Source organism: Streptomyces sp. NRRL S-495 (genome assembly GCF_000966955.1).
GTDB classification, from domain to species: domain Bacteria; phylum Actinomycetota; class Actinomycetes; order Streptomycetales; family Streptomycetaceae; genus Kitasatospora; species Kitasatospora purpeofusca.
Window position 1 is genome coordinate 1 of the sequence record NZ_JZWY01000039.1, and the last position, 55,757, is coordinate 55,757.

Consider the following 55,757-nt stretch of genomic DNA (forward strand, 5'->3'; position numbering starts at 1 on the left):
AGCCTCGTCCGCGGCCCGGTCCGCCAGCATCCGCTCGCGGGCGGTGCGCTTGCCTTCTCGGTTCTTCTCGCTCATCAGCCTTGGGCATTCCAGATTCGGGGGCGGGGGTGGTGCGGTGGGAGGACGGGGCGCTCAGCGCGCCAGCCAGCCGTCCACCGAGAACTTGGTGCGGGGCCACCGGAGCAGCCAGCCGGCCAGCAGCAGGAACCCGGTGTCGCGCAGGATCTCCTGGAGGTACTCGGTCTGCGAGGAGTCGACCGCCCCGCCGCCGCCGAAGCATCCGCAGTCGATCGAGATGCCGCGCGCCCAGGCGGAGGCGATCCCGGCGATGAAGGCGAGCAGCAGCCCCGCCGAGAGTGCCGCGACCAGGCGCGTGCCCAGGCCGACCACCAGCAGCAGCGCGAGCGCCAGCTCCAGGAAGGGCAGCCCGTGGCCGACCGGTTTGACCAGGGCCTCGGGCAGGATCTCGTACGCGCGCACCGCCTGGGCGGCCTCCGCCGGGTCGGCGATCTTCGCCAGCCCCGCCCAGCCCCAGACCACGGCCAGGCCCAATCGGGCCGCCGTGCCGATCCACTCCGTCACCGGCCCGGCCATCCGGACAACCCCCTCGGGAAACACCGTCACGCCCTATGAACCGTCGACGGTGACGCCGGGTTCCTCCGGTTTCGCGAGTTAAGCCGAAAGAGTGAACATTGATATCGGTTGATCCGGTTTCACCCTAACGAGTGGCCGGGTCGCAGCCGGGCGGCCACCCGAGCTCGTACCGGTCGATGTCGTACCCCCCGGACTCGTACCTCCCGGGCTCGTACCGGCTGTCGCCGAGGAGCGCCGGGCGCCCCTGCGGATCCGAGCGGCCGGCCCGCGCCACCGCCTCCATCCGGACCGCCTCGGCGCACACGTACGCGTCCCGCTCGGCCCGCTCCACCCCCCGTTTGGCCAGGGCCGGGACGACCGCCGCCTGCGCCCCGAGCGCGGCGCCGAGGGCCAGCGCGGCCGCGGCCGCCCGTAGCAGCACGGCTCGCTGAAGACCGGGCATCGGCCGACCCCTTCCGCTCGCTCCCGCGCCCCCGGGGGCGCGTGGTTCGTGCACTCGTCCCTCCACTCAACGCCGGTCAACCCCCGCTGATGCGCGCGCCCCGCACTGTTCACCCGTTCGGGTCCGACCGGCCGCCCGCGCCGGGGGGAACGCCGACGGCCCGCCACCTCCGGAGAGGTGGCGGGCCGTCAACAGGAACCCCTAGCTGCGGCGGACGCCCTGCGCCAGCTCGCCGGCCAGCTCGCGGACCGCCGCCAGCGCGGCCCCCTCGTCCCCGTCCGCGTCCAGGATCCGCTGGACGAAGGCCGAACCGACGATGACGCCGTCCGCGAACCCGGCGACCTGCGCCGCCTGCTCACGGGTCGACACCCCGAGGCCGACGCAGACCGGCAGCTCGGTGGTGGCCCTGGTCCGGGCGACCAGGTCCTCGGCCAGGTCGCCGACCTGCGCCCGGCTGCCGGTCACGCCCATCACCGCGGCCGCGTACACGAAACCGCTGCCGGCCGCGGTGACCTCCGCGAGCCGGCGGTCCTTGCTGCTCGGCGCGACCACGAACACGGTGTCGAGACCGTGCTCCTCGGCCGCCTTGCGCCACTCCACGGACTCCTCCACCGGCAGGTCCGGCAGGATGCAGCCCGCCCCGCCGGCCGCGGCCAGGTCGGCGGCGAACCGCGCGACGCCGTACCGGTCCACCGGGTTCCAGTAGGTCATGACCAGCACCGCCGCGGCGGGGTGCGCCGCGGCCACCTCCTGGACGGTGCGCAGCACGTCCTTGATCCGCACCCCGCCCCGCAGCGCGATGTCGTCCGCGGTCTGGATGGTCGGGCCGTCCAGCACCGGGTCCGAGTGCGGCAGGCCGATCTCGACGATGTCGCAGCCGCCCTCGATCAGCGCGCCGACGGCGCGGATGCCGCCGTCCACGGACGGGAAGCCGGCCGGCAGGTAGCCGATCAGCGCGGCGCGGCCCTCCGCCTTGGCGGCGGCCAGGATGCCACTGAGCTTGGAAGCCATGGTCACTTACCCCCGTGGGCGGAGCCGGCGCCCGGCTCGTCGTAGAGGCCGAAGTACTCGGCGGCGGTGTGCATGTCCTTGTCGCCGCGGCCGGAGAGCGAGACCAGCACGGTGGCCTCGGGTCCGAGCTCGCGGCCCAGCTCCAGGGCGCCGGCCAGCGCGTGCGCGCTCTCGATGGCCGGGATGATGCCCTCGGTGCGGGACAGCAGCCGCAGCGCCTGCATGGCGGCGTCGTCGGTGACCGGGCGGTACTCGGCCCGGCCGGTGTCCTTCAGCCAGGCGTGCTCCGGGCCGACGCCCGGGTAGTCGAGGCCGGCCGAGATCGAGTGCGACTCGATGGTCTGGCCGTCCTCGTCCTGCAGCACGTACGTCCGGGAGCCGTGCAGCACCCCCGGGTCGCCCTTGGTGAGGGTGGCGGCGTGCCTGGGCGTCTCGGCGCCCTCGCCGGCCGCCTCGCAGCCGATCAGCCGCACCCCGGCGTCCGGGATGAACTCGTGGAAGATGCCCATCGCGTTGGAGCCGCCGCCGACGCAGGCCACGACCGCGTCGGGCAGTCGGCCGGTGCGGTCCAGCACCTGCTGGCGCGCCTCGATCCCGATGACCCGGTGGAAGTCCCGGACCATCATCGGGAACGGGTGCGGGCCGGCCACGGTGCCGAACAGGTAGTGGGTGGAGTCGACGTTGGCGACCCAGTCGCGGAACGCCTCGTTGATGGCGTCCTTGAGGGTCCGGCTGCCGGAGGTCACGGAGACCACCTCGGCGCCGAGCATCCGCATCCGGGCGACGTTGAGCGCCTGCCGCTGGGTGTCGACCTCGCCCATGTAGATGGTGCAGTCGAAGCCGAACAGGGCGCAGGCGGTGGCGGTGGCCACCCCGTGCTGACCGGCGCCGGTCTCGGCGATGATCCGGGTCTTGCCCATCCGCCTGGTGAGCAGGGCCTGCCCCAGGACGTTGTTGATCTTGTGCGAGCCGGTGTGGTTGAGGTCCTCGCGCTTGAGCAGGATCCGCGCGCCGCCGGCCTCGGCGGAGAACCGCCGCACATCGGTCAGCGGGCTGGGGCGGCCGGTGTAGTCCTTGAGCAGCGCGTCGAGCTCGGCCGCGAAGGCCGGGTCGGCCTTGGCCTTCTCGTACTCCTCGGCGACCTGCTCCACGGCGGCGACCAGCGCCTCCGGGATGAAGCGGCCGCCGTACGCGCCGAAGTAGCCGCGCGCGTCCGGCACCTCGGTGCCGGGCAGGTGGTCCCGCTCGGACCCCTCGGCGGGGTTTTCGGACTTTTCGGACATGGTGAAGTCCTTCGGGATGTTGTCGACGGATGACGTGACGTCTGATGGCTGCGGTCAGCCGGACGTCGGACGCCATCGCCTCCCGGGTACCTGTCCGGGCTCGCAGCCGATGACGTACCGCACCCGCCGCCCCAGCACCCGGCGCGCGGGCGCGCGGCAGCCGCGCGGGCGGCAGCCGGGGGCGAGACGAGTGGCGATCTTCATGGCGGCGGGATCAGTCCTTGTGCCGGATCGCCGGGTGGGCACCGGCCGCGACCAGGTCGGCCACGGCGGCCCGCGGGTCCTTGCCGGTCACCAGGGACTCGCCGACCAGGACCGCGTCCGCGCCCAGGTTGGCGTAGGAGATCACGTCCAGCGGACCGCGCACCCCGGACTCGGCGATCTTGACGATGCCGTCCGGAATCGCGTGCACGACATTGCCGAAGGTGTTGCGGTCCACCTCGAGGGTCTTGAGGTTGCGGGCGTTGACGCCGATGATCCGCGCCCCGGCGTCCACCGCGCGCTTGATCTCCTCCTCGTCGTGCACCTCCACCAGCGGGGTGAGGCCGATCGACTCGGCACGCTCGATCAGCGACACCAGGGCCGGCTGCTCGAGGGCTGCGACGATCAGCAGCGCGAGGTCGGCGCCGTGCGCGCGGGCCTCCCACAGCTGGTAGGCGGTGACGATGAAGTCCTTGCGGAGCAGCGGGGTGTCCACGGCGGCGCGGACGGCGTCCAGGTCCGCCAGCGAGCCGCCGAAGCGGCGCTGCTCGGTCAGCACGCTGATCGCGGCGGCACCGCCGGCCGCGTAGTCGGTCGCCAGGGAGGCCGGGTCCGCGATCGTGGCCAGCGCGCCCTTGGACGGGCTGGAGCGCTTGACCTCGCAGATCACCCGGATGCCGTCACCGCGCAGCGCGGCCACACCGTCCTTGGCGTCCGGGGCCTTGGCGGCGAGCTCCTTGAGCTCGTCCAGCGAGACCCGGGCCTGTCGCTCGGCGAGGTCCTCGCGGACCCCTTCGACGATCGAGTCGAGCACACTCACTCGGGCGCCCCCATCATGATTTGCCGGTACTGACTGGCGAGGAGCCGGCGGCCAATGGGCCTCCGGCCCTTCGATGGTATCGGCACGGGGGGGCGCACAGCGCATCCGCCCGGCGCGCGTCTCGTGGTACGGACACCGGGCGGGGGCTCCGGCCTGCGTCTTCACCGCTCCACCACCCCGTCCGGCCGCTCCGCCGGGACCGGGGCCCGGCCACCCACCGGCCACCCACCGGCCCGGACCGGCCCGGACCGGCTCCCCAAGCTCAGACCGACGGCGGGGCCAGACCCGCGCCGACCGGCAGATTGCGGACCACCGTGAAGACCAGTACGAACAGCGCCACCAGCACCCAGCGCCGGGACCCGAGCGCGAGCCGGGGCCCGGGCAGTCCGCGCAGCGCCGCCCAGAGCCAGCGCGCCCAGAGCACCGCCAGCACCACGAACAGCAGCACCGCCACCGCGTTGTCGTGCAGGGCCCCGTTGAAGTCCCCGTGGGTCAGCGCGTGCACACAGCGCAGCCCACCGCAGCCCGGGCACCACCAGCCGGTGGCCGCGAGGAAGGGGCAGTCCGGGTAGTGCCCGGGGTTGTTCGGGTCCACCGCGGCGATGTACCCGGCGGGGAGGGCCACGGCGACCGCGGCGGCCAGCGGCGGAACCAGCCGGCGGGGGCCGGACTGCCGGGCGGCGGCGGTGGGAGCGGGGGCGGCGTTCACGCCCATGATTGTGCCTCCCCCGGCGGCGCGGTGGGAGAAACGAAACGGCGGGCCTGCCGCCCGCCGTTCACGTGAGAAGGTCCGGCCGGGTCAGGCCGCGCTGCCGGCCAGCGCCGCCTGCTCCTCCGGGGTGTAGACGTGGGCGCTGGGCTGCGCGCCCATGCCCGCCATCGCCATGGCCTTGCCGACCACGCCGCCCAGCACCACGACCGCCAGGCCGCCCCAGACCAGCAGCACCGACGGCAGGATCATCGCACCGACGGCAGGATCATCGCGACACCCGCGATGGCGAAGCCGATGAAGGAGATCGTCACGCCGGTCCAGGCGGCGACGGTGTGGCCGCTGGCAGCCTTCGTTCCTGCAGACATCAGATGGTGCTCCTACGCTCTCGGGGCCCCGGCCGGGCCTGCGGGCCCCTGGCGGGTTGACGTCTCCATTGTGCCGGGCCGTACACCGGCGGCCCAAAGCGGGTGGCGGGTCTATCGCGTCACAGTGCGACCGGCTCCGCCCGGCTCACCGCGCGGTCGGGTCCTCGCCCCGGTCCAGCGCCTTCCACAGGTCCGCCGGCGTCTGGGCCGCCGGGGTCTGGGCCGCCGAGTTCCGGTCCGCCGCCCGCCGGACCGGCGCCCGGCCGGTCGGCGCCTCGTAGCGGCTGCCCATGGCCGGCCAGCCCCGCCCGTAGCGGACGGTCAGGAACCCGGCCAGCGCCAGCAGCAGCCCGCCCAGCAGCGCCACCCACGGCCAGGCGGTGTGCCCGACCCCGGTCGCGGCGGAACCGGTCAGCGCCAGCTTGCGGGCCGCCTCGGCGTCCAGCGCGGCGGTGTCCCCGGCACCCGCCGCGGCGGCCGCGGCGGCGCCCAGCCCGGCCAGCACCGTCAGCGCCCCGACCGCGAGCCGGCCGGCGCCGCGCGCCGCGAACACCGCGACCGCCGCCGCCAGGGCCACCAGGGCCAGCCCGGCGGGCAGTTCGGAGATCTTCCCGCCGGTGACGGACACCTCCAGGGTGCCGGCCAGGCCCTCGGCCCAGACCCGCCCGGCCGCGGTCAGCACCAGCACCGCGCCCAGCACGGTGAGCAGCAGCATGACCCCGAGCGTGCGCCGCCCGGCCCGCGCGGCGGGCGCGGGGGCGGCGGCGGGGTCGGCGGACACGGCGTCGGTACGGGCTTCAGCGGTCACCGGACCAGTGTCCCCCGCCCTCACCCCGCCGCCGCACCCGGGGTCGGCGGCCCGACCGGGAAGTCGCCCGTCTCCAGCACCAGCGTCCCCTCCTCCAGCGGCAGGAAGAGATCGTTCCCGAACGGGACCCGCTCCGCCTCCCGGTACCCCACGCCGGGCAGCGGCCGGCTGTGCACCGTGCAGACCGCCTCCCCCGGATCCACCAGGACGTACAGCGGGACCCGCGCGTCCGCGTGGGCGCGGTGGCCCCCGGTCGGCTCCGGCACCGGCGCGACCTCCAGCACCACCAGGGCGTCCCCGGTCCGGTACCGTCCGGCGGCGTCCGAGGACGCCCCCGGTGCCAGCACCAGCAGCCGGGTCTCCCGCCCGTCCTCGCTCACCACCGAGCGCACACCGCCGTGGGCGCCCGACTGCCGCAGCAGCTGCTCCCTGGCGGCGGCCACGATCCGCCGCTGCACGTCAGGCATGCTGTCGTCCCTTCCGCTGCGGCGGCCCCGCGACGCGCGCGGGGCCTACGGCCTACGCAGCGTATTCGCGGTGGCGACCGCCCGCAGGACGGCGGCGGCCTTGTTGCGGCATTCGGTGTCCTCGCCGTGCGGGTCGGAGTCGGCGACCACGCCGGCGCCGGCCTGGACGTAGGCCGTGCCGTCGCGCAGCACCGCGGTGCGGATCGCGATCGCGGTGTCCGAGTCCCCCGCGAAGTCCAGGTAGCCGACGCAGCCGCCGTACAGGCCGCGGCGGGTGGGCTCCAGTTCCTCGATGATCCGCATCGCGCGCGGCTTGGGCGCGCCGGAGAGCGTGCCGGCCGGGAAGCAGGCGGTCAGCACGTCGAAGGCGGTCCGGCCCTCGGCGACCTTCCCGGTCACCGTGGAGACGATGTGCATGACGTGGCTGTAGCGCTCGATCTGCATGAAGTCGACCACCTCGACGCTGCCCGGCTCGCAGACCCGCCCGAGGTCGTTGCGGCCGAGGTCCACCAGCATCAGGTGCTCGGCCCGCTCCTTGGGGTCGGCGAGGAGTTCGGCCGCCAGCCCGGCGTCCTCGTGCGGGGTGGCGCCGCGGTGCCGGGTGCCGGCGATCGGGTGCAGCATCGCCTCGCCGTCGGTGACCTTGACCAGCGCCTCCGGGCTGGAGCCGACCACGTCGAAGCCGCTCTCGGCGCCCCCGTCCGGGCCCGGGAAGCGGAACAGGTACATGTACGGGCTGGGGTTGGTGGTGCGCAGCACCCGGTAGACATCCAGCGCGGAGGCCGGGCAGGGCGCCTCGAAGCGCTGCGAGGGCACCACCTGGAACGCCTCGCCGGCCCGGATCCGCTCCTTGATGTCCTCCACCGCGGCCCGGTAGGGCGCGCCGCCGAACGGCGAGCGGACCTCGCCGGGGCCGGTCGGGGTGAAGGTGGCCAGGCCCGGGTCGACCGGCTTCAGCAGGTCGGCCTCCATCCGGTCGAGCCGGGCGACGGCGTCCGCGTAGGCCTCGTCCACCCCGCTCTCCAGGTCGTTGTGGTTGACCGCGTTGGCGATCAGCAGCACGGTGCCGTCGACGTGGTCGAGCACGGCGAGGTCGGTGGCGAGCAGCATGGTCAGCTCGGGCAGCCGCAGGTCGTCCGGGTTGAGGTCGGGCAGCTTCTCCAGGCGCCGCACCACGTCGTAGCCGAGGTAGCCGACCAGGCCGCCGGTGAGCGGCGGCAGGCCGTCGTCGGGGTGCCGCGGGGTGTGCAGGGTGCGCAGCGCGGCGCGCAGCACCTCCAGCGGGTCGCCGGTGGTGGGGATGCCGACCGGCGGGGCGCCGAGCCAGCGGGCGTCGCCGTCCGGGCCGACGGTCAGGGTGGCTGCGCTGCGGACCCCGACGAAGGAGTAGCGCGACCAGCTGCGGCCCTGTTCGGCGGACTCCAGCAGGAAGGTGCCGGGGCGCTCGGCGGCGAGGCCGCGGTAGAGGCCGATCGGGGTGAGGCCGTCCGCGAGGAGCCTGCGGGTGACCGGGATGACCCGGGTGTCGACGGCGAGCTTGCGGAAGGCTTCGAGGTCCATGCGGGCGGCACCTTACGGGGAGGGGCGGAGCGGGCGGTTCAGCCGAGCGGGAGCACGTCGGCGTCGAAGCAGGTGCGGTCGCCGGTGTGGCAGGCCGCGCCGGTCTGGTCGACCTTGACCAGCAGGGTGTCGCCGTCGCAGTCCAGCGCGACCGACTTGACCAGCTGGACGTGGCCGGAGGTGTCGCCCTTCACCCAGTACTCGTGGCGGCTGCGGCTCCAGTAGGTGCAGCGGCCGGTGGTGAGGGTGCGGTGCAGCGCCTCGTCGTCCATCCAGCCCAGCATCAGCACCTCACCGGTGTCGTACTGCTGCGCGACGGCCGGGAGGAGTCCGTCCGCGGTCCGCTTGAGCCGGGCGGCGATCTCGGGGGCCAGGGCGGTGGAGCCGGGAGCGGCGGGTGTGGTGGACATGGGGCCATTGTGTCAGCCCGGTCCGGCCGCCAGGGCCGCCGTCCGGATCGCGGCCGCGCCCATGGGCGCAGGTGGGAGCGGGGCGCGGGGCGCGGCGCACGACCGGGAGGACCATCCGATCGAACGAGTTGTGCCAACCGCCTGCCGGGTACCCCCGCTCTGCGCCATTCTCGTGCTCATGACCTCCGAGCAGCACTCCGCCGAGTCCGCCGAGCCGCCCGGCCGCGACCGGTCCGCGGGCGACCGGTCCGCGGCCGTCCGCCCCGGCGAGCGCCCCGGCGACGACGCCCGGCCGTCCCGGGGCCTGCGGGTCGGCGTCGCGGCGGTGCTGGTGCTGCTGCTCGCGGTGGTCGCCACGGTCCTGCTGTGGCCGGGGGACGACCCGGCCCCGGCGCCGCCCCCGCCCGCCCCCACCACCGCGACGCCGACGCCCACCCCGACGCCCACTCCCACTCCCACGCCGACCCCGACGCCGACGCCGACCAAGGTCGTCCCGTACAGCTTCTTCACGGTCGGCACCTGCCTGGACCACCCGCAGCTGAGCCGGACGGTCACCAAGCCGGAGGCCCGCCCCTGCGAGGGCAGGCACGACGGCGAGGCGATCGCCGACCAGCTGCTGCCCGACGGGCTGACCGGCGACTTCCAGGTCGCCAACGCGATGCGGGACGGCTGCAAGGAGGCCCAGGCCGCCGCCGAGGCCCGGCAGGGCGGCGGCGGGCCGTACTACAGCTACCCGGTGGGCCCGAGCTACGCCTTCTACCAGCAGGGCTGGCGCGACTACACCTGCATCCTGACGGCGGGCAACCGGCCGGACACCGGCAAGCTCACCGGTCACCTTCGCTGACCCCCCGTCGGCACTCGTAGGGTGGGCCGCATGTCTAACCACGCTCTCGCCGAGCGCCACCGTCTGGCCGAACTGCTGGCCGCCGCCGGGCCGGACGCGCCCACCCTCTGCGAAGGATGGTCCACCCGGGACCTCGCCGCCCACCTGGTGATCCGCGAGCGGCGGCCGGACGCCGCCGCCGGCATCCGGATCGGCCCGCTGGCCGGCTGGACCCACCGGGTGCAGGAGTCCTACGCCGGGCGGCCGTACGAGGAGCTGGTCCGGATGTTCCGCGCCGGTCCGCCCCCGTTCTCGCTGTTCTCGCTGCCCGGCGCGGACGAGGCGGGCAACACCGTCGAGTACTACGTGCACGCCGAGGACGTCGCCCGGGCCGGCGACGGCCCGGCGCCGACGGCGGTGCCGGCCGGCCGGGCCGAGGCGCTCTGGCGCCGGCTGTCGCTGCCCGCCCGGATGGGGGCGGGCCGCCGCTCCCCGGTGCGGCTGGAGCTGTGCCACCCCGACGGCCGGAGCCTGGCGGTCGGGCCGGCCGGACCGGCGACGGTGCGGATCACCGGCGAGCCGGGCGAGCTGGTGCTGCTCGCCTTCGGCCGGGGCGCCCGCGCCCGGGTCGAGGTGGACGGCCCGCACGACGCCGTCGAGGCCCTGCGGCACGCCCTCCCGCTCCCCGAGCGGGAGTAGCGCCGGTAGCGCAGCCGGATCCCGCCCCGGCTGCGGATGTCGGTGGCGGGGTGCAGACTCGCAGGTGGCCGGGAGGGGCGCCGCCGGGCCCGCGGTGGCGGCCGTCCGGCCCCCTGCCCGTCGTTACCGTCTCCGTCGAAGGGACGCGACACCATGCTCACCACCGACTTCCCGGCCGGCTCCCCCTGCTGGGTCGACCTCGGCAGCCCCGACCCGGCCGCCGCCGCCGCGTTCTACGGGGCGGTGTTCGGCTGGACGTTCCGGTCGGCCGGCCCGGAGGCCGACGGCTACGGCTTCCTCCAGCTGGACGGCCGGACGGTCGCCGCCGTCGGCCGGCTCACCGAGGAGGGCGCGCGCTCCGCCTGGACGACGTACTTCCGCACTCCGGACGCCGAGGCCGCCGCCGCGGCCGTCGAGCGGGCCGGCGGCACCGTCCGGGTCCCGGCCTTCGACGTGATGGAGGCCGGGCGGATGGCCCAGCTGACCGATCCCCAGGGCGCGCAGTTCGCGGTCTGGCAGCCGGGCGCCGTCACCGGCCTGGACGCCGTGTCCGAGGACGGCGCGCTGATCTGGATCGAGCTGCACACCGGTTCCGTGGACGCCGGCTTCGGCTTCTACCGGACGGTGTTCGGCTGGCGCGAGGAGGACTTCCCGGCGCCCGGCATGACGTACAAGGTGCTCTCCCCGGCCGAGGGCGACCTGCGGGCCACCACCTTCGGCGGCATCGCCCCGGTGATGGCCGACTCCGGGCCGCCGTCCTGGACGCCGTACTTCGGCTCCTCCGACGTGGACGCGGTGGTCGCCCGGGCCACCGCCGCCGGGGCGAGCGTGCTGATGGGCCCGGAGAGCGTCCCGGACGTCGGCCGGATCGCCTGGCTGGCCGACCCGTTCGGCGCCCCGTTCGCGCTGATCAAGGGCGAGCCGCCGAAGGACGCCTGACGAGCGGCGCACCCGGCCCGGCGCGCGACCGCACGGTCGCGCGCCGGGCCGGGCCGCGCCGGACGGTCAGCGCCGGGCCGAACGGTCAGCGGACCGGGTGCCCGGCCTCCCGCAGCGCGTTCTTGACCTCGCCGATCCGCAGGTCCCCGAAGTGGAAGACGCTGGCGGCCAGCACCGCGTCCGCGCCGGCCTCCACCGCGGGGGCGAAGTCGGCGAGCTTCCCGGCGCCGCCGGAGGCGATCACCGGGACGGACACGGCCGCGCGGACGGACCGGATCAGCTCCAGGTCGTAGCCGTCCTTGGTGCCGTCGGCGTCCATCGAGTTGAGCAGGATCTCGCCGGCGCCCAGCTCGGCGGCGCGGCCGGCCCACTCCACGGCGTCCAGGCCGGTGCCCTTGCGGCCGCCGTGGGTGGTGACCTCGAAGCCGGAGGCGGTCTCGGTGCCCTCGGCGCAGCGGCGGGCGTCCACCGACAGCACCAGCACCTGGCGGCCGAACCGCCGGGCGATCTCGCGGACCAGCTCGGGGCGGGCGATGGCGGCGGTGTTGACGCCGACCTTGTCGGCGCCGGCCCGCAGCAGCTTGTCGACGTCCTCGACGGCGCGGATGCCGCCGCCGACGGTGAGCGGGATGAACACCTGCTCGGCGGTGCGGCGGACCACGTCGTAGGTGGTCTCGCGGTCGCCGGAGGACGCGGTGATGTCGAGGAAGGTCAGCTCGTCGGCGCCCTCGGCGTCGTAGAGCCTGGCCATCTCGACCGGGTCCCCGGCGTCCCGCAGGTTCTGGAAGTTGACGCCCTTGACCACACGGCCGGCGTCGACGTCCAGACAGGGGATGACACGTACTGCGAGGGTCACGGCTGCTTGCCTTCCAGAGCTTCCAGGGTGGCGGCGAGTCCGGCGCGGTGGGCGTCGAGTTCGACCTCGACGAGCAACCGCGAGTCGACCAGGCTCTGCACCACCACGACGGCGGCCACCGGGCGCACGGCCCCGAAGAGTTCCTGGTGGGCGCGGCCCGCCGCGTCGATGTCACGGGAGTGGGTGAGGTACACCCGGGTGCGGACCACGTCGTCCGCCGTCAGACCGTACGCGGCCAGCGCCTCCAGCGCGTTGCCGAAGGCGGCCCGCACCTGCTCGTAGGGGTCGCCCTCGCCCTGCAGCACGCCGTCCACCAGCGGCCTGGCACCGGCCACGTGGACGTGGTCCCCGGCGGCGACCGCCTGCGACGTGCCGAGGATCTCCTCCCAGGGGGAGAACCCGTCGACCCGGCCGCGCACGATCCGACGTTCCGTCATCCCGAAACCGCCTCCAACGCCTCTCCGAGGGTGAACTTCTGCTCGTAGAGTGCCTTGCCGACGATCGCGCCCTCGACTCCCTCGCCGACCAGGCCGGCGATCGCGACCAGGTCGTCCAGCGAGGAGACGCCGCCGGAGGCGACCACCGGACGGTCGGTGGCGGCGCACACGTCGCGCAGCAGCTGGAGGTTGGGGCCGGTCAGGGTGCCGTCCCGGTTGACGTCGGTGACCACGTAGCGGGCGCAGCCCTCGGCGTCCAGGCGGGCCAGCACCTCGAAGAGCTGGCCGCCCTCGCTGGTCCAGCCCCGGCCGCGCAGGGTGGTGCCGACCACGTCCAGGCCGACGGCGATCCGGTCGCCGTGCTCGGCGATGACCTTGGCGACCCAGTCCGGGCTCTCCAGGGCGGCGGTGCCGAGGTTGACCCGGGTGCAGCCGGTGGCGAGCGCGGCGGCCAGCGAGGCGTCGTCGCGGATGCCGCCGGACAGCTCGACCTTGATGTCGAGGGTCTCGGTGATCCCGCGGACCAGCTCGCGGTTGGAGCCGGTGCCGAAGGCGGCGTCGAGGTCGACCAGGTGCAGCCACTCGGCGCCGGCGCTCTGCCAGGCGAGGGCGGCGGCGAGCGGCTCGCCGAAGGAGGTCTCGGTGCCGGAGGCGCCCTTGACCAGGCGGACGGCCTGCCCGTCCCGGACGTCGACGGCGGGCAGCAGTTCGAGGCGGCTCATGAGGTACACGTCTTCCGTGGTCAGAGGGTGTTGACCCAGTTGGTCAGCAGGGCGGCGCCGGCGTCGCCGGACTTCTCGGGATGGAACTGGGTGGCCCAGAGCGGGCCGTTCTCGATCGCCGCCACGAACGGCTGCCCGTGCGTGGCCCAGGTGACCAGCGGCGGGTTGATCCGCGCGCTGTGCGTCTCGAGCTCCCAGTGCCGCACCCCGTAGGAGTGGACGAAGTAGAAGCGGGCGTCCGCGTCCAGGCCGGCGAACATCCGGTTGCCCTCGGGGGCGTCCACGGTGTTCCAGCCCATGTGCGGGACGACCGGGGCCTCCAGCGGCTCCACCGTGCCCGGCCACTCGTCGCAGCCGGGGGTCTCCACCCCGTGCTCGACGCCCTTCTCGAAGAGGATCTGCATGCCCACGCAGATGCCCATGACCGGTCGGCCGCCGGCCAGCCGGCGTCCGACGATCCAGTCCCCGCGGACCGACTTCAGCCCGCGCATGCAGGCTTCGAAGGCGCCGACGCCGGGGACGAGCAGGCCGTCGGCGTCCATCGCGGCCTGGTAGTCGGAGGTGACGGTGACGGTGGCGCCGGTCCGCTCCAGGGCGCGCTGCGCCGAGCGGAGGTTGCCGGAGCCGTAGTCGAGCACCACGACGTTCTTGCCCATGTTCAGGTGTCCAGTCTTTCGTTCGCCGGGCGGTTACAGGCGCATCAGGCCGGCGCCCAGGCACATGGCCGAGCCCAGCGCGAGGACGAGGATGACGCCCTTCGCCTGCTTCTGCTTCCAGAACGAGATCACGCCGCCGGCCAGGAAGAGCCCGACGAAGATGAGGACCATCGCAGTGTTGCTCACAGCGCACCCTTGGTCGACGGGAGGATGCCGGCCGCGCGCGGGTCGCGCTCGGAGGCGTAGCGCAGGGCCCGGGCCAGCGCCTTGAACTGGCACTCCACGATGTGGTGGGCGTTGCGCCCGTAGGGCACGTGGACGTGCAGGGCGATCCGGGCCTGGGCCACGAAGGACTCCAGGATGTGCCGGGTCATGGTGGTGTCGTAGGCGCCGATCATCGGCGCCATGTTCTCCGGCTCGGTGTGCACCAGGTAGGGGCGGCCGGAGAGGTCGACGGTCACCTGGGCGAGCGACTCGTCCAGCGGGACGGTGCAGTTGCCGAAGCGGTAGATGCCGACCTTGTCGCCGAGCGCCTGCCGGAAGGCGGCGCCGAGCGCGAGGGCGGTGTCCTCGATGGTGTGGTGGCTGTCGATGTGCAGGTCGCCGTCGGTCTTCACGGTCAGGTCGAAGAGGCCGTGGCGCCCGAGCTGGTCGAGCATGTGGTCGTAGAAGCCGACGCCCGTGGAGATGTCGGTCTTGCCGGTGCCGTCGAGGTCTATTTCGACCAGGACGGACGTCTCCTTGGTGGTGCGTTCGACGCGTCCGATGCGGGTCATACGGGGTACAGCTCCTTGATCACTGTGGCGACGGCGGCCAGGAAGGCGTCGTTCTCGGCGGGGGTGCCTGCGGTGACGCGCAGCCACCCGGGGACGCCGTTGTCCCGGACCAGGACGCCGTGGTCGAGGATGGCCCGCCAGACGGCGTGGGTGTCGGCGAAGCGGCCGAACTGGACGAAGTTGGCGTCCGAGTCGGTCACCTCCAGCCCGAGTCCGCGCAGTGCCCCGACCAGCCGGTCGCGCTCGTCCTTGAGCCGGCCGACGTAGCCGAGCAGGGTGTCGGTGTGCTCCAGGCAGGCCAGCGCGGTCGCCTGGGTGACGGCCGACAGGTGGTACGGCAGGCGCACCAGCTGGACCGCGTCCACCACCGCCGGGTCGGCGGCCAGGTAGCCCAGGCGCAGCCCGGCCGCGCCGAAGGCCTTGGACATGGTGCGGGTGACCACCAGGTTGGGGCGGCCCTCGATCAGCGACAGCAGCGAGGGCCGGTGCGAGAACTCGACGTACGCCTCGTCCACCACCACCAGGCTGGGCCGGGCGGCCTGCGCGGCCTCGTACAGCCGCAGCACGGTGTCGGCGGCGACGGCGGTCCCGGTCGGGTTGTTCGGCGAGCAGACGAACAGCACGTGCGGCCGGTGCTCGGCGATCGCCGCCGCGGCGGCGTCCAGGTCGATGGTGAAGTCGTCGTTGCGCGGGCCGGAGATCCAGCCGGTGCCGGTGCCCCGGGAGATCAGCGCGTGCATCGAGTACGAGGGCTCGAAGCCGAGCGCGGTGCGGCCGGGGCCGCCGAAGGTCTGGAGCAGCTGCTGGAGCACCTCGTTGGAGCCGTTGGCGGCCCAGACGTTCGGCCGGGCGACGGCGAAGCCGGTGGTCCGGGTCAGGTAGGCGGCCAGGCCCTCGCGCAGCTCGACCGCGTCCCGGTCGGGGTAGCGGTTGAGGTGGCGGGCGGCCTCGGCGACCCGCTCGGCGATCCGGGCGACCAGCTCCTCGGGGAGCGGGTACGGGTTCTCGTTGGTGTTCAGCTGGACCGGGACGTCGAGCTGCGGGGCGCCGTAGGGCGACTGGCCGCGCAGCTCGTCCCGGACGGGAAGGTCGTCGATGGTGGTCACGTGCCGGGAACCGTCCACTCGCTCTGCCAATTGTGTTCGTCTCCGACGAACCGTGCCTTGATCGCGTCGCCGTGACCGGGCAGGTCCTCGGCGTCCGCCAGGGTGACCACGTGCGCGGCGATGCCGGCCAGCGCCTCGCGGTCGTACTCGACGACCTGCACGCCGCGCAGGAAGGTCTGCACGGACAGGCCCGCGGAGTGGCAGGCGCAGCCGCCGGTGGGCAGCACGTGGTTGGAGCCGGCCGCGTAGTCGCCGAGCGAGACCGGGGTGTACCGGCCGATGAAGATCGCGCCCGCGTTGCGGACCTTCGCGGCGACCGCGTGCGGGTCCCGGGTCTGGATCTCCAGGTGCTCGGCCGCGTAGGCGTTGACGACGGCCAGGCCCTGCTCCAGGTCGTCGACCAGGATGATGCCGGACTGCCGGCCGCCGAGGGCCTCGGCCACCCGCTCGCCGTGCTTGGTCCGGGCGACCTGGGTCTTCAGCTCGGCCTCGACCGCGTCGGCGAGCGCCACCGAGGCGGTGACCAGCACCGAGCCCGAGGTCGGGCCGTGCTCGGCCTGGCTGATCAGGTCGGCGGCGACCTCCGCCGGGTCGGCGGTGTCGTCGGCGAGGACGGCGATCTCGGTCGGTCCGGCCTCGGAGTCGATGCCGATCCGGCCCGCGAAGTAGCGCTTGGCGGCGGCCACGTAGATGTTGCCGGGGCCGGTGACCATGTTCACCGGCTCGCACTCCTCGGTGCCGAGCGCGAACATCGCGACCGCCTGGGCGCCGCCGACCGAGTACACCTCGGTGACGCCGAGCAGCGCGCACGCGGCCAGGATGGTCGGGTGCACCCGGCCGCCGAAGGCCTTCTGCGGCGGCGAGGTCACCGCGATCCCGGCGACGCCCGCCTCCTGGGCCGGCACCACGTTCATCACTACGGAGGACGGGTAGACGGCCAGACCGCCCGGCACGTACAGCCCGACCCGGTCCACCGGCACCCAGCGCTGGGTCACCGTGCCGCCGGGCACCACCTGGGTGGTGTGCCCCTCGCGGCGCTGGTCGGCGTGGACCAGCCGGGCCCGGCGGATCGACTCCTCCAGTGCGGCGCGCACCTTCGGCTCCAGCTCCGCGAGGGCCTCGGCGAGCTGCTCGGCCGGGACCCGGGTGGACTCCAGCCGCACGCCGTCGAAGCGTTCGGTGATCTCGATCAGCGCCGCGACACCGCGATGATGCACGTCCTCGGCGATCGGGCGCACCTTCTCCAGGGCGGCCGCGACGTCGAAGTCGGCACGGGGCAGCAGGCCGCGCGGGTCGTCGAGCGAGCCGCGCAGATCGATTCGAGAGATCACGCCCCCCAGTGTAAGGAGTGGCCGGAACCCGCGATCCCGCATTTCAGTCCGTGATACGAAGTGCGAGACGACCAGGGGACACGGGGGGCAGCATGGCGGAGCGGGCACCGGACGGCTGGACGGCGGCCGAGCAGGCACTGTGGCAGGCGTTCCGGCACGGCCGGACCCTCGACCTGCGCACCGGCGAGGCGGCGGCGGACGACCCCTTCGGCGAGGCCGTCTGGGACACCCGGCGGACGGTCCGGGCCGAGGTGCTCTCCCGGCTGCTGCTGGACGGGCCCGCCCCCGTGCCCGGCCGGGTCGCCTCGCTGAAGCTGACCGGCGCGCTGGTCACCGGGCCGCTGCGGCTGGCCGGCGGCACGATCGGGCACTACGTCGAGCTCCACGACTGCCGGTTCGACCAGAAGATCCTGATGTCCGAGGCCGAGGCCGGCACCCTGCGCTTCATCAACTGCCTCGTCCCCCGGCTGGAGGCCTCCCGGCTGGTGACCTCCGGCGACCTGCACCTGGCCCGCTGCCGAATACGCCAGGGGGTCCGGCTCACCGATGCCCGGATCGGCACCGACCTGCTGCTGAACCAGGCCGTCCTGGGCGGCGACCGGTTCGGCCGGGCGCTGTCCGCGGACGGCATCGCGGTGAACCAGGACTGCGAGGCCGACCGGCTCACCACCGACGGCGAGGTCAGCCTGCGCACCGCCCGGATCGGCGGCCGGCTCTCGCTGCGCGGCGCCCAGCTGCACGCCGTCCCGGGCAACCGCAACGCCCTCAACGCCGTCCGGCTCACCGTCGGCCACACGGTGTACCTGAGCGGCTCGGCCGACGGCGGCTGGTACGGGTCGCAGACCTACTACGGCTCCGGGTACGGCGAGGTGCCGCCGCCGGGCTCGCCGAGCACGCCGTTCCGCGCCTTCGGCCAGGTCCGGCTGTCCGACGGCCGGTTCGACAACGCCTGCCTGCTCTCCGACGCCGAGTTCCACCTCGACGAGGGCGACGAGGTCACCCTGCGCCGGATCCAGACCCCGGAGCTGCGCTTCACCTGCCGCTTCCCGTCCGGCGGCACGGTCTCGCTGTCCCGGGCCCGGATCGGCAACCTGGTCGACGCCCCCGGCTCCTGGCCGGGGGGCGGCACGATCGGCCTCACCGGCTTCACCTACGAGTGCCTGCGCCCGGCCGTGCCGTTCCCCGTCCACGAGCGGATCGCCTGGCTGGAGGGCGCCGCGGTGGAGTTCCAGCCCGAGTCCTACGAGCAGCTCGCCGCCGCGCTGCGCCGCGACGGCGCCGACGACGACGCCCGCGAGGTGCTCCACGCCAAGCAGCGCCGACGCCGGCAGACCCTGCCGCTGCCGGCCCGGATCTGGGGCCGGGTCCAGGACGCGACGGTCGGCTACGGCTACCGACCCGGGCGGGCCGCGCTCTGGCTGCTGCTCGCCTGGGCGCTCGGCAGCCTCTACTTCGCCACCCACGCGCTCCAGCCGCTCAAGGCCGACGAGCGGCCGCACTGGAACCCGGTGCTGTACGCGCTCGGCCAGCTGCTGCCGGTCGTCGACCTCGGCCAGGGCGGCTGGAACCCCGGCGGAGCGTCCCAGTGGGTCTCGGCGAGCCTGGTCGTCGTCGGCTGGGTGCTCGCCACCACCGTCGCCGCCGGCGCCAGCCGGATGCTCCAGCGCGGATAGCCGCGGACAGCGGCAGGCTGCGGCGGGCGCTCGCGCGGATAACCCCGGAGCGCTCGCACCGTCCGGGGAACTACGCTGTCCGCCGTGACAGAACGGCTGCCGCTCTTCCCGCTGAACAACGTGCTCTACCCGGGCCTGGTCATGCCCCTGAACGTCTTCGAGGAGCGCTACCGCCGTCTCGTCGCCGATCTGGTCGACGGACCCGAGGACCGGCCGCGCCGCTTCGGCGTGCTCGCCATCAAGGACGGCCGCGAGGTCGCCCCGGTCCGCCCCGACGACGGACCGGCCGGTCCGCTGGACGGCCTCGGCACCGCCACCGGCGACCCGCTGGAGGCACTGCACCACATCGGCTGTGTCGCGGACGTCACCTCCGTCCAGCCGCAGCCCGACGGCCGCTACGAGCTGCTGGTCACCGGCACCACCCGGTTCCGGCTGCGCTCGGTCGACGTCGGCGGCCCCTACCTGGTCGGCGAGGCCGAACCGATCGAGGAGCGCGCCGGCGAGGGCTCCGGGGCCCTGGCCGCCGAGGTCGAGCGTGCCTTCCGCACCTACCAGCGGCGGCTCGCCGGCGCCCGGGAGGCCAGCACCGTCGGCCGCCAGGAGCTGCCCGACGACCCGCAGGTGCTGTCCTACCTGGTCGCGGCCGCCGCCGTGCTGGAGGTCCCGCTCAAGCAGCGGCTGCTCGCCAGCCCGGACAACGCCCAGCGGCTGCGGGCCGAACTCGAACTGCTGCGCCGCGAGAGCGCGGTGCTCGGCTGGCTCCCCTCGCTGCCCGCCGTCAATCTGACCCGCCAGTCCTTCAGCCCGAACTGACCCGGCCCCGACCGCCCGTCCCAGGCCGACCCGGCCCCGACCGACCACCGGAGGCCCCGTGGCCACGAAACCGAAGAAGGGCGGCCGCGGCACACCCGCGACGGTCGCCCTGGAAACCGCCGGGGTGCCGTTCACGGTGCACGCCTACGAGCACGACCCGGCGGCCGCCTCCTACGGGGACGAGGCCGCCGAGGCGCTCGGGGTGACCGCCGACCGGGTCTTCAAGACCCTGGTCGCCGACGTCGACGGTGTCCTCACCGTGGGCGTGGTCCCGGTCTCCGGGCAGCTGGACCTCAAGGCGCTGGCCGCGGCGGTCGGCGGCAAGCGCGCCGCGATGGCCGATCCGGCCGCCGCCGAGCGCAGCAGCGGCTACGTCCGGGGCGGCATCTCCCCGCTCGGGCAGCGCCGGGCGCTGCGCACGGTCGTCGACGAGAGCGCGCTCGGCCACCCCACCGTCTACGTCTCCGCGGGCCGCCGGGGCCTGGAGGTCGAACTCTCCCCCGCGCACCTGGTCACCCTGACCGGGGCCCGCACCGCCCCCATCGCCCGCTGAGCAGCCGCTGAGCGGCCGCGCGGCCGGTCAGCCCTCGCGCCGGTCCTCCCGCCGGTCCTGCGGCGGGGCGGCCGGGTGCACGGCCGGGTGCACGCCCGGCTGCCCGGCCGGAAGGCCCGCGCCCGGGACGGGCGGCCCCGGGACCCAGTACGGCGGCGGGTCCTCCTCGCGCTTGCCGAACGCCGCCGACAGCGCCAGCAGCAGCACCATGGCGGCCATCGGCCAGGCCAGCACCGCGCCGTACGCCCCGAGGTCGATGTCCGCCGAGAAGTGCCCGCCGTTGCCGACCCGCCGCGCCTGGGCGACCAGGTCGCGGCTCGGCCCGAGCCAGCGCCCGAGCCCCCACGCGCCGACCGAGGCCAGCAGTCCGCCGACCGCCAGCCCGACCGCCACCGCGATCCCGCCGCCCCGCTTGCGGGTGAACAGGAACGCGCCCAGCGCGGTCAGCAGGCCCGCCCCCAGGCCGAGCAGTACGAAGACGCTGTCGGCGCCGGCCCGCTGCTCGCCCTCCGGGTCGGCGTAGAGGATCTTGTTGCCGTCCACCACCAGCGGCACCTTGGGCGCCAGCCAGACCCACAGCGCGCCCATCACGACCCCGAGCACCAGGCAGGCCAGCACCGTGGCCGCCCCGACCCTCAGCTCGGGCAGCAGCCGCTGCGCGATCGGCTCGGCCGACCGGCCCTTCCCGGCCGTCAGGTCCACCCCGGGCGGCAGCCCGTACGGCTCGGACGCGGGCCCGGGCGCGGCGTACGGATCACGGTCGGCGGCGTACGGGGCGGGCACGGCATCGGTGACACCGTCGGCGCGCGCGGGATCCGGAGGTGTGTTCGGTACGGTCACGCCCCCATCGTTTCACGCTCACCACCGCCACGACCCGGCCACCCACCGAACCGACGGGGGCCCGGCGTGATCCGGAGGACGCGTCCTACCGGCGGGTCGCCCGCCGGTACGCCCAGGTGGCCACGGCCAGCGAGACCACGCCCACCCCCGCGCACACCCCGAGGTCCGCGACCACCGCCGCCCAGTCGGGGCCCGGCCGGAACGTCCGGGCGAACGCCTCCACCGCGTAGGTGGACGGCAGCAGGTCGCGCAGCCACAGCACCGGCTGCGGCAGGTGGTCGACCGGCAGGACGCCGAGCAGCAGCGCCGCCGACATGCCGAGCTGCCCCAGCATGGTGGCGATCTCCTGCCGGGGCGCGAGCAGCCCGCAGGCCGCGCCGAGCCCGGCCAGCGCCGCCCCGGCCAGCGGCACCACGGCGAGCAGCACCCACAGCTGCCCCAGCGGCAGCCCGAACATGACCGCGCCCACGGCCGCCGTGACCAGCGCCCCCGGCAGGGTGAACGAGGCGAACGCGGCGGCCGCCCCGAGCACCACCGAGGCGGCCGGCACCGGCAGCGTCGCGTAGTGGTCCAGGCCGCCGCTGGCCCGCAGCCGCCCGAAGTACTGGGCGAGCAGGTTGAGCGCGACGAAGGCGACCACCAGCACGCTGGAACCGGCCACCACGTACTGGGCGGCCGAGGTCTGCCCGGTGTCGACGACGCCCCGCATCATCACCAGGATGCCGAGCGACTGGAAGGTGGCCACGAACAGCAGCGGGATCCGCGCCACCCTGGCCCGGGCGAGCTGTGCCCGGTAGACGGCCGCGAGGGCGGGCAGCAGCCGGGCGGCGGGGGCGAGCGGGGCGGGTCCGGCCGCGGCCGGGGTGGTCCGCGGCGGTGCCGAGAGCAGCGTCACTTGGCCAGTCCTCCGTGGCGGCCGCCCAGCTTGAGGTACGCGTCCTCAAGGCTCGGGGTGGCCAGGGTGAAGTCGTCCAGGGCGGCGAACGCCGGGCCGGTGGTGACGGCCGAGACCAGTTCGCGGGCCTGCTCGGGGGTGGTGCGGACGGTCCAGCGGCGGCCGGTGCGCTCGGCCCGCTCGGCCAGCGCCGCCACGGCGGGGACGCCCAGCGGCGCCTCGTCCCGCCAGACCAGGTCGAGCCGGACGTCGCCGTCGACCAGCGCCTTGAGCCCGCCGGGGGTGTCGCAGGCGATCACCCGGCCCTCGTCGATCACGGCGACCCGGTCCAGCACGGTCTCCGCCTCGATCACGTTGTGGGTGACCAGCAGCACGGTGGTGGAGCGTTCGGCCCGGCGGCGCTCGACCGCCGACCAGACGGCCCGCCGGGCGACCGGGTCCATGCCGGTGGTCGGCTCGTCGAGGACGAGCAGCGGCCGGTCGCCGACCAGGGTGGCGGCGAAGCAGGCGAGCCGACGCTGACCGCCGGAGAGCTTGGCGAGCGGCCGGTGGGCGAGCGGTTCCAGGCCCAGTTCGGTGATCACCGCGTCCGTCGCCGCCCGGGCCTCGGTCCGGCCGAGGCCGCGCAGCCGTCCGGTGGTCTCGGCCGCGAGGGCGACGGTCAGCTCGTCGAGCGCGGTGGACTCCTGGCCGAGGTAGCCGAGCAGCCGGGCGGCCCGCTCGGGGTGCCGGACCACGTCGTGGCCGAGGATCTCGATGCTGCCGGAGTCGGGCCGCAGCAGGCCGGTGAGCTGACGGACCAGGGTGGACTTGCCCGCGCCGTTGGGTCCGAGCAGGCCGAAGATCTCGCCCTGCCGGACGGTCAGGCTGATGCCGTCGTTGGCCCGGACCGTCTCGGCGGCGCCGCCGCGCCCGGCGCGGTACGTCCGTACCAGGTCCCGTACGGCGCAGCACGGCGCGGTGTTCTGGGGTGCCCGCCCGGCCGACTCGCTCACGACCGAAGACTCTACGCGGTGCAACCGGCGAACCGGACAACGGGGCCCGGTCCGCCCCGGCCCCGGTCGCCCGCCGGGGTCAGTCGTCGACCACGACCAGGTTCCCGCCGGGGACGCGGGCGGCGAGCTCCTTCCAGAATCCGGCCCGGATCGCGTACCGGTCGTGCTCGTCGATCTGGTCGTCCTTGTGCGCGAGCAGCCCGAACCGGGCGGCGTAGCGCAGCAGCTCGCCGTCGACCCGGTGCGGGATCCGGGGGTAGTCGGGCCACAGGACGGTGAGCCGTTCGACGTCGCCGGCCCGGGTGGTCCAGCGGCGGGCGAAGACCTGGCCCACCTCGTGGGCGTCGCCGCCGATGGAGGTGATGTCCTCCTCGCGGTCGGCCCAGCGCTGCTCGGCCGTGGTGAGCTGGGCGAGGGTGGGCAGGCCGTCCCCGGCGGTGACGGCGGGCTCCTGGGCGGGCCGCTCGATCCAGCCCCGGTCGGAGGACCAGCGCAGCACCGGGCCGGTCTGGTGGCGGTCGGCGGCGGTGGCCTGCCGGTCGGCGCTGCGCCCGGCGAGGTCCTTGGGGGTGGGGACGACCTTGAGCCCGACGGCGGTGGCGGCCGGCTGGGGGCGTCCGTCGACGGCCGGGCCGGCGGCGACCGCGGTGGCGACGGCCGCGGCGGGCACCCCGGCGGCGGGACGGCCGGGCGCCGGCTCGGCGGGCAGCGGGCCGGGCAGTCCGGTCGGGGGCGCGGCGGGCGGGGCGGCGAGGATCTTGGCGATGTCGTGCCGGGCGCCGGGGGCGGGGAAGACGCTGGCGGTGTCGCGCAGGCTGAAAGACCCTTCGATCCACTCGCGGTCCAGCACCCGGCGTTCGTCGGCCTCGCCGACCAGGTCCTCGGACTGGTTGAAGTCGCCGTCGGCGGCCTGGAGCGCCCAGAGGTGGACGACCACGCCGTGCTCCTTGGCGGACATCATGCCGGGCAGCAGGTCCCCGTCGCCGGTGATCAGCATCGCGGCGTCGACGCCCTTCTGCACCCAGCGCCCCTCGGCCCGGGTGAGCGCGCCGAGCCGGACGGTGACCCGGGGCAGCACCCGCAGCCGCCGGTGCTCGGGCATCGGGCGGCGCTCGGGCGCGGCGTCGAACCAGTAGATCCGCAGCAGCGGGAGGCCGGTCTCGGCCTCGGCGCGTTCGCGCAGGGCGGCGATCAGCGCGATGTGGTCGACGGTGACCTTGGAGCGGGACGGGTCACCGGCGAGCAGGCTGGCGGCGGCGCCCAGCAGGTATCCGGCATCCACGAGGACGACACAGCGGTCCATCGCGCACCTCTTTCCGCTCGCCCTCGGGGGGGGGGCTCCGCCGGGCCGACGGTGCCGGGGTGGGCGCGCTCCGCCCGGCGGCCGGGCGGGGTGGGGTGAGGGGGTGCCCGCTGCCGCCCGATCGTTGGGTCACCTTTTCCCACTGACCCGCCCGCCGAACCTCGGGCTCCGCCGCTGTCCCGCGACAGGCCGAAGGGCCCCGTCCGGTCGTGGACGGGGCCCTTCGACGCGATGCGGCAGGTCAGCCCCGGAGCTCGGCGGCGACCAGCTCGGCCAGCTGGACGGCGTTGAGCGCGGCGCCCTTGCGCAGGTTGTCGTTGGAGATGAACAGCGACAGGCCGTTCTCGACCGTCTCGTCGACCCGGATCCGGCCGACGTAGCTCGGGTCCTGGCCGGCGGCCTGGAGCGGGGTGGGGATCTCGCTCAGCTCGACGCCGGGGGCGCCGGTGAGCAGCTCGACCGCGCGCTCGGGGCTGATCGGACGCTCGAAGCGGGCGTTGATCTGCAGCGAGTGGCCGGAGAAGACCGGGACGCGCACGCAGGTGCCGGCCACCTTGAGCTCGGGGATGCCGAGGATCTTGCGGCTCTCGTGGCGGAGCTTCTGCTCCTCGTCGGTCTCGTTGGAGCCGTCCTCGACGATCGAGCCGGCCAGCGGGACGACGTTGAAGGCGATCGGGCGCTTGTAGACCTTGGGCTCGGGGAACTCGACCGAGGAGCCGTCGTGGGCGAGCGCGGCGGCGCCGTCGACGACCTTGGCGGCCTGGTCCTGGAGCTCGGCCACGCCGGCCACGCCGCTGCCGGAGACGGCCTGGTAGGTGGAGACGACCAGGGCGGCGAGGCCGGCCTCGTCGTGCAGCGGGCGCAGCACGGGCATGGCCGCCATGGTGGTGCAGTTCGGGTTGGCGACGATGCCCTTGGGGCGGTCGGCGATGGCCTGCGGGTTGACCTCGGAGACGACCAGCGGGACCTCGGGGTCGCGGCGCCAGGCGGAGGAGTTGTCGATGACGACGGCGCCCGCGGCGGCGGCCTTGGGGGCGAGCTCCTTGGAGGTGGAGCCGCCGGCGGAGAAGATCACGATGTCCAGGCCGGTGTAGTCGGCCGTGGCCGCGTCCTCGACGGTGATCTCGGTGCCCTGCCAGGGCAGGGTGCGGCCGGCCGAGCGGGCCGAGGCGAACAGCCGCAGCTGCTCCACCGGGCCGACGCCACCCGGGAGGCCCGCGCGCTGCGCCAGGATCTCGCGGACCACGCCGCCGACCTGACCGGTGGCCCCGACAATGCCGATCTTCATCCGTCTACTCCTCTTGATGTCGCCGTTCACGGCCGCACTCCGCCCATCATGCCTTGTCACGGGCATCGGACGGCCGGGTATTCCATCCTGTGGTCCTCAGTGGTCCAGACCACTGAGGAGTTCCAGCGCCCGCTCGACCTCCGCCGGACCGGCCGGCAGCAGCGGCAGCCGCACGTCCGGCGTCGGGATCCGCCCCTGCGCGTGCAGCACCCCCTTGACCACCGCCGGGTTCGGCGCCGCGAAGGCCGCCACCGCCAGCCCGGCCAGCCGGTGACCCAGCGCCCGGGCCCGCGCCGCGTCCCCGGCCCGCCACGCCTCGGCCAGCTCGACCCAGTGCGCGGTGGCCAGGTGGGCGGAGGCCAGGATGCCACCGGCCGCGCCCAGCGCGAGCAGCGGCGCGAGCACCGCGTCGTCCCCGCCCAGCACCGAGAACCCGGCCGGAGCGGCGGCCAGCAGCTCCACCGCCGCCTGGTCCACCCCGCCCGTCGCGTACTTCACGCCCACCACCCCGGGCAGCGCGGCCAGTTCCAGCAGCGCGGCGCCCGACAGCTGCTGCCCGGTCCGGTAGGGGATGTGGTAGAAGACCAGCGGCACCGAACTGGCCTCGGCCAGCGCCCGGAAGTGCGCCACCGTCCCGGCCTCGCCCGGCCGGACGAAGGAGGGCACGGTGACCAGCGCGCCCGCCACCCCCGGCACCCGCCCGGCCAGCCCGGCCAGCTCCTCGGCGGCCAGGGCGGTGCCCGGCCCGCCCGCGCCGACCAGCAGCGGCACGCCCCTGGCGGCGCAGACCGCCGCGCTGACCCCGACCACCGCCTGCCGCTCGTCCGCGCTCAGCGCGGCCGGCTCGCCGGTGGTGCCGAGCGCGACCAGATCCGAGCGCGACCAGACCGGCCGCGCCCTCGTCCAGCAGCGAGCCGGCCAGCTTCTCCAGCGCGTCCAGCGCCACCGAGCCGTCGGCCGCGAACGGGGTGACCAGGGGGACGAGAATGCCCTTGAGTTCCATGCCCACGATCCTGCGGCCGGGCGATCCCCCAGGTCCAGTTCATGTTTCCGACGCTTCTCGTAAGCTGGGCCGATGCTCGATGTCCGACGCCTGCGCCTGCTGCGCGAACTCGCCCACCTCGGCACCATCGCCGCCGTCGCCGAGGCGCTCAGCTTCAGCGCCTCGGCGGTGTCCCAGCAGCTGTCCGTACTGGAGAAGGAGGCCGGCGTCCCGCTGCTCGAACGCACCGGCCGCCGGGTCGTCCTCACCCCCGCCGGCCGCAACCTGGTCCGGCACGCCGAGGCCGTGCTCGAACGGCTGGAGCAGGCGGGCGCCGAACTCGCCCACGCCCGTGAGGGCCTGGCCGGCCCGCTGCGGATCGGCACCTACCCGTCGGCGGCCCGCGCGATCGTCCCGGCCGTGCTCGCCGAACTGGCCGGCTGGCACCCGGGGCTGGAGCCGATGGTCACCGAGGTCGACCCGGCCGAGGTCGCGGCGGCACTGCGGGCCGGCGAGCTGGACGTCGCGCTGGTGCACGAGTACGACCTGGTCCCGGCCGACCCGGAACCCGGCCTGGCGATGACCCGGCCCGTCTTCACCGAACCGATGTACCTCGCCGCCCGCGCCCCCGGCACCGTCGCCGACCAGCGCGCCGAACCGTGGATCCTCTCCCCGCCCGGCACCCTGTGCCACAGCATGGCCGTCCGGGCCTGCGAGAGCGCCGGCTTCGCGCCCCGGATCCGCCACCGGATCGACGACTTCGCCACCGTGCTCGCCCTGGTGGCGGCCGGTCAGGGCGTGGCCCTGGTCCCCCACCTCGGCATCGACCGGCCCCCGCCCGGGGTCGTCCTCACCCGACTGCCGATGTACCGCCGCACCCGCGCCGCCTTCCGGGCCGGCGCCGGGGCCCACCCGGCGATCTCCGCCTTCGTCTCCGCCCTGCACACCGCCGTCCCGGCCCCGCTGCGCAACTCCGCCTGAGCCGGGGCCGCCCGGCGCCCGGGCGGCGCCCCCGGCAGCAGCGTCAGCTCCCCGTACCGCCCGCCCCGTTGGCGGCCAGACAGCTCGGCCCGAGCAGCTGCTTGAGATCGCCGAACAGCGCCGGGTCCGACTTCACCCGGTGCCGGTCCAGCCGCAGCACCGTCGTCCGGTGCGGCTCCTCCAGCCGGACCCGGACCTCCGTCGTCCCCCGGTGGCTGCTCAGCACCTCGCCGAGCCGCGCCACCAGCGGCGGCGTCACCTTGCCGTCCGGGATGATGATGACGATCGGCGGCTCGGCGTGCGCGTTCGACAGGTCGGGGGCGGTCAGCTCCATCCCCATCAGCCGCGGCACGTCCTCCCGCTTGTCCACCTTGCCCCGGACGAACACCACCGCGTCCTCGACCAGTTGCGAGGACACCAGCTGGTAGCTGGCCGGGAAGAACATGCAGTCGATCGAGCCCGCGAGGTCCTCGACCGTCGCGATCGCCCAGGCGTTGCCCTGCTTGGTCATCTTCCGCTGGAGGCCCGAGATGATGCCGCCGATGGTGACGATCGAGCCGTCCGGCCGCTCGGCGAGCTCCGCCACCGCGCAGTCCGCCTTCTCCGCGAGAACGTGCTCGATGCCGTGCAGCGGGTGCGAGGAGACGTACAGGCCCAGCATCTCCCGCTCCTGGGCGAGCAGGAAGGACTTCTCCCACTCCTCCTCGGAGAAGACGACGTCCAGCCCGAAGGTCGGCTCGTCGCTGGTCGCGTCGCCGCCGAAGAGGTCGAACTGCCCCTCCGCCTCCTTGCGCTTGATGCCCACCACGTTGTCGATCATCGGCTCGAACTCCGCGCTCAGGCCCTTGCGGGTGTGCCCGAGCGAGTCGAAGGAGCCGGCCTTGATCAGCGATTCGACGGTCCGCTTGTTGCAGACCACCGACTCCACCTTGTCCAGGAAGTCCGGGAAGGAGGCGAACTTCCCCTTGGCCCTCCTGGTCCGGATCATCGACTCCACGACCGGCCCGCCGACGTTGCGGATGGCGGTCAGACCGAACCGCACCGTGGTGTCCCCGTGCGGGGTGAAGTCCGCGTCCGACTCGTTGACGTCCGGCGGCAGGACGTTGATGCCCATCTTGCGGCACTCGTTGAGGTAGACCGCCGACTTGTCCTTGTCGTCCTTGACCGAGGTCAGCAGGCCCGACATGTACTCGGCCGGGTAGTTGGCCTTGAGGTACGCCGTCCAGTACGAGACCAGCCCGTACCCCGCCGTGTGCGCCTTGTTGAACGCGTAGCCGGAGAAGGGGACCAGGACGTCCCACACCGCCTGGATCGCCGCGTCCGAGTAGCCGCGCTCCCGGCAGCCCTTCTGGAACGGGACGAACTCCGCGTCCAGGATCTCCTTCTTCTTCTTGCCCATCGCCCGGCGCAACAGGTCGGCCTGGCCGAGCGAGTAGCCGGCCAGGATCTGCGCCGCCTTCTGCACCTGCTCCTGGTAGACGATCAGGCCGTAGGTGGGCCGGAGCACCTCCTCCAGGGGCTCCTCCAGCTCCGGGTGGATCGGGGTGATCTCCTGCTGGCCGTTCTTGCGCAGCGCGTAGTTCGTGTGGGAGTTGACGCCCATCGGGCCCGGCCGGTACAGCGCCAGCACGGCGGAGATGTCCTCGAAGTTGTCGGGCTTCATCAGCCGCAGCAGCGAGCGCATCGGGCCGCCGTCGAGCTGGAAGACGCCGAGCGTGTCGCCCCGGGCCAGCAGTTCGTAGGTCGGCTTGTCGTCCAGGGGCAGCTCAAGAAGATTGATCTTGATGCCCTTGTTCTTCTCGATCGCCTTGACGGCGTCGTCCATGATCGTCAGGTTGCGCAGGCCGAGGAAGTCCATCTTGAGAAGGCCGAGGCCCTCACAGGTGGGGTAGTCGAACTGCGTGATGGTGACGCCGTCGGTGTGCCGGGTCCAGACCGGGATGTGGTCGGTCAGCGGCTCGGCGGACATGATGACGCCCGCCGCGTGCACACCGGGCTGGCGGATCAGGCCCTCGATGCCGCGCGCGGTGTCGATCACCTTCCGCACATCGGGGTCGTTCTCGTACAGCCCGCGGATCTCGCCCGCCTCGCTGTAGCGCGGGTGGCTGCTGTCCGTGATGCCGGACAGCGGGATGCCCTTGCCCATGACGTCCGGCGGCATCGCCTTGGTGATCCGGTCACCCATCGCGTAGGGGTAGCCGAGGACCCGCGAGGAGTCCTTGATGGCGGCCTTCGCCTTGATGGTGCCGTAGGTGACGATCATGGCGACCTTGTCGGATCCCCACTTCTCGGTCACGTACCGGATCACGTCACCGCGCCGGCGCTCGTCGAAGTCGATGTCGACATCGGGCATGGAGATGCGCTCGGGGTTGAGGAAGCGCTCGAAGATCAGACCGTGCGGGATCGGGTCGAGGTCGGTGATGCCCATGGCGTACGCGACCAGCGAGCCGGCCGCCGAACCGCGGCCGGGGCCCACCGCGATGCCCTGCCCCTTCGCCCACATGATGAAGTCCGCGACCACCAGGAAGTACGCCGGGAACCCCATCTGGACGATGGTGTCCATCTCGTACTCGGCGAGCTTCTTGTGCTCCTCGTCGTACCCGTTCGGGAAGCGCCACTCCATGCCCTGCCAGACCTGCGACCTGAAGAACTCCGCCTCCGACTCGAAGCCCTCCGGGATCGGGAAGCGCGGCATCAGGTTGCGGAACTCGAACATGCCCGCGGTGTCGACCCGCGAGGCGACCAGCAGCTGGCTGTTGCGGCAGCCCTCCTGCCAGGCGTCCGACTGGTCCAGCGCGTACATCTCGGCGGCCGACTTGATGTAGTAGCCGGTGCCGTCGAACCGGAAGCGGTCCGGGTCGGAGAGGTTCTTGCCGGTCTGCACGCAGAGCAGCAGGTCGTGCGCGCCGGCGTCGGCCTCGGTGGTGTAGTGCGAGTCATTGGTGACCACCGGCGGGATGCCGAGCTTGCGCCCGATCTCGATCAGCCCGTCCCGGACCCGCTTCTCGATGTCGAGCCCGTGGTCCATCAGCTCCAGGAAGTAGTTCTCCCTGCCGAAGATCTCCTGGTACTCGCCGGCCGACCGCAGCGCCTCGTCGAACTGCCCGAGGCGCAGCCGGGTCTGCACCTCGCCGGACGGACAGCCGGTGGTCGCCATCAGACCGCCGGACAGCTCGGAGATCAGCTCCTTGTCCATCCGCGGCCACTTGACCAGCCAGCCCTCGGAGTACGAGCGCGAGGTCAGCTTGAAGAGGTTGTGCAGGCCCTCCTTGTTCCGGGCCCAGATCGTCTTGTGGGTGTAGGCGCCGGACGCCGAGACGTCGTCCCTCTTCTGGTGCGGCTGGCCCCACAGGATCCGCTTGGTGTTCGAACGGGACTCCGGGGCGACGTACGCCTCGATGCCGATCACCGGGGTGATGCCCGCGCCGGTGGCCTGCTTGTGGAACTCCGCGGCGCCGTACATGTTGCCGTGGTCGGTCATCGCGACATGGGTCTGCCCCAGCCGCTCGACCTCCTTGAACATCTGCTTCAGCCGGGCTGCGCCGTCCAGCATCGAGTACTCGGTGTGGACGTGCAGATGCGCGAACGGCTGATCGCTCAAGGCGGGGCCTCCGTAGGCTCGTGCTGGCAGGTGGGGGGCCGGCGAACGCGCAGGTCACGGAGGACGCCCGGAAACAATTGCGGCCCGAGCCACTCACGGGGCCCGGACCAGCACTCACACGTTCACGCTCCTACTCTAGCCTCCTGGGGCTGCCCTGTTCCCGGCCACCCGCCGAGCCCGAAGGATCCCGAATGTCGCACCAGCCGACCCCCGCCACCGACCGTGCCGAGACCATCCTCGGCGTCTTCGACACGGCCTTCGGCGACCTCCTCGCCCAGGACCCGGCGGCGTTCCGGGTGAAGTTCCGCAAGATGGCCGCCTCCGCGTTCGCCTTCTACCGGGGCACCGCCGCCCTCTACTACGCGGACCTCACCACCGCCCCGTTCGATTCCTACGGCGCGCCCTTCCTCGACGACCGCACCGGCCGGGTCTGGATCCACGGCGACCTCCACGCGGAGAACTTCGGCACCTACCTCAACGCCGAGGGCCGGCTCGTGTTCAACGTCAACGACTTCGACGAGGCCTACGTCGGCGCCTTCACCTGGGACGTCCAGCGGCTCGCCGCCTCGCTCGCGCTGATCGGCTACGCCAAGGCCCTCTCGGACACGACCATCACCGAACTGGTCACCGCCTTCGCCGAGGCGTACCGGGCCCGGATCGCCGCCCACGTCACCTCCGGCGACGCCGACCCGTACACCCTGGACACCGCCACCGGCCCGATCCTCGCCACCCTCCGGCAGGCCCGGCTGCAGACCCGGGTCTCCCTGCTCGACGGCGACACCGTGGTCGAGGACTACGACCGCCGCTTCCGCCTCGGCGGCGGCGCGTTCGAACTGGACGAGCCCACCAAGGCCGAGGTCCTCGCCGCCTTCGAGCGGTACCTGGCCACCCTCCCGCCCTCCTCCCGGGTCAGCCCCACCGCCCTGCGGGTCAAGGACGTGGTCGGCCGCCGCGGCATCGGCATCGGTTCGGCGGGGCTCCCTTCCTACAACGTCCTCCTCGAAGGCCACACCGACGCCCTTGAGAACGATGTGATCATCTACATGAAGCAGGGCCAGACCCCGGCCGTGTCGCGTCACGTCACGGACCCGGCGATCGCCGACTACTTCGAGCACGAGGGCCACCGCACGGTCATCTCCCAGCGCGCCCTCCAGTCCCACAGCGACCCGTGGCTCGGGTACACCACACTGCGCGGCCGCGGCCAGCTGGTCGCCGAGGTGTCCCCGTACGCGACCGACCTCGACTGGCGGGACCTCAACGAACTCCCCGACCTGCTCGCCGTCACCCGGTATCTGGGCCGCGCCACCGCCACCATGCACGCGGCCGCCGATGAATCGTCCAGCGGCCACACCCTGGTCCCGTTCTCCACCGAGCACGCCATCCACGAGGCCATCACCCGCGACGAGGCGGGCTTCACAGCGATGCTCGTCGACTTCGCCCACGCGTACGGGGCCCGCGCCCGCGCCGACCACCAGCTCTTCGTCGACCTCTACCGCAACGGCCGCATCCCGGGCCTCTAGCCCTACCCGGTCAGGGCCGCCAGCCGCTCCCCGGCGGCGGCCCTGACCGCAGGCTCCTCCAACCCGTCCTCCGCCAAGTACCTCAACCTCTCCCTCACCTCCGCCCCGTCAGGAGCCCGCTCCACCCCCAGCAGCCGCGCGTCCTCCTCGCAGTCCCAAAGACACTCCTCATAGATCCCGCCCAACCCCGCGGGCTCAATGGCCGCCAACGCCTCCAGATACCCCACCCGCTCGTGCGAGTGCGGCGTCCACAACCAGAACCGCCGCAGCAGCGACACCGCGCCCCTGGCTTCCGCCCCGAACCCCGCCAACGCCCGCGCCGTACGCACCGGCCCGCACCAGCGCTTCTCCACCCACTCCCGCTCCAGCCGCTCCACCAGCGCCCCGACGTCGCCTTCTTCCACCTCGACGTCCTCCTCCTCATGCCGCCGCCCCTCCACGGCCTCAGGAAGATCGCCCCCCACCCCCGTATCCCGCGCCAACCGCGCCAGATACACCGCCCGCTGGTCGGCGTCGTCCCACCGCCAGTCCCAGCGCGCACACACCTCGACCACCTCGGCCGTCCCCCGCGGATCCTCCGCCACCATCCGCGCCCCGAGCCCCCGCCCCCGCTGCACCATCCCGACCAACGACCCCGCCGGCGCATACCGCCCGTCATTCATCCTCGTCACACCCCCATCCTCCCCCGCCCCGGAATCCCCACCTCCACCAGCGCGCAGACCACCGAAGTACGGCGAATCCGGCGCTGGAATCCAGCGCCATCAGGCCTCGACGGCCCGTTCGTTCTGATGGGCTTTCCCGACCCCAACCCGGAAGTCGTGTGGATGGAGAATGGCCCCAACTCGGTGTACTTCGAGGGTGCGGATGAGGTCGATCACTACACCGAGGTCTTCGACCACCTGCGAGCGCGCACTCTCGGCCCGCTCGAGACCCATGCCCGTCTGACCAGCTTGCTCAAGGAGAAGCGCACGTGATCAACAAGCCCGACCCCGCCGAGATCGACTTCTCCGACGTCATCTGGGAGAAGTCCCCGTTCAGCGGCGGCAGCGACAACTGCGTGGAGTTCGGCACCGTCGGCCAGTTCATCGCCATCCGCGACTCCAAGACCCCGACGCAGACCCCACTCGTCTACACCCGCGCCGAAATCGGCGCCCTCCTCGACGGCGCGAAGTCCGGCGCCTTCGACCACCTGCGCTGAACCCACCCTCGCGGCCGCCTTCGTCGCGCACGACGAAGGCGGCCGAACCCTTCCCGCGTATCGCCCGCCTCATAAGCCGACCGGCCCACCCGGTCGAACACCGAAGATCGGGCCAGACCCAGTTGGGGCACACGATCACGTAGTGCCCGGACCACCAGAAGGAGACCGCCGGGCATGGGCAGGACCGAGTACTACAACGACCCCGACGCCCCCGAGGCGAACACCCTTATCCCCGCCAGCAACCTGCTCGTCGTGGACGGCGAGGGCGCCGTCCTGCTGCAGCGTCGCCGTGACACCGGCCAGTGGGCGCTTCCCGGCGGCGCGCAGGACATCGGCGAGACGGCCGCCCAGTGCGCGGTACGCGAGTGCTTGGAGGAGACCGGCATCGTCGCCGAGATCACCGGCTTCCTCGGGGTCTACACCAACCCCCGCCACATCGTCGCCTACACCGACGGCGAGATCCGCCAGCAGTACGAGAACACCTACATCGGCCGCCCCGTCGGCGGTTCGCCGACCATCAACGACGAAGCCGACGGTATCCGCTTCGTCCAACCCGCCGAACTCGACGGCTACGACATCCACCCCAGCATGCGCCAGCAGATCGGCGACTACCTCACCGGCACGTACCCCCACCTCGGCTGAGCCACCAGAGGGACCGAACCGCCGCCCTGGGCTGGCCAGTTCCCCCGGCACTTTGCCAAGTCCGGCCGCGCTCGATCACGGACGCCTTAATCCGGAGGCACCCGCGCGACCCCTCCGGCTATCGTGACGCCAGTCCCCGGGTGGCCGTCTACCGCCCGAACCAGTGGCGCGACCAACGCGCCCGCAATCAGGGAGTTGCCAACCATGACGCGCACCCTCGTCGCAGACCTTCCCAGCCACCTCGACGGGACGGTCACCGTCTACGGCTGGATCAACACCCTCCGCCTCCAGCGGCGCATGCAGTTCGTGCTGGTCCGCGACCACACCGGCCTCGTCCAGGTCACCCACGCCCGGGGCGGTGAGGGCGACGGGATCGAGGCGGCCTTCGAGGGTGTCACCACCGAGTCCGCCGTGAAGATCACCGGCAAGGTCGTCGGCAACCCCCACGTCAAGCTCGGCGGTCTGGAGATCGTCCCCGAACGCGTGGAGGTCGTGTCGCCCGCCGAGCCGAAGCTGCCCATCGACGAGAACACCGGCCTGGACCAGCGCCTCGACTGGCGTTTCCTCGACGTCCGCAGGCCCTCACAGCAGCTCGTGTTCGCCGTCCAGACGACCGTCGAGCAGGCCATGCGCGAGGTCACCGCCGAGGAGGGCTTCACCGAGCTGCACACCCCGAAGCTCATGGGCACCGCCTCCGAGTCCGGGGCGGAGGTCTTCAAGGTCGACTACTTCGACCGCACCGCCTACCTCGCCCAGTCCCCGCAGTTCTACAAGCAGATGGCCATCGCGGGCGGCATCGACAAGGTCTTCGAGATCGGCCCCGTCTTCCGTGCCGAGCCGTCCTTCACCTCCCGCCACGCCACCGAGTTCACCGGCGTCGACGCCGAACTCGCCTGGATCGACGGCGTCGAGGACGTCATGGCCTTCGAGGAACGCCTCCTCCGGCGCGTTCTTCAGCGGGTCTCGGAGCGACACGGCGACGCCGTCGCCGAGCACTTCGGCGCCCGGATCGTCGTCCCCGAGGCACCGTTCCCCCGCATCACGATGGCCGACGCCCTCACCCGGCTCCGGGCCGCCGGCTGGGACCCCGAGGGTGTCAAGGAGGACCTCGACCCCGAGGGCGAGCGCAGGCTCTCCAGCCTCGTCGCCGAGGAGACCGGGCACGAGTTCGTCTTCGTCACCCGCTTCCCCGCCTCGGTCCGCCCCTTCTACCACCTGCGGCCCGAGGACGACCCCACCGTCACCGAGTCCTTCGACCTGCTGTGGAAGGGCGTCGAGATCACCACCGGCGCCCAGCGCGAGCACCGCCACGAGCGCCTGGTCGCCCAGGCCCGCGAGAAGGGCATGGACACCGGGCCGCTCGCCGGCTACCTCGACTGCTTCCGCTTCGGCACCCCGCCGCACGGCGGATTCGGACTGGGTCTCGGCAGGCTGCTGATGCTCCTGCTCGACGTCCCCAGCCTCCGCGAGGTCACGTTCCTGTTCCGCGGCCCGCACCGTCTGGAGCCGTGAGGTCCGGGCAGACCGAAGCCGAGTCCCGCGCAGGAAGTCGGCCACGCCGACTTCCTGCGCAACAAAAGCCACGCCCTACGCGGCGTCCAGCTCCGCCAGGAAGTCCAGCGCGACCGCCCACGCCTGCTCCGCCGCCTCGGCGTCGTAGTCCGGCAGCTCCGGGTCGGTGAAGAGGTGCCCGGCGCCGCGGTAGCGGTGCACCTCCACGTCCGCGCCGGCCTTGCGCATCCCCAGGTACCAGGCGTTCAGCCAGTCCTCCGACTCGAACGGGTCCGGCTCGGCCACGTGCAGCTGGACCGGGATCGCGGTGGCCGCGTCCTCGCGGATGTCCGAGGTGCCGTGCAGGAGCAGCAGACCGAGGGCCTTCTCGTCGGCGAGCGCGAGGTTCTGGGCGAGCGAGCCGCCGAGCGAGAGGCCGGCGTAGACGAGCGGTGTCCCGGTGCCCAGCAGCGGAGCCGCGGCCCCGACGGCCCGGCGCAGCAGTTCGTCACTGCCGATCTCCTCCTTGTGGGCCATGGCCTCCTCGACGTCGTCGAAGGTCCGCCCGTCGAGGAAGTCGGGGGTGTGCACGGTGTGCCCGGCGGCGCGCAGCCGGTCGGCGGCGGTGTGGACGGCGGGGCGCAGGCCGTACACGGAGTGGAGGAGCAGGACGTGTGCCACGGGCGGGACTTCCTTGCGACGGGGGCCGGAACAGCCTCCCATCATCGCGCATGTCCGCCGGGTGGCCGCGCCCACCCGGCGGGGTGGCGGGACGTCACGTCACGGTGAAGCGACAACGAACAGTCAGTTCAGCATATGGAACACTGCATTACCCGCCGGTAGCCTGTCCGCCGTGACTGACCTTGTCAATGACATGACCGCCGCCCGCCCCCACCGACGCCAGGTGCTCAAGGCCACCGCCGTCGTCGCGGGCGCCGCCGCCCTGCCGCTCGCCCTCGGCGCCACCGCCCAGGCCGCCACCGCCCCGCAGTTCCTCCACGGCGTCGCCTCGGGCGACCCGCTGCCCGACGGCATCCTGCTCTGGACCCGGGTCACCCCCGCCCCCGAGGCGGTGCCCGGCTCCGGCCTCGGCGCCGGCACCGAGGTCCGCTGGGAGATAGCCGCCGACAAGGGCTTCACCCGGATCGCCGCCAGCGGCACCGTGACCAGCGACGCCGCCACCGACCACACCGTCAAGGTGGACGTCCGCGGCCTCACCCCGGACACCGCCTACTGGTACCGCTTCACCGCGGGCACCGTGGCCTCCCCCGTCGGCCGCACCCACACCACCCCGGCCACCGACGCCGCCCTCGACCGGCTCCGCTTCGGCGTCGCCTCCTGCGCCAACTGGGAGGCCGGCTACTTCTCGGCCTACCGCCACCTCGCCGCCCGCGGCGACCTCGACGCCTTCCTCTTCCTCGGCGACTACATCTACGAGTACAAGAGCGGCGAGTTCTGCGCCCGCGGCTCCGTGGTCCGCCCGCACGCCCCCACCCACGAGATCCTCAGCCTCTCCGACTACCGCACCCGGCACGGCCGCTACAAGACGGACGAGGACCTCCAGGCGCTGCACGCGCAGATCCCGACCATCGCGATCTGGGACGACCACGAGTTCGCCAACGACGCCTGGTCCGGCGGCGCCGAGAACCACACCCCGGGCACCGAGGGCGACTGGACGGCCCGGATGGCTGCCGCCAAGCAGGCCTACTTCGAGTGGATGCCGGTCCGCCCGTCCATCGCCGGCACCACCTACCGCCGCCTGCGCTACGGCAAGCTCGCCGACCTGCACCTGATGGACCAGCGCTCGTTCCGCTCCCAGCAGGTCAAGGTCGGCAACGGCGACGTCGACTCGGCCGACCGCACCCTCACCGGCCGCGCCCAGATGGACTGGCTGAAGTCCGGCCTCGCCGCCTCCGACACCGCCTGGCGCCTGATCGGCAACGAGGTGATGATCTCCCCGGTCGCCCTCTTCTCGCTGCCGGACTACCTGCTGCGCCCGCTGGCCAAGCTGCTCGGCCTGCCCGGCGAGGGCCTGGCCGTCAACACCGACCAGTGGGACGGCTACACCCACGACCGCCGCGAGCTGCTCGGCCACCTGAAGTCGAACGGCATCACCAACACCGTCTTCCTGACCGGCGACATCCACTCGGCCTGGGCCTCGGACGTCCCCGAGGAGGCCGCCACCTACCCGCTGTCGGGCAGCGTCGCCACCGAGTTCGTGGTCACCTCGGTCACCTCGGACAACATCGACGACTTCCTCAAGGTCGCGCCGCAGACCCTCTCGCTGGTCGCCGCCGCCGCGATCAAGGCCGCCAACCGCCACGTCCAGTGGGTCGACCTCGACTCCCACGGCTACGGCGTCCTGGAGGTCACCCCGGCCCAGACCCAGATGGACTACTACGTCCTCTCCGACCGGACCCGCAAGGACGCCACCACCAAGTGGTCGCGCTCCTACCGCACCAAGTCCGGCACCCAGCAGATCGAGCGGGTCTACTCCCCCGTCAAGTAGTCCCACCAGCGACGGACCCCGCCCGCCGTCCCCCGGCGGGCGGGGCCACTCTCCCGGCGTCCGCTACGACACCACGTCCTTGCGCGCGAAGCCCCGGAACGCGAGCGCCAGCAGCACCACCGCGTAGGACAGCGACAGCGAGACCCCCTGCACCATCCCGCCCCACTCCATCCGCGGCTGCAGCGCGTCCGCCCACGCCCACTGCCAGTGCGCCGGCAGCCAGGCCCGCAGGTCGCCCAGCGCGGTGATGGCGTCCAGCACCCCGGCGCCGATCGAGGCGAACACCGCCCCGCCGACCGCCCCCAGCGGCGCGTCGGTGGCCGTGGAGAGCCAGAACGCCAGCGCCGCGATCACGACCTCGCTCAGGAACACGAACGCCACCGCGACCGCCAGCCGGGGCAGCGCCTCGCCCGCGGTCAGGCTGGCCCCGGCCGGCAGCCGCAGGTCGCCCCAGCCGTACGCCGCCGTGCCGACCGCCAGCCCGACCAGCGGCAGCAGCACCACGGCCGCCGCCGAGAACAGCAGCCCGACCAGGAACTTGCGCATCAGCAGCCGCGCCCTCGGCACCGGCGCGGCCAGCAGGTACCGCAGCGAGGACCAGCTGGCCTCCGAGGCCACCGTGTCACCGCAGAACAGCGCCACCGGGATCACCAGCATGAAGCCGGTGCCCATGAAGAGCATGGTGGTCGCGAAGTTCGGCCCGGACGAGGTCGCGAGCTCGATGAACGTGGTCCGGTCGGCCCGCCCTGGCGTCCCGGCCACCGCGAACGCCGCCAGCACGACCAGCGGCATCGCGGCCAGCACCCCGCCGATCACCATCGTGCGGCGCCGCCGCAGCTGGCGGACCACCTCGACCCGGAACGGCAGCGTCCGTCCGGGCCGGTAGCCGGCCGCGTGATCGGCCGACACCTCAGCTACCGCGGCACTCACGCCGTACCTCCGATCAGCGACAGGAACGCGTCCTCCAGCCGGCGCTGCGGCCCGGCCGACTCCACCGGCACCCCGAGCCGCACCAGCTCGGCCAGCAGCCGGCTCGCCGCCATGCCGTCCAGTCCGACCAGCAGCCCGCCCTCCACGGCCTCCGCCGTGCCGACCCCGTCCAGCGCGGCGACCTTGTCGGCCGCCGCCGCCAGCTCCGCCGCGCCGTACGACGCCCCGGTGCCGATCAGCAGCTGCGAGCCCGCGCCGACGATCTCCGCGACCGCGCCCGTGGTGACCAGCCGGCCCCGGTCCATCACCACCAGGTCGGTACAGCTCTGCTCGACCTCGGCCAGCAGGTGGCTGGAGACGATGACGGTCCGCCCGGCCGCCGCGTACCGGATCATCACCTCGCGCATCTCGCGGATCTGCGGCGGATCGAGCCCGTTGGTCGGCTCGTCGAGGATCAGCAGGTCCGGCAGCCCGAGCATGGCCTGGGCGATCGCCAGCCGCTGCCGCATGCCCTGCGAGTAGGTGCGCACCGCCCGGTCCAGCGCCTCGCCGAGCCCGGCGATCGCCAGCGCCTCGTCCAGGTGGGCATCCGCCTCCGGACGGCCGGTGGCCTGCCAGTAGAGCCGCAGATTGGCCCGCCCGGTGAGGTGCGGCAGGAAGCCCGCGCCCTCGACGAAGGCGCCGACCCGGGAGAGCACGGGTGCCCCGGGCCGGATCAGATGGCCGAAGATCCTGATCTCGCCGGCGTCCGGCCGGATCAGCCCCATCAGCATCCGCAGGGTGGTGGTCTTGCCGGCACCGTTGGGGCCGAGCAGGCCGAGCACCTGGCCCCGTTCCACCCGGAAGCCCAGGTCGCGGACGGCGTACCGGTCGGCGGCGCCCTTGTAGCGCTTGCTCAGACCGGTGATCACCAGCGGCACCCCGGCGAGCGCCGGGTCGTACGCGGGTCCGTGCGCGCGCCGCCCGGCCCTGGCCGCCCGCAGCCGCGGCACCAGCACCAGACCGGCGGCCAGCGCCAGCGCGACCAGCGGCAGCACCCAGGTCCGGGACGGCAGCGGCGCGGCCTCGGTGGCCAGCCCGTCGACGGTGGGCAGGGTGACCGGCCCGGTGACGGCCGCCCGGTAGGTGGCGGGCTCGACGGGCGAGGCGTACGCGAGGTCGGTGGAGGCGAGCACCAGCCGCAGCCGGTGCCCGGCGTCGAAGGTGTGGTCGACGGTGGGCAGCGCCACGGTGACGCTCCGGCCGTCGGGAGCGTCCGCCCCGGTCACCCGCAGCGGGGCGGACAGCTGCTGCGGCAGGCTCTGCTTGCCGTCGGGGGCGACGTCGTACAGCTTGGCGAAGAGCACCGCGTCCGGCCGGTCGGCCCGGACCCGGACCGGCACCGTCGGCTGCCCGGTCAGGTGGACCGAGGAGTCCAGCGGCGCCGATTCGAAGGTGGCGAACTGGCCGGGGAAGTCCAGCGCGAGACCGGCGCCCAGCGCGGACGCCTGGCCGAGCAGGCCGCCGAGGCCGGGCACGGCGGAGATGTTGGACGGCGCGCCGCCGGGCGGATTGGCGAAGACCTGCTCGGGTGCACCGTCCGGGGCCTTCAGCTCGAACTGCCGCGAGCCGGTGCCGCCGAGGCCGGGGTAGCTGTCGGCGGTGGCCCCGCGCAGCACCGCCTGGAAGCCGGTCGAGTCGACCCCGCCGGTTCGGGTGACCCGGAACGCCGCGCCGGTGCCGGCCCCGCCGTCGCCCGCGGCACCCTTCAGATAGCGGTCGAACCAGGCCGTGACCCGGTCGTCCACCCGGTCGCTGGTGTCGGTCGCGCCGTCGTGCCCGCCCGCGAACCAGTCGACCGCCACCGGGGCGCCGTTGGCGGCCACCGCCCGGGCGATCGCGTCGCCCTGGTCGAGCGGGAACAGCGAGTCCTGCTGGCCCTGGACCACCAGCGTGGGCACCTTGAGCCGGTCCGCGACCGAGGAGGGGCTGGACCGGTCGAGCAGGGCCACGGCCTCCGGGTCGGCCCGCCCGGCGGTCGCCACCCGGTCGTACATCCGGCACAGCTCGTCCAGGAACCGCCCGCATCCGACCTGCCCGTCACCCTGCTCCGGGGCGAGGGCCGGACGCGCCGCGCCGCCGGACGGGCCGAGTTCGCCCACCGAACCGGTGGTGAAGAAGATCCCGGACCACAGCTTCTTGAACACGCCGTCGACCGCGCCCGAGCCGCGCACCCCCTGCGGGAACAGCGCGTCGGCCAGGTTCCACCAGGTGATCGCACTGGCCACGGCGTCGATCCGCCGGTCGTACGCGGAGCCGAGCAGCGCCACCGCGCCGCCGTAGGAGGCGCCGGTGATGCCCACCCGGGGGTCGCCGGGCCCGTCCAGCTGGACCTCGGGGCGCTGCGCCAGCCAGTCGACCAGGTGCTTGACGTCCTCGACCTCGCGGTCCGGCGCGTTCAGCCCGATCTTCCCGCCGGAGCGCCCGAAGCCGCGCGCCGACCAGGTCAGCACCGCGTACCCCTGCCGGGCGAGCTTCTGGGCACGCTCCCGCTCGCCCTCCTTGGAGCCGCCGAAGCCGTGCCCGAGCAGGACGGCGGGGCGCGGGCTGCTGCCGGTGGTGAAGAAGGAGGTGTCGAGCTGGACGATCTGCGTGCTGCCGGGGGTCTCGGCCATCGCGAGGAACCGGTCCTCCTGACGGACGGGCTGTTCGCCCCCGGCGGCGACGGCCGCGGCCGCCCCCACCGCGACGACGGCCGTCAGGGCCACCGCCCCGGCCACCAGTCTCCGTCCGGCGACCGTCCCACGGCCTCGCCACCGGCGCCACGCCCCACCGAGCTCCATGGGCGTGATCGTAGTCGCCCCCGGAGTAGGCGTCCGATAAGAACACCGGACCCCGGAAGCGCACGGGCCCCCGGGAGCTCTCCCGGGGGCCCGCGCCCTGTCTGTCGCCTCCGGGCGCTACAGCACCCGGGTCATCGTCCGGTGCGGAATCCCGGCGTCCTCGTACACCGGACCCTCCGCCGCGTACCCGAGTCGCTCGTAGAACCCGAGGGCCTGCACCTGGGCGTGCAGCTCCATCTCGCGCGCCCCGCGCGCCCGCCCCGCGGCCTCGACGGCCCGCACCAGCTCGGCGCCGAGCCCGGTCCCCCGGGCCGTCTTCAGCACCGCGAGCCGGCCGAGCAGCACCCGGCCGCCGACCCCGCCGGTGATCCCGAGCGCCTGCTCCCCGAAGATCAGCCGCGCCGTGCCGACGGCCTCACCGTCCGGTCCGACCGCCAGCAGGTGCTCCGAGGTGGGGTCGAGGTCGTCCCACTCCTCCTCCTCGGCGATCCCCTGCTCGACGATGAAGACCTCCCGCCGGACCTCGTGCACCAGCGCGAGGTCCGCCTCCCCCCGCGCGACCCTGATCGTCACCGTCATCCCGGTTCTCCCTCGGCTCTCCGGCTCAGCTCTCCGACGCGATGATGTCCAGCGCCTTCCGCAGGTCCGCGGGGTACTCGCTGGAGAACTGCACCCACTCGCCGTCCGACGGGTGCTCGAAGCCGAGCGAGACGGCGTGCAGCCACTGCCGGGTCAGCCCGAGCCGCTTGGCGAGGGTCGGGTCGGCCCCGTAGGTGATGTCGCCGACGCAGGGGTGGCGCAGGGCGGACATGTGCACCCGGATCTGGTGGGTGCGGCCGGTCTCCAGCTTGATGTCCATCAGCGAGGCGGCCCGGTAGGCCTCGATCAGGTCGTAGTGGGTGACGGACGGCTTGCCCTCGCGGGTGACCGCCCACTTCCAGTCCGCGCTGGGGTGGCGCCCGATCGGCGCGTCCACGGTGCCGCTGAGCGGGTCCGGGTGGCCCTGGACGAGCGTGTGGTACTTCTTCTCGGTCACCCGGTCGTGGAACTGCCGCTTGAGGTCGGTGTAGGCGCGCTCCGACTTGGCGACCACCATCAGCCCGGAGGTGCCGACGTCGAGCCGGTGCACGACACCCTGGCGCTCGGCGGCGCCGGAGGTCGAGATCCGGTAGCCGGCCGCGGCCAGCCCGCCGATCACGGTGGGGCCGGTCCAGCCCGGGCTCGGGTGGGCGGCGACGCCGACCGGCTTGTCGACGAGCACGATGTCCTCGTCGTCGTGGACGATGCGCATGCCGTCGACCGGTTCGGCGACGATCTGCACCGGCGCGGCGGGGGCGGGGATCTCGACCTCCAGCCAGGAGCCGGCGGTGACCCGGTCCGACTTGCCGGCGACGGCGCCGTCGAGCGTCACCTTGCCCTCGGCGGCCAGCTCGGCGGCCTTGGTCCGGGAGAAGCCGAACATCCGGGCGAGGGCGGCGTCGAGGCGTTCGCCCTCCAGGCCGTCGGGAACGGGGAGGCTTCGGGTCTGCGCTGCGGTACTCACCCGTACGAGTATGCCGGACTCGCGGACCCCCGCCCGCGCCATGCCCGGCGGGAGCGGAGGCGGGCTCCGCCCCGCTCGCCCAGGAGCGGAGGCTGCTCCGCCCTACTCGCCCTTGTCCGCCTGCTCGCCCTTGTCCGCCTGCTGGTGCACGGTGCCGTCCGGGTTGCTGCCCCGGAAGGAGAGCAGGACGACCAGGATCCCGCCGCAGACGATGGCGGAGTCCGCGAGGTTGAAGACCGCGAAGTGCTGGACGGAGATGAAGTCGACCACGTGCCCGCGGAAGACGCCGGGCGAGCGGAACAGCCGGTCGGTCAGGTTGCCGAGCGCGCCGCCCAGCAGCAGGCCGAGCGCGATCGCCCAGGGGAGGCTGTACAGCCGCCGGGCGATCCGCCAGATCACCACGATGACGGCCGAGGCGATCATGGTGAAGACGACGGTCAGCGCCTGCCCCATGCCGAAGGCGGCGCCGGAGTTGCGGATCACCTGGAAGGTCATCACATCGCCGATCACCTTGATCGCCGAGTGGTTCTCCAGCCGGGCCACGACCAGGAGCTTGCTGCCGAAGTCGACCAGGAAGGCGAGCAGCGCGACGACCAGGAGCACGCCGATCCGCCTGCGCCCCTTCGGCTCCTTCGCCCCGGCCGGCTCGACCAAGGGCGCTGCCGGGGTCGACGCCGGAGTCGGCGCGGGGGTGGACACCGGAGCCGGCGCGGTGGCCGCGGCCGCCTCGGGGGCCTCCGGCCGGGCCGGGGCCCCGCCACCGGGCCCGGCCACGTCCCCGGCCGGGGCCACGACGTCGGCGGGCGTGGGGACGGAGTCGTCCCGCGTCTGGGGGGAACCTTGCGTACTGATGATCCGCTCCGCTGCCGTGACGTGGGGGGCCGATGGGCCGGTGGAAAACCCGATCTCCGAGGGATCATCCGACGGATCGGGCGACGTTACGGGGTCGAGCCTACGGCAAGCCCGACCCCTCCCGTCGTCCCGGTCGGCCGCCCGGAGCGGTCAGCGGCGTTCCTGCTTGGCCTTGCACTGGACGCAGAGCGTCGCCCGCGGGAAGGCCTGCATCCGTGCCTTGCCGATGGCCTGGCCGCAGGACTCGCAGGTGCCGAATCCGACGCCCTCCAGCCGGGCCAGCGCGTGCTCGGTCTGGGCGAGGCTGTCGCGGGCGTTGTTGGCCAGCGCCACCTCGCTCTCGCGCGAGATGTTCTTCGTACCGGCGTCCACCTGGTCGTCGCCGGCCCCGTCGTTGGAGTCCCGCATCAGACCGGTGATGGCCGCCTCGGCCGCGTCGATCTCCTGCTGGAGCCGCTCCAGATCGTTGATCAGCTCGGCGTGCAGCTCGCGCACCTCCTCGGAGGTCCACGGGTCCTCGCCGGGACGGACCGGCAGCTCGGCCGGGTCGACCGACTCGGCACCGCCGGTACGGGCGGCGGCCCCGGCCCCGGCCGGGGTACGGGTGCGGCCGGGGGCCACGAGAGTGGTGTCGGTGGTGTTCTTGCGCCGTGCGGTAGTGGTCACGGTCCCCTCCCCTGGATCGCCTGCCACGGCCTTGCGTGCCCGCTTGGTGGCGGTACCCGCGACGGTTGTCTTCTCAGCCATGGCTTCGACCCCATCTACGAACGAATCGAGCCGCCGGTTCCCGGCGGCCTCCAGTGCCGGAACGATAATCCCGATCAAAAATGGTCACAACATGACATACCGACGCCTCACCATGATCCCACCCAGCCAGCCGCCACACGCGACACGCCCACCGCGCCGAACAGAGTTGTGCCCCCCGCCCCGGCGCGCCGAAACCGACTTGCGACGGCCGATACACTGGGCCTGCAAGGCGCAGATGGGGACGAGTACCGCAGTACGCAGCCACCAGCGACCCGGGGACGGTGCGAGCCCGGGGGTGTGCACCGCGCGAAGATCACCCCGGAGCCGCCGGAAGAACGGTCCGCGATCCCCTTCGTCGGCCCGCTAGACCCGGCAGCAAGCCCAAACAAGAGGGCCGCGGACAGCATCGCGGCCAAGGAGGGTGGTACCGCGGGGCGGCATGCCGTCTCGTCCCTCCGTCGGATCCCGTCCATGCATCCGCCGGAGGTAGACGCCCGTCATGGCCAGCTCCTACAACCCCGTCCCCGCGCAGGTCGACCTGCCCGCCCTCGAACACCGGATCCTGTCGTTCTGGCAGGACAACAAGGTCTTCCAGCGCAGCCTGGAGCAGTCCGAGGGCCGCCCCGAGTGGGTCTTCTACGAGGGCCCGCCGACCGCCAACGGCATGCCCGGCGCCCACCACATCGAGGCCCGCGTCTTCAAGGACGTCTTCCCCCGGTACCGGACGATGAAGGGCTACCACGTCGCCCGCAAGGCCGGCTGGGACTGTCACGGCCTCCCGGTGGAGCTCGCCGTCGAGAAGGAGCTCGGCTTCTCCGGCAAGCAGGACATCGAGGCGTACGGCATCGCCGAGTTCAACGCCAAGTGCCGCGATTCGGTGACCCGCCACACCGACGCCTTCGTCGAGCTCACCAACCGGATGGGGTACTGGGTCGACCTCGACCAGGCCTACCGCACCATGGACCCGTCCTACGTGCAGTCCGTCTGGTGGTCGCTCAAGCAGATCTTCGACAAGGGCCTGCTGGTCCAGGACCACCGGGTCGCCCCCTGGTGCCCGCGCTGCGGCACCGGCCTCTCCGACCACGAGCTGGCCCAGGGCTACGAGACCGTCGTCGACCCCTCGGTCTTCGTCCGCTTCCCGCTGACCAGCGGCCCGCTGGCCGGCCGGGCCGCGCTGCTGGTCTGGACCACCACCCCGTGGACCCTGGTCTCCAACACCGCCGCCGCCGTGCACCCCGAGGTCACCTACGTGGTGGCCACCGACGGCACCGAGCAGCTGGTGGTCGCCGAGCCGCTGCTGGCCAAGGCCCTCGGCGAGGGCTGGGAGGCCACCGGCGAGTCCTTCACCGGCGCCGAGATGGAGCGCTGGGCCTACCGCCGCCCGTTCGACCTGGTCGAGATCGAGAACGCGCACTACGTCCTCAACGCCGAGTACGTCACCACCGAGGACGGCACCGGCATCGTCCACCAGTCGCCCGCCTTCGGCGCCGACGACCTCGCGACCTGCCGCAAGTACGGCCTGCCGGTGGTCAACCCGGTGCTGGCCGACGGCACCTTCGGCCCCGAGGTCCCGCTGGTCGGCGGCCAGTTCTTCAAGAAGGCCGACGAAGCCCTGGTCGCGGACCTCAAGGACCGCGGCCTGCTCTTCCGCCACCTCCCGTACGAGCACAGCTACCCGCACTGCTGGCGCTGCCACACCGCGCTGCTGTACTACGCGCAGCCGTCCTGGTACATCCGCACCACCGCGGTCAAGGACGCGATGATCCGGGAGAACGAGGCCACCAACTGGTTCCCGGACAACGTCAAGCACGGCCGCTTCGGCGACTGGCTGAACAACAACATCGACTGGGCGCTCAGCCGCAACCGCTACTGGGGCACCCCGCTGCCGATCTGGCGCTGCGAGGAGAACCACCTCACCTGCGTCGGCTCGCTGGCCGAGCTGTCCGAGCTCACCGGCACCGACCAGGGCGGTCTCGACCCGCACCGCCCCTTCATCGACGAGGTCACCTTCGACTGCCGCGAGTGCGGCGGCACCTCGACCCGGGTGCCCGAGGTCATCGACGCCTGGTACGACTCGGGCTCGATGCCCTTCGCCCAGTACGGCTACCCGTACCAGAACAAGGAGCTGTTCGAGAAGCGCTACCCGGCGCAGTTCATCTCCGAGGCGATCGACCAGACCCGCGGCTGGTTCTACACCCTGATGGCCGTCGGCACCCTGGTCTTCGACAAGAGCTCGTACGAGAACGTCGTCTGCCTGGGCCACATCCTGGCCGAGGACGGCCGCAAGATGTCCAAGCACCTGGGCAACATCCTGCAGCCGATCCCGCTGATGGACCAGCACGGCGCCGACGCCGTCCGCTGGTTCATGGCCGCCGGCGGCTCGCCCTGGTCGGCCCGCCGGGTCGGCCACGGCACCATCCAGGAGGTGGTCCGCAAGACCCTCCTCACCTTCTGGAACACCGTCGCCTTCCAGGCCCTGTACGCCCGCACCTCCGGCTGGGCGCCGTCCGCGGGCGACCCGGCCCCGGCCGACCGCCCGCAGCTGGACCGCTGGGTGCTCTCCGAGCTGAACACCCTGGTCCGCGAGGTCGACGCGGCCTTCGAGGCCTACGACACCCAGCGCGCCGGCAAGCTGCTCTCCACCTTCGTCGACGACCTCTCCAACTGGTACGTCCGCCGCGGCCGCCGCCGCTTCTGGCAGGGCGACGCCGCCGCGCTCGCCACCCTGCACGAGGCGCTGGAGACCGTCACCCGGCTGATGGCCCCGCTCACCCCGTTCATCACCGAGCAGGTCTGGCAGGACCTGGTCGTCCCGGTCGTCCCGGACGCCCCGGCCTCGGTCCACCTGGCCTCCTGGCCGGAGGCGGACGAGTCGCTGATCGACACCGACCTCTCCCGCCACATGGCGCTGGTCCGCCGGCTGGTCGAGCTGGGCCGGGCCACCCGCGCCGAGTCGGGTGTGAAGACCCGCCAGCCGCTGTCCCGCGCGCTGGTCGCCGCCCAGGGCTGGGACGAGCTGCCCGAGGACCTGCGCGCGCAGATCGCCGAGGAGCTCAACGTCTCCGCCCTGGAGTCGCTCGCGAACGTCGGCGGCTCGCTGGTCGACACCACCGCCAAGGCCAACTTCCGCGCGCTGGGCAAGCGTTTCGGCAAGGGCGTGCAGGACGTCGCCAAGGCGGTCGCCGCCGCGGACGCCGCCCGGCTCGCCGCCGAGCTGCGCGCCGGGGGCACCACCTCGGTCGAGCTGAACGGCGAGACGGTGGCCCTGTCCCCGGACGAGGTGATCATCACCGAGACCCCGCGCGAGGGCTGGGCCGTCGCCAACGAGTCCGGCGCCACCGTCGCGCTGGACCTCGCGATCACCCCCGAGCTCAAGCGCCTCGGCGTCGCCCGGGACGCGATCCGCCAGATCCAGGAGGCCCGCAAGAACTCCGGCCTGGACGTCGCCGACCGGATCGTCCTGCGTTGGCGGGCGACCAACGACGAGACCGCCGAGGCCATCGCCGAGCACGGTGCGCTGGTCGCCGAGGAGGTGCTCGCCACCGACTTCGCCGCCGGCGCCGCCGACTGGGAGTCCGACACCTTCGCCGACGAGTCCCTCGGCCTCGCCTTCCAGCTGCGCAAGGCCTGACCGACTCCGGAGCCGCCGTCGCCCACCGGGCGGCGGCGGCTCCGCCGTTCCCCCTCCGCCGCACCCGAGCACCCGAGCACCCGCGGGAACAAGCCCCCGCGCACACGAAAGCGCCCCCTCCCCGACCCCGAAGGGTCGAGCAGGGGGCGCCTGTGCCGACGGCTACCGCTTAGTTGTCGCCGTCCTCGTCGATCAGGAAGCCCCGCATCGGAGCCGGCGCCTGCTGCATCGGCTGCGGCGGCTGCGGCCGGACGGCCGCCATCGGCTGGGTCATCCCGGCCGGCTGCATCTGCGGCGCACCCGAGTTGCCCGCGGAGGACGGCCCGCCGAAGCTCGGCGCACCGTTCCCGCCGAAGGCGCTCTGCCCGCCGAAGGACGGCTGGCCGCCGAACGACTGCTGGCTGCCACCGAAGCTCGGCGACGGGCTGCTCATCGCGCTCGCACCGGCCGGAGCCATCGACGACGCGGCCGGCGGCAGCGAAGCGGTGGCCGGGATCCGCGGCGGCGCGAGCGAGTCGTCCGCCTGCGACTCCAGCTGACGCAGCTGGGTCTCCAGGTAGGACTTCAGGCGCGTCCGGTACTCACGCTCGAACGCCCGCAGGTCCTCGACCTTGCGCTCCAGCGTGGCGCGGGCGGACTCCAGCGAGCCCATCGCGACGCGGTGCTTCTCCTGCGCGTCCCGCTCCAGCGCGTCGGCCTTGGCACGGGCATCCCGCTCCAGGCCCTCGGCGCGGCTGCGCGCCTCGCCGACGATCTTGTTGGCCTCGGAACGGGCCTCGGAGATCGCCTGGTCCGCGGTCTGCTGGGCGAGCGCCAGCACCCGGGCGGCGCTGTCGCCACCGGGGTTCTGCTGCTGCATCGGGGCGCCCATCGGGCCGCCCATCTGCTGCGGGCCGCCCATGGGGCCGCCCATCTGCTGCATCTGCTGCTGGCCCATGCCCTGGCCCATCGGGTTGCCCATGCCCTGCGGGCCGCCGGGGCCGCCCATCGGCTGGAGCATCTGACCGCCCATCGGCTGGACCAGCTGCTGCTGGCCGCCCATGGTCTGGCCCATCTGCTGCTGGCCGGGGCCGCCCATCGGGCCGCCCTGACCGGCGGGGAGCTGCGGGGCGCCGGACGGCAGGCCGAGCGGCTGGTTGCCCATCTGCTGCTGCTGCGGGCCGGGACCCATCTGCTGCTGCTGCGGACCGCCGGGGCCCATCTGCTGCTGCGGACCGGGGCCACCCTGCTGGCCGGGGACCGGCGGGCCGGATATGGCGGCCGGCACCGGGGCGCCGGGGCGCGAGTCCTGCGGCGGCTCCTTGCGCATGTTGGCCTGGTTCTGCGCGGCGGCACGGGTCGCGGCGGCCAGCTTGGCGCGCAGGTCCTCGTTCTCGCGGAGGAGACGGGTCAGCTCCGCCTCGACCTCGTCGAGGAAGGCATCGACCTCGTCCTCGTCATAGCCTTCGCGCAGGCGGACGGTCGTGAACTGCTTGTTCCGAACGTCCTCGGGGGTCAATGGCATCTCTTCACCTCAACGTGATCGTCGGCACACCGGCATCCTGTCGCATCGCTCACCTACGACTAGGGCCGCACAAGCGAGATCAGGACATACACAATGATCATCAGTACGAAGAAGGACAGGTCGAGCGCCACGCCCCCGAGACGCAACGGCGGAATGAACCGCCGCAGAAGCTTGAGCGGCGGATCCGTGACAGTGTACGTGGCCTCCAGGACCAGGACCATGGCCTTGCCGGGCCGCCACGAACGCGCGAACTGGAAGACCCAGTCCATCACCAGCCGCACGAGCAGGAACACCAGGAAGACGGTCAGTGCGTAATAGAGCACCGCCCACACGATCTCCATCGCGCTTCCCTCTCCCCGGTTGTCGGCCCTTGGGCCGCTCGCTGTCGCTAACTCACTGTCGATCAGATCCACACGTAAAGTCGTGGTCGGGTCAGCTCTGGTTGAAGAACCCACCCTCGGCGATCCGAGCCTTGTCCTCCGCCGTGACATCGACGTTAGCAGGCGACAGGAGGAACACCTTCTGCGTCACGCGCTCGATACTGCCGTGCAGACCGAAGACGAGTCCAGCGGCGAAGTCTACGAGCCGCTTGGCATCGGTGTCGTCCATCTCGGTCAGATTCATGATCACAGGAGTCCCGCCACGGAACTGTTCCCCGATGGTACGGGCCTCGTTGTAGGTCCTCGGGTGCAGCGTGGTGATGCGGTAGGGCTCTCGTTCGTTCACTACCTTGGGCATGATCACCGGGGCGCTCTTCTCCAGGTTGTGGCGGCGTTCGGGTGTGATGGACGACACTGGTGCCATCCTCGGGGTCTCCTGGCGAATCGGGACCGCGGCCGGCACCGGCTGCGGGGTGATGGAGGAGACCGGCGCGGGCGCCGGGGAGGCCGGCCGCGGAATGTCCTCGGTCCGTCCGGTCCGGATCGGCTCGGGATCCGCGTCGTAGTCGTCGTCGGGGTCGTACCCCTGACCGTCGTACGTCTCGTCCTCCACGAGGCCGAGGTAGACCGCCATCTTGCGCATTGCGCCGGCCATGCTCCTGTCTCCTCCGCTTGTGGTGGACCGACTCCGTCCCGACGGCCGGGCCGAACGGCCCCGTCCGCGGATTCCGCGGTCCGCCCACGACGCTTCGTCAGGCCGACGGCCAATCAGAGTTCGTGGATGAGGGCCGCGGAGCTGCGATCCACGGTTGGCTAGCGCTCCGATAAGCTGCTAGCTTCTGTCCTATTTTGTCCTGCAGTCTGATCTACTACCCGGTGACGTTACCTGAGGGGTGACCGCACTCCGAGTACCGCCGTTCCGACGCGCACATGTGTCGCTCCGGCGGCAATGGCCTGCTCCAGATCGCCGCTCATCCCTGCCGAGACCATGGTGGCAGCCGGATGGGCCGCCCGTACGGCGGTTGCGATTTCCGCCAGCCGATCGAAGGCCGCGGCCGGATCACCGGCCAGCGGGCCCGCGAGCGGAGCGACCGTCATCACACCGTCCATGCGCAGTCCGGGCGTGTCGGCGATCGCGTCGGCCAGCGCGAGCACGTCCGCCGGGGCGACCCCGGCACGGTGCTCGCCCTCGCCGGCCTCCTTGTCCAGCGCCACCTGCACCAGGCAGCCGAGGTCGGCGCGTCCGGCCTTGGCGACCGCGGCGCCGAGCGACTCCACCAGCCGCGCCCGGTCCACCGAGTGGACGTAGTCCGCGTACCGGACGACCGAGCGGACCTTGTTGGTCTGCAGCTGGCCGACGAAGTGCCAGTCAAGAGGAAGGTTTCTGCACTGCTCCGCCTTGGGCGCGGCGTCCTGGTCGCGGTTCTCCGCGACATCGGTGGCGCCCAGCCCGGCCAGCAGCGCGGTGTCCTCGGCGGGGTAGGTCTTGGTGACCACGATCAGCCGGACCTCGTCGCGGGCCCGCCCGGCGGCGGCGCAGGCGTCGGCGATCCGCCGCTCGACGACCTCCAGGTTGGTACCGAGTTCCTCGTACCGGGCCCGCTGGCCCTCCGTCAGCGCGTCCAGCCAGGACTTGTCCGGGAATCGGGCGGAATCGCCCGGGAACGGTCCGTAGATGTCATTCGTCATCAGTGTGAAGAGCCCAACCAGACGTAGCTCGCGAGCCGGCCCGTGCGCTGCTCGCGCCGATAGGAGTAGTGGTCGGCGGATTCGAGGGTGCAGACCGGTGACAGCACCGGCCCGGTGACACCCGCGGCGGCCAGCTGGGCCGCGACTCCCGCCGGCACGTCCAGGGCCGGGGTCCCCCAGGAGGTCTCCGCGTGGGCCGCGGGCACCCGCCCGGCGACCTCGGCCCGCAGCTGCGCGGGCACCTCGTAGCAGCGGCCGCAGACGGCGGGGCCGGTGGCGGCGGTGATCCGCGCGGGCTCGGCGCCGAGTGCCACCATCGCCCCGACCACCGCCGGGACCACGCCGGCCGCGAGGCCGGGCCGTCCGGCGTGGGCCGCCCCGACCACCCCCGCGACCGGGTCCGCCAGCAGCACCGGGGTGCAGTCCGCGGTCAGCACCGCCAGCGCCAGCGGCCGGTCGGTGACCACCGCGTCGACCGTCGGGGCCTCCCCCGCCGGCTGGCGCTCCGTCACCACGGCGACCTCCGCCCCGTGCACCTGGTTCATCCACACCACGTCGGCCGGGTCCAGGCCGAGCTCGCGGGCCGCGATCGCCCGGTTCTCCAGGACGGCCGCCGGGTCGTCCCCCACCGCGCCGCCGAGGTTCAGCTCCCCGTACGGCGAAGTGCTCACCCCGCCCCACCGAGTGGTGAAGGCGAAGTGAGCACCGTCGCGGACCGCGTGGTCGATCACTTAAGGAAGTCCGGCACGTCGAGTTCCTCGGCCGGGCTCTCCACGAACGGCTGCCGGGCCGGCTGCACCTGCGGCGGCACCGGGGCGGCCGTGGTGGTGGCCGGCGACTCGGTCGAACGGGAGGAGGAGGCGCTGTCGCCCTCCGAGCGGGAGGTGACCGAGCCGATGCCGCCGTACGAGGGGCGGCCGGCCGGACGCTCGGGGGTGCCCGAGGAGGCCGGCGGGTTGGCCGGGGTCGCGCTCGCCTTGACCACCGGCTCGCGGACGATCGCCGGCGGCTGGCCGCCGTCGAAGCCCGCCGCGATGACGGTGACCCGGACCTCGTCGCCCAGGGCGTCGTCGATGACGGCACCGAAGATGATGTTGGCCTCGGGGTGGGCGGCCTCGCTGACCAGCTGGGCGGACTCGTTGATCTCGAACAGGCCGAGGTCGGAGCCGCCGGAGATGGACAGCAGCACGCCGCGGGCGCCGTCGATCGAGGCCTCCAGCAGCGGCGAGGAGATCGCCATCACGGCGGCCGCCTTGGCACGGTCCTCACCGCGGGCCGAGCCGATGCCCATGAGCGCCGAACCGGCGTCCGACATGACGGACTTGACGTCGGCGAAGTCGAGGTTGATCAGGCCCGGGGTGGTGATCAGGTCGGTGATCCCCTGGACGCCGGAGAGCAGCACCTGGTCGGCGGAGCGGAACGCGTCCAGCACGCTGACCTGGCGGTCCGAGATGGACAGCAGCCGGTCGTTGGGGATGACGATGAGGGTGTCGACCTCTTCGCGCAGGGAGGCGATGCCGTCCTCGGCCTGGTTGGCGCGCCGCCGACCCTCGAAGGTGAACGGACGGGTGACCACACCGATGGTCAGCGCGCCCAGCGAGCGGGCGATGTTGGCGACGACCGGCGCGCCGCCCGTGCCGGTGCCACCGCCCTCGCCGGCGGTGACGAAGACCATGTCGGCCCCCTTGAGGACCTCCTCGATCTCCTCGCGGTGGTCCTCGGCGGCCTTCCGGCCGACCTCGGGGTTGGCGCCGGCGCCGAGGCCCCGGGTGAGTTCACGGCCCACATCGAGCTTGACGTCGGCGTCGCTCATGAGGAGGGCCTGCGCATCGGTGTTGATCGCGATGAACTCGACGCCCTTGAGACCGACCTCGATCATCCGGTTGATGGCGTTGACACCACCGCCGCCGATACCGACGACCTTGATGACTGCGAGGTAGTTCTGCGGTGCTGCCACGTCGAAGGCCTCTCGCCTCGAATTTCCAGGTCGGCCCGAATGCCCGATCAGGGCCGGACCGACGGATGTCGATGGGTAGGGAGCCTGGTTCCTGACGTAATGTCCGAAATGCCGACCGCCGACCCCAACCCTAAACTTGACCTTTAGGGTTAGTGCTGTGCCTCTGTCAGATCACCAGGGAACACAGTCTGGTGAGACAGGACACTAGGTGGCTCCGGCCACGTGTTTCAACGAACACGCCGAGCTTCCCTTTTTCTTTTGAGCCTATGTGATCATCGACCGGCGGATGACACCGGGGTGACCACCAAGGGTCGGGCCGACACGAACCCGCGTCAACCCCGCCCGCAGCCCGCCGCCGTCCTTCCGACGACGCGCTCCACGCGCACCCCTGCGCACAGAACCTACCGGATCATCCGGACACCGCAGGCGCGTCCGGAGCGCTCACATCGAAGTTCGTACCCTTCTGACGCAGCAGCGCCACCAGCACCCGGGCTTTGCGATCCGTCTGCTCGGGACTCCCCCAGCGCACCGTCGCACCCCCGGCCAACTGCAGCTGGATGTCGTCGAACGAATGCACCAGAACGGCCCCGGCCCGCTGCCGGACCTCCTCCGGCAGCCCGGCCGCCACCGCCACCGCGCCCTCCACCAGCTGCGTGCGGCCGATCACCGACTCGGTGTCCAGCGCCTGCTGGCTGAGCCTCAGCTCCACCACCGGCACCCCGGACGGGGCGGCCGGCTCGGTGGCGAAGCTCACTCCGACCGCGTCGACCTGGGTGAAGCGGCCGTCCTCGCCCTTCACCGCGGCGACCGCCGTGCGCTGGGTGACCTTCACCCGGAGGGTGTTCGGCCAGCCCCGCCAGACCTCCGCCCCGGCCACCCGGGGGATCGCCTCCACCCGCGCGCGGGCGTCGTCGAGGTCCACCCGGGCCAGCGGCCCCGAACCGACCCCGCCGATCGCCGTCCTGACCTCGTCGGCCGTCAGCCGCTCGTCCTGGAGGCCCTGCACCGCGACGGAGCGCACCTCCAGCACCGAGGAGAAGAAGACCAGCCAGGACAGCACTCCGAACAGCAGCGCGACCAGGGCGCCCAGCACCACCACACCCCGCCGGGAGAGCCGAAGCCGAGGAGCGTGCTCCTCGGCCTCGAACTCCTCGTCCAGGGGGTCGGCGAGCCGGGCGTCAGCCACGACGACGGCCGCCCCGGGCAGCCTCGATGGCCTCGTAGACCATGCCGACGAGCAGCTCGTCGGCGTCCCGGCGGCCGAACTCGGCGGCCGACCGGCTCATGTCCCAGAGCCGCTGCGGGTCCGTCAGCACCGGCAGCACGTTCTGCAGCACCCAGTCCGGGGTCAGCTCGGCGTCGTCCACCAGCAGGCCGCCGCCGGCCTTCACCATCGGCTG

54 protein-coding genes and 3 pseudogenes are annotated in these 55,757 nt (G+C 73.2%); 14 read left to right on the top strand and 43 right to left on the bottom strand.

Features of this window, described 5'->3' with window-relative positions; all coding sequences use genetic code 11:
* Nucleotides 1–132: 132 nt before the first annotated feature.
* From VR45_RS03235 to hisI, 11 genes and pseudogenes are all read right to left on the bottom strand, one after another.
* A complete protein-coding gene (locus VR45_RS03235) occupies nucleotides 133–624 on the bottom strand; it encodes a MauE/DoxX family redox-associated membrane protein (protein ID WP_234325818.1) in 492 nt (163 codons plus the stop codon).
* Nucleotides 625–718: 94 nt separating this feature from the next.
* Entirely contained in the window at nucleotides 719–1,036 is a 318-nt protein-coding gene (locus VR45_RS03240; protein ID WP_045938144.1) for a hypothetical protein, read from the bottom strand.
* A 201-nt stretch (nucleotides 1,037–1,237) separates the two neighbouring features.
* Entirely contained in the window at nucleotides 1,238–2,047 is an 810-nt protein-coding gene (gene trpA, locus VR45_RS03245; protein WP_030391397.1) for a tryptophan synthase subunit alpha, read from the bottom strand.
* Between the two features lie 2 nt (nucleotides 2,048–2,049).
* Nucleotides 2,050–3,330 (bottom strand): tryptophan synthase subunit beta, encoded by a 1,281-nt coding sequence (gene trpB, locus VR45_RS03250; RefSeq protein WP_045938145.1) that lies wholly within the window; start codon nucleotides 3,328–3,330, stop codon nucleotides 2,050–2,052.
* A 214-nt stretch (nucleotides 3,331–3,544) separates the two neighbouring features.
* The gene (gene trpC, locus VR45_RS03255; RefSeq protein ID WP_030391399.1) at nucleotides 3,545–4,351 is read right to left on the bottom strand and encodes an indole-3-glycerol phosphate synthase TrpC; all 807 of its coding nucleotides are present in this window, start codon (nucleotides 4,349–4,351) and stop codon (nucleotides 3,545–3,547) included.
* A 262-nt stretch (nucleotides 4,352–4,613) separates the two neighbouring features.
* Entirely contained in the window at nucleotides 4,614–5,060 is a 447-nt protein-coding gene (locus VR45_RS03260; RefSeq protein ID WP_234325819.1) for a DUF2752 domain-containing protein, read from the bottom strand.
* Nucleotides 5,061–5,150: 90 nt separating this feature from the next.
* Nucleotides 5,151–5,428, bottom strand: a pseudogene (locus VR45_RS45305) (HGxxPAAW family protein).
* 145 nt (nucleotides 5,429–5,573) lie between these two features.
* Nucleotides 5,574–6,236: a TIGR02234 family membrane protein gene (locus VR45_RS03270; protein WP_045938147.1), complete on the bottom strand. Its 663-nt coding sequence runs from the start codon at nucleotides 6,234–6,236 to the stop codon at nucleotides 5,574–5,576.
* 20 nt (nucleotides 6,237–6,256) lie between these two features.
* Entirely contained in the window at nucleotides 6,257–6,703 is a 447-nt protein-coding gene (locus tag VR45_RS41990; protein WP_052708813.1) for a hypothetical protein, read from the bottom strand.
* A 45-nt stretch (nucleotides 6,704–6,748) separates the two neighbouring features.
* Nucleotides 6,749–8,263, bottom strand: coding sequence for an anthranilate synthase component I (locus VR45_RS03280; RefSeq protein ID WP_045938148.1), 1,515 nt, complete (start codon nucleotides 8,261–8,263; stop codon nucleotides 6,749–6,751).
* 38 nt (nucleotides 8,264–8,301) lie between these two features.
* The gene (gene hisI / locus VR45_RS03285; RefSeq protein ID WP_045938149.1) at nucleotides 8,302–8,673 is read right to left on the bottom strand and encodes a phosphoribosyl-AMP cyclohydrolase; all 372 of its coding nucleotides are present in this window, start codon (nucleotides 8,671–8,673) and stop codon (nucleotides 8,302–8,304) included.
* Nucleotides 8,674–8,851: 178 nt separating this feature from the next.
* Between hisI and VR45_RS47805 the strand changes: the two genes are divergently transcribed.
* From VR45_RS47805 to VR45_RS03300, 3 genes are all read left to right on the top strand, one after another.
* On the top strand, nucleotides 8,852–9,517 hold the full coding sequence (locus tag VR45_RS47805; RefSeq protein WP_045938150.1) for a hypothetical protein: 666 nt from the start codon (nucleotides 8,852–8,854) through the stop codon (nucleotides 9,515–9,517).
* A 30-nt stretch (nucleotides 9,518–9,547) separates the two neighbouring features.
* On the top strand, nucleotides 9,548–10,195 hold the full coding sequence (locus VR45_RS03295; RefSeq protein ID WP_045938151.1) for a TIGR03085 family metal-binding protein: 648 nt from the start codon (nucleotides 9,548–9,550) through the stop codon (nucleotides 10,193–10,195).
* Nucleotides 10,196–10,348: 153 nt separating this feature from the next.
* The gene (locus VR45_RS03300; RefSeq protein WP_045938152.1) at nucleotides 10,349–11,134 is read left to right on the top strand and encodes a VOC family protein; all 786 of its coding nucleotides are present in this window, start codon (nucleotides 10,349–10,351) and stop codon (nucleotides 11,132–11,134) included.
* Nucleotides 11,135–11,219: 85 nt separating this feature from the next.
* Here VR45_RS03300 and hisF read toward each other — a convergent pair whose 3' ends face one another.
* Genes hisF through hisD form a run of 8 tightly spaced genes read right to left on the bottom strand, consistent with a single transcriptional unit; the run spans nucleotide 11,220 to nucleotide 17,018 of the window.
* Complete coding sequence (hisF, locus tag VR45_RS03305; RefSeq protein WP_045938153.1) at nucleotides 11,220–11,990, bottom strand: imidazole glycerol phosphate synthase subunit HisF; 771 nt, start codon at nucleotides 11,988–11,990, stop codon at nucleotides 11,220–11,222.
* Nucleotides 11,987–12,427 (bottom strand): Rid family hydrolase, encoded by a 441-nt coding sequence (locus VR45_RS03310; RefSeq protein WP_045938154.1) that lies wholly within the window; start codon nucleotides 12,425–12,427, stop codon nucleotides 11,987–11,989. The genes hisF and VR45_RS03310 overlap by 4 nt, the downstream gene beginning before the upstream one ends.
* Complete coding sequence (gene priA / locus VR45_RS03315) at nucleotides 12,424–13,149, bottom strand: bifunctional 1-(5-phosphoribosyl)-5-((5-phosphoribosylamino)methylideneamino)imidazole-4-carboxamide isomerase/phosphoribosylanthranilate isomerase PriA (RefSeq protein ID WP_045938181.1); 726 nt, start codon at nucleotides 13,147–13,149, stop codon at nucleotides 12,424–12,426. Before priA ends, VR45_RS03310 begins: the two co-directional genes overlap by 4 nt.
* Nucleotides 13,150–13,169: 20 nt before the next feature.
* A complete protein-coding gene (gene hisH / locus VR45_RS03320) occupies nucleotides 13,170–13,805 on the bottom strand; it encodes an imidazole glycerol phosphate synthase subunit HisH (protein ID WP_045938155.1) in 636 nt (211 codons plus the stop codon).
* Nucleotides 13,806–13,838: 33 nt separating this feature from the next.
* Complete coding sequence (locus VR45_RS46635; RefSeq protein WP_045938156.1) at nucleotides 13,839–13,991, bottom strand: hypothetical protein; 153 nt, start codon at nucleotides 13,989–13,991, stop codon at nucleotides 13,839–13,841.
* Nucleotides 13,988–14,581 carry an imidazoleglycerol-phosphate dehydratase HisB gene (gene hisB, locus VR45_RS03330; RefSeq protein WP_045938157.1) on the bottom strand — a complete coding sequence of 198 codons (594 nt, stop codon included), beginning with the start codon at nucleotides 14,579–14,581 and terminating at the stop codon, nucleotides 13,988–13,990. The genes VR45_RS46635 and hisB overlap by 4 nt, the downstream gene beginning before the upstream one ends.
* The gene (locus VR45_RS03335; protein ID WP_045938182.1) at nucleotides 14,578–15,687 is read right to left on the bottom strand and encodes a histidinol-phosphate transaminase; all 1,110 of its coding nucleotides are present in this window, start codon (nucleotides 15,685–15,687) and stop codon (nucleotides 14,578–14,580) included. The genes hisB and VR45_RS03335 overlap by 4 nt, the downstream gene beginning before the upstream one ends.
* Nucleotides 15,684–17,018: a histidinol dehydrogenase gene (gene hisD / locus VR45_RS03340; RefSeq protein ID WP_045938158.1), complete on the bottom strand. Its 1,335-nt coding sequence runs from the start codon at nucleotides 17,016–17,018 to the stop codon at nucleotides 15,684–15,686. Before hisD ends, VR45_RS03335 begins: the two co-directional genes overlap by 4 nt.
* Nucleotides 17,019–17,110: 92 nt before the next feature.
* Between hisD and VR45_RS03345 the strand changes: the two genes are divergently transcribed.
* The 3 genes from VR45_RS03345 to ybaK all read left to right on the top strand — a co-directional run bounded on the left by VR45_RS03345 (nucleotide 17,111) and on the right by ybaK (nucleotide 20,057).
* Nucleotides 17,111–18,691 carry a hypothetical protein gene (locus VR45_RS03345; protein ID WP_045938159.1) on the top strand — a complete coding sequence of 527 codons (1,581 nt, stop codon included), beginning with the start codon at nucleotides 17,111–17,113 and terminating at the stop codon, nucleotides 18,689–18,691.
* 84 nt (nucleotides 18,692–18,775) lie between these two features.
* Complete coding sequence (locus VR45_RS03350) at nucleotides 18,776–19,504, top strand: LON peptidase substrate-binding domain-containing protein (protein ID WP_078896200.1); 729 nt, start codon at nucleotides 18,776–18,778, stop codon at nucleotides 19,502–19,504.
* 58 nt (nucleotides 19,505–19,562) lie between these two features.
* Nucleotides 19,563–20,057, top strand: a complete 495-nt coding sequence (gene ybaK, locus VR45_RS03355; RefSeq protein WP_045938160.1) for a Cys-tRNA(Pro) deacylase — start codon at nucleotides 19,563–19,565, stop codon at nucleotides 20,055–20,057.
* A 27-nt stretch (nucleotides 20,058–20,084) separates the two neighbouring features.
* On the opposite strand, the gene VR45_RS43250 is transcribed toward ybaK, so the two are convergent.
* The 7 genes and pseudogenes from VR45_RS43250 to VR45_RS50435 all read right to left on the bottom strand — a co-directional run.
* Nucleotides 20,085–20,897 carry a hypothetical protein gene (locus VR45_RS43250; protein ID WP_063772399.1) on the bottom strand — a complete coding sequence of 271 codons (813 nt, stop codon included), beginning with the start codon at nucleotides 20,895–20,897 and terminating at the stop codon, nucleotides 20,085–20,087.
* 85 nt (nucleotides 20,898–20,982) lie between these two features.
* Nucleotides 20,983–21,792, bottom strand: coding sequence for an ABC transporter permease (locus tag VR45_RS03365; protein ID WP_045938161.1), 810 nt, complete (start codon nucleotides 21,790–21,792; stop codon nucleotides 20,983–20,985).
* A complete protein-coding gene (locus tag VR45_RS03370; RefSeq protein WP_045938162.1) occupies nucleotides 21,789–22,787 on the bottom strand; it encodes an ABC transporter ATP-binding protein in 999 nt (332 codons plus the stop codon). The genes VR45_RS03365 and VR45_RS03370 overlap by 4 nt, the downstream gene beginning before the upstream one ends.
* Before the next feature lie 79 nt (nucleotides 22,788–22,866).
* A complete protein-coding gene (locus tag VR45_RS03375) occupies nucleotides 22,867–24,090 on the bottom strand; it encodes an NYN domain-containing protein (protein ID WP_045938163.1) in 1,224 nt (407 codons plus the stop codon).
* A gap of 241 nt (nucleotides 24,091–24,331) precedes the next feature.
* Entirely contained in the window at nucleotides 24,332–25,378 is a 1,047-nt protein-coding gene (locus tag VR45_RS03380) for an aspartate-semialdehyde dehydrogenase (protein ID WP_045938164.1), read from the bottom strand.
* 96 nt (nucleotides 25,379–25,474) lie between these two features.
* Nucleotides 25,475–26,188, bottom strand: a complete 714-nt coding sequence (locus VR45_RS03385; RefSeq protein WP_353612658.1) for a dihydrodipicolinate synthase family protein — start codon at nucleotides 26,186–26,188, stop codon at nucleotides 25,475–25,477.
* Between the two features lie 115 nt (nucleotides 26,189–26,303).
* A pseudogene (locus VR45_RS50435) lies at nucleotides 26,304–26,381 on the bottom strand (hypothetical protein); the annotation flags it as partial.
* A gap of 72 nt (nucleotides 26,382–26,453) precedes the next feature.
* On the opposite strand from VR45_RS50435, the gene VR45_RS03390 reads away from it, so the two are divergent.
* Entirely contained in the window at nucleotides 26,454–27,341 is an 888-nt protein-coding gene (locus VR45_RS03390; RefSeq protein WP_045938165.1) for a LysR family transcriptional regulator, read from the top strand.
* A gap of 43 nt (nucleotides 27,342–27,384) precedes the next feature.
* On the opposite strand, the gene dnaE is transcribed toward VR45_RS03390, so the two are convergent.
* On the bottom strand, nucleotides 27,385–30,942 hold the full coding sequence (gene dnaE / locus VR45_RS03395) for a DNA polymerase III subunit alpha (protein ID WP_045938166.1): 3,558 nt from the start codon (nucleotides 30,940–30,942) through the stop codon (nucleotides 27,385–27,387).
* Nucleotides 30,943–31,133: 191 nt separating this feature from the next.
* Here dnaE and VR45_RS03400 point away from each other — a divergent pair, with 191 nt between their 5' ends.
* On the top strand, nucleotides 31,134–32,462 hold the full coding sequence (locus VR45_RS03400; RefSeq protein WP_045938167.1) for a DUF2252 domain-containing protein: 1,329 nt from the start codon (nucleotides 31,134–31,136) through the stop codon (nucleotides 32,460–32,462).
* Nucleotides 32,463–32,464: 2 nt separating this feature from the next.
* On the opposite strand, the gene VR45_RS03405 is transcribed toward VR45_RS03400, so the two are convergent.
* Complete coding sequence (locus tag VR45_RS03405) at nucleotides 32,465–33,133, bottom strand: hypothetical protein (RefSeq protein WP_045938168.1); 669 nt, start codon at nucleotides 33,131–33,133, stop codon at nucleotides 32,465–32,467.
* 24 nt (nucleotides 33,134–33,157) lie between these two features.
* On the opposite strand from VR45_RS03405, the gene VR45_RS46640 reads away from it, so the two are divergent.
* The 4 genes from VR45_RS46640 (at nucleotide 33,158) to aspS (ending at nucleotide 35,814) form a co-directional block, all read left to right on the top strand.
* The gene (locus tag VR45_RS46640) at nucleotides 33,158–33,436 is read left to right on the top strand and encodes a Scr1 family TA system antitoxin-like transcriptional regulator (protein WP_286163056.1); all 279 of its coding nucleotides are present in this window, start codon (nucleotides 33,158–33,160) and stop codon (nucleotides 33,434–33,436) included.
* Entirely contained in the window at nucleotides 33,433–33,660 is a 228-nt protein-coding gene (locus VR45_RS03410; protein WP_045938169.1) for a DUF397 domain-containing protein, read from the top strand. The genes VR45_RS46640 and VR45_RS03410 overlap by 4 nt, the downstream gene beginning before the upstream one ends.
* A gap of 174 nt (nucleotides 33,661–33,834) precedes the next feature.
* Nucleotides 33,835–34,302: an NUDIX domain-containing protein gene (locus VR45_RS03415; protein ID WP_045938170.1), complete on the top strand. Its 468-nt coding sequence runs from the start codon at nucleotides 33,835–33,837 to the stop codon at nucleotides 34,300–34,302.
* A 204-nt stretch (nucleotides 34,303–34,506) separates the two neighbouring features.
* The gene (gene aspS / locus VR45_RS03420) at nucleotides 34,507–35,814 is read left to right on the top strand and encodes an aspartate--tRNA(Asn) ligase (protein ID WP_045938171.1); all 1,308 of its coding nucleotides are present in this window, start codon (nucleotides 34,507–34,509) and stop codon (nucleotides 35,812–35,814) included.
* A gap of 75 nt (nucleotides 35,815–35,889) precedes the next feature.
* On the opposite strand, the gene VR45_RS03425 is transcribed toward aspS, so the two are convergent.
* Nucleotides 35,890–36,516 carry a dienelactone hydrolase family protein gene (locus VR45_RS03425; protein WP_045938185.1) on the bottom strand — a complete coding sequence of 209 codons (627 nt, stop codon included), beginning with the start codon at nucleotides 36,514–36,516 and terminating at the stop codon, nucleotides 35,890–35,892.
* A gap of 151 nt (nucleotides 36,517–36,667) precedes the next feature.
* Here VR45_RS03425 and VR45_RS03430 point away from each other — a divergent pair, with 151 nt between their 5' ends.
* Complete coding sequence (locus VR45_RS03430; protein ID WP_045938172.1) at nucleotides 36,668–38,302, top strand: alkaline phosphatase D family protein; 1,635 nt, start codon at nucleotides 36,668–36,670, stop codon at nucleotides 38,300–38,302.
* A gap of 63 nt (nucleotides 38,303–38,365) precedes the next feature.
* Here the strand turns inward: VR45_RS03430 and VR45_RS03435 are convergent, their stop codons facing one another.
* From VR45_RS03435 to VR45_RS03460, 6 genes are all read right to left on the bottom strand, one after another.
* Nucleotides 38,366–39,232 carry an ABC transporter permease gene (locus VR45_RS03435; protein ID WP_045938173.1) on the bottom strand — a complete coding sequence of 289 codons (867 nt, stop codon included), beginning with the start codon at nucleotides 39,230–39,232 and terminating at the stop codon, nucleotides 38,366–38,368.
* Nucleotides 39,229–42,054 (bottom strand): alpha/beta fold hydrolase, encoded by a 2,826-nt coding sequence (locus VR45_RS03440; protein WP_045938174.1) that lies wholly within the window; start codon nucleotides 42,052–42,054, stop codon nucleotides 39,229–39,231. The genes VR45_RS03435 and VR45_RS03440 overlap by 4 nt, the downstream gene beginning before the upstream one ends.
* 117 nt (nucleotides 42,055–42,171) lie before the next feature.
* Nucleotides 42,172–42,633, bottom strand: coding sequence for a GNAT family N-acetyltransferase (locus VR45_RS03445; protein ID WP_045938175.1), 462 nt, complete (start codon nucleotides 42,631–42,633; stop codon nucleotides 42,172–42,174).
* Between the two features lie 25 nt (nucleotides 42,634–42,658).
* Entirely contained in the window at nucleotides 42,659–43,597 is a 939-nt protein-coding gene (locus VR45_RS03450) for an RluA family pseudouridine synthase (protein WP_045938186.1), read from the bottom strand.
* Nucleotides 43,598–43,699: 102 nt separating this feature from the next.
* Nucleotides 43,700–44,296 (bottom strand): signal peptidase II, encoded by a 597-nt coding sequence (gene lspA / locus VR45_RS03455; protein WP_045938187.1) that lies wholly within the window; start codon nucleotides 44,294–44,296, stop codon nucleotides 43,700–43,702.
* A 303-nt stretch (nucleotides 44,297–44,599) separates the two neighbouring features.
* Nucleotides 44,600–45,115, bottom strand: coding sequence for a TraR/DksA family transcriptional regulator (locus VR45_RS03460; protein ID WP_234325820.1), 516 nt, complete (start codon nucleotides 45,113–45,115; stop codon nucleotides 44,600–44,602).
* A gap of 580 nt (nucleotides 45,116–45,695) precedes the next feature.
* Here VR45_RS03460 and ileS point away from each other — a divergent pair.
* Nucleotides 45,696–48,827, top strand: coding sequence for an isoleucine--tRNA ligase (gene ileS / locus VR45_RS03465; protein WP_045938176.1), 3,132 nt, complete (start codon nucleotides 45,696–45,698; stop codon nucleotides 48,825–48,827).
* Between the two features lie 169 nt (nucleotides 48,828–48,996).
* Here ileS and VR45_RS03470 read toward each other — a convergent pair whose 3' ends face one another.
* The 8 genes and pseudogenes from VR45_RS03470 to VR45_RS03505 all read right to left on the bottom strand — a co-directional run.
* Nucleotides 48,997–50,331: a DivIVA domain-containing protein gene (locus VR45_RS03470; protein ID WP_045938177.1), complete on the bottom strand. Its 1,335-nt coding sequence runs from the start codon at nucleotides 50,329–50,331 to the stop codon at nucleotides 48,997–48,999.
* A 59-nt stretch (nucleotides 50,332–50,390) separates the two neighbouring features.
* Entirely contained in the window at nucleotides 50,391–50,672 is a 282-nt protein-coding gene (locus VR45_RS03475; protein WP_030301231.1) for a YggT family protein, read from the bottom strand.
* A gap of 91 nt (nucleotides 50,673–50,763) precedes the next feature.
* Nucleotides 50,764–51,366, bottom strand: coding sequence for a cell division protein SepF (sepF, locus tag VR45_RS03480; RefSeq protein WP_030391444.1), 603 nt, complete (start codon nucleotides 51,364–51,366; stop codon nucleotides 50,764–50,766).
* Nucleotides 51,367–51,593: 227 nt separating this feature from the next.
* A complete protein-coding gene (locus VR45_RS03485) occupies nucleotides 51,594–52,400 on the bottom strand; it encodes a YggS family pyridoxal phosphate-dependent enzyme (RefSeq protein ID WP_078896203.1) in 807 nt (268 codons plus the stop codon).
* On the bottom strand, nucleotides 52,400–53,131 hold the full coding sequence (gene pgeF, locus VR45_RS03490) for a peptidoglycan editing factor PgeF (RefSeq protein WP_199925894.1): 732 nt from the start codon (nucleotides 53,129–53,131) through the stop codon (nucleotides 52,400–52,402). The genes VR45_RS03485 and pgeF overlap by 1 nt, the downstream gene beginning before the upstream one ends.
* Complete coding sequence (ftsZ, locus tag VR45_RS03495; protein WP_045938178.1) at nucleotides 53,128–54,357, bottom strand: cell division protein FtsZ; 1,230 nt, start codon at nucleotides 54,355–54,357, stop codon at nucleotides 53,128–53,130. The genes pgeF and ftsZ overlap by 4 nt, the downstream gene beginning before the upstream one ends.
* A 409-nt stretch (nucleotides 54,358–54,766) precedes the next feature.
* A complete protein-coding gene (locus VR45_RS03500; RefSeq protein ID WP_052708814.1) occupies nucleotides 54,767–55,543 on the bottom strand; it encodes an FtsQ-type POTRA domain-containing protein in 777 nt (258 codons plus the stop codon).
* A pseudogene (locus VR45_RS03505) lies at nucleotides 55,536–55,757 on the bottom strand (UDP-N-acetylglucosamine--N-acetylmuramyl-(pentapeptide) pyrophosphoryl-undecaprenol N-acetylglucosamine transferase); the annotation flags it as partial. The pseudogene VR45_RS03505 and the gene VR45_RS03500, both read right to left, overlap by 8 nt.

Excerpts from the sequence above, each read along its gene's own strand:
- VR45_RS03240 (WP_045938144.1), bottom strand. The coding sequence starts at position 1,036 with ATGCCCGGTCTTCAGCGAGCCGTGCTGCTACGGGCGGCCGCGGCCGCG.
- trpA (WP_030391397.1), bottom strand. The coding sequence starts at position 2,047 with ATGGCTTCCAAGCTCAGTGGCATCCTGGCCGCCGCCAAGGCGGAGGGC.
- trpB (WP_045938145.1), bottom strand. The coding sequence starts at position 3,330 with ATGTCCGAAAAGTCCGAAAACCCCGCCGAGGGGTCCGAGCGGGACCAC.
- VR45_RS41990 (WP_052708813.1), bottom strand. The coding sequence starts at position 6,703 with ATGCCTGACGTGCAGCGGCGGATCGTGGCCGCCGCCAGGGAGCAGCTG.
- VR45_RS03280 (WP_045938148.1), bottom strand. The coding sequence starts at position 8,263 with ATGGACCTCGAAGCCTTCCGCAAGCTCGCCGTCGACACCCGGGTCATC.
- hisI (WP_045938149.1), bottom strand. The coding sequence starts at position 8,673 with ATGTCCACCACACCCGCCGCTCCCGGCTCCACCGCCCTGGCCCCCGAG.
- VR45_RS47805 (WP_045938150.1), top strand. The coding sequence starts at position 8,852 with ATGACCTCCGAGCAGCACTCCGCCGAGTCCGCCGAGCCGCCCGGCCGC.
- VR45_RS03295 (WP_045938151.1), top strand. The coding sequence starts at position 9,548 with ATGTCTAACCACGCTCTCGCCGAGCGCCACCGTCTGGCCGAACTGCTG.
- VR45_RS03300 (WP_045938152.1), top strand. The coding sequence starts at position 10,349 with ATGCTCACCACCGACTTCCCGGCCGGCTCCCCCTGCTGGGTCGACCTC.
- VR45_RS03310 (WP_045938154.1), bottom strand. The coding sequence starts at position 12,427 with ATGACGGAACGTCGGATCGTGCGCGGCCGGGTCGACGGGTTCTCCCCC.
- priA (WP_045938181.1), bottom strand. The coding sequence starts at position 13,149 with ATGAGCCGCCTCGAACTGCTGCCCGCCGTCGACGTCCGGGACGGGCAG.
- hisH (WP_045938155.1), bottom strand. The coding sequence starts at position 13,805 with ATGGGCAAGAACGTCGTGGTGCTCGACTACGGCTCCGGCAACCTCCGC.
- hisB (WP_045938157.1), bottom strand. The coding sequence starts at position 14,581 with ATGACCCGCATCGGACGCGTCGAACGCACCACCAAGGAGACGTCCGTC.
- VR45_RS03345 (WP_045938159.1), top strand. The coding sequence starts at position 17,111 with ATGGCGGAGCGGGCACCGGACGGCTGGACGGCGGCCGAGCAGGCACTG.
- VR45_RS03375 (WP_045938163.1), bottom strand. The coding sequence starts at position 24,090 with ATGGACCGCTGTGTCGTCCTCGTGGATGCCGGATACCTGCTGGGCGCC.
- VR45_RS03380 (WP_045938164.1), bottom strand. The coding sequence starts at position 25,378 with ATGAAGATCGGCATTGTCGGGGCCACCGGTCAGGTCGGCGGCGTGGTC.
- VR45_RS03390 (WP_045938165.1), top strand. The coding sequence starts at position 26,454 with ATGCTCGATGTCCGACGCCTGCGCCTGCTGCGCGAACTCGCCCACCTC.
- VR45_RS03400 (WP_045938167.1), top strand. The coding sequence starts at position 31,134 with ATGTCGCACCAGCCGACCCCCGCCACCGACCGTGCCGAGACCATCCTC.
- VR45_RS03415 (WP_045938170.1), top strand. The coding sequence starts at position 33,835 with ATGGGCAGGACCGAGTACTACAACGACCCCGACGCCCCCGAGGCGAAC.
- aspS (WP_045938171.1), top strand. The coding sequence starts at position 34,507 with ATGACGCGCACCCTCGTCGCAGACCTTCCCAGCCACCTCGACGGGACG.
- VR45_RS03425 (WP_045938185.1), bottom strand. The coding sequence starts at position 36,516 with ATGGGAGGCTGTTCCGGCCCCCGTCGCAAGGAAGTCCCGCCCGTGGCA.
- VR45_RS03430 (WP_045938172.1), top strand. The coding sequence starts at position 36,668 with ATGACCGCCGCCCGCCCCCACCGACGCCAGGTGCTCAAGGCCACCGCC.
- VR45_RS03440 (WP_045938174.1), bottom strand. The coding sequence starts at position 42,054 with ATGGAGCTCGGTGGGGCGTGGCGCCGGTGGCGAGGCCGTGGGACGGTC.
- VR45_RS03445 (WP_045938175.1), bottom strand. The coding sequence starts at position 42,633 with ATGACGGTGACGATCAGGGTCGCGCGGGGGGAGGCGGACCTCGCGCTG.
- ileS (WP_045938176.1), top strand. The coding sequence starts at position 45,696 with ATGGCCAGCTCCTACAACCCCGTCCCCGCGCAGGTCGACCTGCCCGCC.
- VR45_RS03470 (WP_045938177.1), bottom strand. The coding sequence starts at position 50,331 with ATGCCATTGACCCCCGAGGACGTTCGGAACAAGCAGTTCACGACCGTC.
- VR45_RS03475 (WP_030301231.1), bottom strand. The coding sequence starts at position 50,672 with ATGGAGATCGTGTGGGCGGTGCTCTATTACGCACTGACCGTCTTCCTG.
- sepF (WP_030391444.1), bottom strand. The coding sequence starts at position 51,366 with ATGGCCGGCGCAATGCGCAAGATGGCGGTCTACCTCGGCCTCGTGGAG.
- VR45_RS03485 (WP_078896203.1), bottom strand. The coding sequence starts at position 52,400 with ATGACGAATGACATCTACGGACCGTTCCCGGGCGATTCCGCCCGATTC.